The organism is Pseudomonas sp. PDM19, assembly GCF_014852215.1.
In the GTDB taxonomy this organism is placed as follows: domain Bacteria; phylum Pseudomonadota; class Gammaproteobacteria; order Pseudomonadales; family Pseudomonadaceae; genus Pseudomonas.
The window spans coordinates 1-55,890 of sequence record NZ_JACVBG010000002.1 but is presented as its reverse complement, the minus strand read 5'-3'; the positions used below and the strand labels follow the sequence as shown (position 1 = coordinate 55,890).

Annotated in this window: 56 protein-coding genes and 3 tRNA genes (1 of these 59 only partly in view); 19 read left to right on the top strand and 40 right to left on the bottom strand. The window is 63.0% G+C overall.

Going from position 1 to position 55,890, the window contains the following annotated elements; translation table 11 throughout:
• The 4 genes from IB273_RS08510 to IB273_RS08495 form a co-directional block, all read right to left on the bottom strand.
• Positions 1-671, bottom strand: the 5' portion of a protein-coding gene (locus tag IB273_RS08510; RefSeq protein ID WP_151188310.1) for a hypothetical protein. Its footprint begins 445 nt before the window's first position; the window shows 671 of its 1,116 coding nt (coding positions 1-671); its start codon is at positions 669-671; its stop codon lies beyond the left edge, outside the window.
• A gap of 103 nt (positions 672-774) precedes the next feature.
• Positions 775-2,139, bottom strand: coding sequence for a spinster family MFS transporter (locus IB273_RS08505; RefSeq protein ID WP_192223861.1), 1,365 nt, complete (start codon positions 2,137-2,139; stop codon positions 775-777).
• Between the two features lie 292 nt (positions 2,140-2,431).
• On the bottom strand, positions 2,432-3,454 hold the full coding sequence (hemH, locus tag IB273_RS08500) for a ferrochelatase (protein ID WP_081516389.1): 1,023 nt from the start codon (positions 3,452-3,454) through the stop codon (positions 2,432-2,434).
• 108 nt (positions 3,455-3,562) lie between these two features.
• Positions 3,563-4,468: a TIGR01777 family oxidoreductase gene (locus tag IB273_RS08495; protein WP_151188311.1), complete on the bottom strand. Its 906-nt coding sequence runs from the start codon at positions 4,466-4,468 to the stop codon at positions 3,563-3,565.
• Positions 4,469-4,743: 275 nt separating this feature from the next.
• Between IB273_RS08495 and IB273_RS08490 the strand changes: the two genes are divergently transcribed.
• The 4 genes from IB273_RS08490 to phrB all read left to right on the top strand — a co-directional run bounded on the left by IB273_RS08490 (position 4,744) and on the right by phrB (position 9,255).
• The gene (locus IB273_RS08490) at positions 4,744-5,727 is read left to right on the top strand and encodes an NAD(P)/FAD-dependent oxidoreductase (protein WP_151188312.1); all 984 of its coding nucleotides are present in this window, start codon (positions 4,744-4,746) and stop codon (positions 5,725-5,727) included.
• A gap of 150 nt (positions 5,728-5,877) precedes the next feature.
• A complete protein-coding gene (locus IB273_RS08485) occupies positions 5,878-6,849 on the top strand; it encodes a YbgA family protein (protein WP_192223860.1) in 972 nt (323 codons plus the stop codon).
• Between the two features lie 31 nt (positions 6,850-6,880).
• Positions 6,881-7,831, top strand: coding sequence for a MerR family transcriptional regulator (locus tag IB273_RS08480; protein WP_151188314.1), 951 nt, complete (start codon positions 6,881-6,883; stop codon positions 7,829-7,831).
• Entirely contained in the window at positions 7,828-9,255 is a 1,428-nt protein-coding gene (gene phrB / locus IB273_RS08475) for a deoxyribodipyrimidine photo-lyase (protein ID WP_192223859.1), read from the top strand. The genes IB273_RS08480 and phrB overlap by 4 nt, the downstream gene beginning before the upstream one ends.
• Before the next feature lie 229 nt (positions 9,256-9,484).
• Here phrB and IB273_RS08470 read toward each other — a convergent pair whose 3' ends face one another.
• From IB273_RS08470 to hemA, 6 genes are all read right to left on the bottom strand, one after another.
• Positions 9,485-10,006, bottom strand: a complete 522-nt coding sequence (locus tag IB273_RS08470) for an acyloxyacyl hydrolase (protein WP_081516395.1) — start codon at positions 10,004-10,006, stop codon at positions 9,485-9,487.
• 115 nt (positions 10,007-10,121) lie between these two features.
• A complete protein-coding gene (murI, locus tag IB273_RS08465; protein WP_081516396.1) occupies positions 10,122-10,916 on the bottom strand; it encodes a glutamate racemase in 795 nt (264 codons plus the stop codon).
• Complete coding sequence (locus IB273_RS08460) at positions 10,909-11,664, bottom strand: molybdopterin-synthase adenylyltransferase MoeB (protein ID WP_151188317.1); 756 nt, start codon at positions 11,662-11,664, stop codon at positions 10,909-10,911. The genes murI and IB273_RS08460 overlap by 8 nt, the downstream gene beginning before the upstream one ends.
• Positions 11,658-12,488 (bottom strand): peptide chain release factor N(5)-glutamine methyltransferase, encoded by an 831-nt coding sequence (prmC, locus tag IB273_RS08455; RefSeq protein ID WP_192223858.1) that lies wholly within the window; start codon positions 12,486-12,488, stop codon positions 11,658-11,660. The genes IB273_RS08460 and prmC overlap by 7 nt, the downstream gene beginning before the upstream one ends.
• A gap of 14 nt (positions 12,489-12,502) precedes the next feature.
• Complete coding sequence (gene prfA, locus IB273_RS08450) at positions 12,503-13,585, bottom strand: peptide chain release factor 1 (protein ID WP_081516399.1); 1,083 nt, start codon at positions 13,583-13,585, stop codon at positions 12,503-12,505.
• A complete protein-coding gene (gene hemA / locus IB273_RS08445) occupies positions 13,582-14,850 on the bottom strand; it encodes a glutamyl-tRNA reductase (protein ID WP_045211202.1) in 1,269 nt (422 codons plus the stop codon). The genes prfA and hemA overlap by 4 nt, the downstream gene beginning before the upstream one ends.
• Before the next feature lie 145 nt (positions 14,851-14,995).
• Between hemA and IB273_RS08440 the strand changes: the two genes are divergently transcribed.
• From IB273_RS08440 to IB273_RS08395, 10 genes are all read left to right on the top strand, one after another.
• Positions 14,996-16,762 carry a tetratricopeptide repeat protein gene (locus tag IB273_RS08440; protein ID WP_177429472.1) on the top strand — a complete coding sequence of 589 codons (1,767 nt, stop codon included), beginning with the start codon at positions 14,996-14,998 and terminating at the stop codon, positions 16,760-16,762.
• Between the two features lie 3 nt (positions 16,763-16,765).
• The gene (gene lolB / locus IB273_RS08435) at positions 16,766-17,410 is read left to right on the top strand and encodes a lipoprotein insertase outer membrane protein LolB (protein ID WP_192223857.1); all 645 of its coding nucleotides are present in this window, start codon (positions 16,766-16,768) and stop codon (positions 17,408-17,410) included.
• Position 17,411: 1 nt separating this feature from the next.
• On the top strand, positions 17,412-18,260 hold the full coding sequence (gene ispE / locus IB273_RS08430) for a 4-(cytidine 5'-diphospho)-2-C-methyl-D-erythritol kinase (protein ID WP_192223856.1): 849 nt from the start codon (positions 17,412-17,414) through the stop codon (positions 18,258-18,260).
• Positions 18,261-18,291: 31 nt separating this feature from the next.
• Positions 18,292-18,366, top strand: a tRNA-Gln gene (locus tag IB273_RS08425).
• A 62-nt stretch (positions 18,367-18,428) separates the two neighbouring features.
• Positions 18,429-18,503 (top strand) — tRNA-Gln (locus tag IB273_RS08420).
• A gap of 52 nt (positions 18,504-18,555) precedes the next feature.
• Positions 18,556-19,497 (top strand): ribose-phosphate pyrophosphokinase, encoded by a 942-nt coding sequence (locus tag IB273_RS08415; protein WP_015478849.1) that lies wholly within the window; start codon positions 18,556-18,558, stop codon positions 19,495-19,497.
• A gap of 112 nt (positions 19,498-19,609) precedes the next feature.
• Complete coding sequence (locus IB273_RS08410; protein ID WP_081516403.1) at positions 19,610-20,224, top strand: 50S ribosomal protein L25/general stress protein Ctc; 615 nt, start codon at positions 19,610-19,612, stop codon at positions 20,222-20,224.
• Between the two features lie 38 nt (positions 20,225-20,262).
• On the top strand, positions 20,263-20,847 hold the full coding sequence (pth, locus tag IB273_RS08405) for an aminoacyl-tRNA hydrolase (protein ID WP_081516404.1): 585 nt from the start codon (positions 20,263-20,265) through the stop codon (positions 20,845-20,847).
• A 39-nt stretch (positions 20,848-20,886) separates the two neighbouring features.
• On the top strand, positions 20,887-21,987 hold the full coding sequence (ychF, locus tag IB273_RS08400) for a redox-regulated ATPase YchF (RefSeq protein ID WP_192223855.1): 1,101 nt from the start codon (positions 20,887-20,889) through the stop codon (positions 21,985-21,987).
• A 177-nt stretch (positions 21,988-22,164) separates the two neighbouring features.
• Positions 22,165-22,241 (top strand) — tRNA-Met (locus tag IB273_RS08395).
• A gap of 63 nt (positions 22,242-22,304) precedes the next feature.
• Here IB273_RS08395 and IB273_RS08390 read toward each other — a convergent pair.
• Positions 22,305-23,105, bottom strand: a complete 801-nt coding sequence (locus IB273_RS08390; RefSeq protein WP_192223854.1) for a hypothetical protein — start codon at positions 23,103-23,105, stop codon at positions 22,305-22,307.
• Positions 23,106-23,510: 405 nt separating this feature from the next.
• Between IB273_RS08390 and IB273_RS08385 the strand changes: the two genes are divergently transcribed.
• The gene (locus tag IB273_RS08385; RefSeq protein ID WP_192223853.1) at positions 23,511-24,134 is read left to right on the top strand and encodes a hypothetical protein; all 624 of its coding nucleotides are present in this window, start codon (positions 23,511-23,513) and stop codon (positions 24,132-24,134) included.
• Here IB273_RS08385 and IB273_RS08380 read toward each other — a convergent pair.
• From IB273_RS08380 to IB273_RS08330, 11 genes are all read right to left on the bottom strand, one after another.
• Positions 24,040-25,026 carry a tyrosine-type recombinase/integrase gene (locus IB273_RS08380; RefSeq protein ID WP_192223852.1) on the bottom strand — a complete coding sequence of 329 codons (987 nt, stop codon included), beginning with the start codon at positions 25,024-25,026 and terminating at the stop codon, positions 24,040-24,042. The genes IB273_RS08385 and IB273_RS08380 overlap by 95 nt on opposite strands.
• Positions 25,023-26,315, bottom strand: a complete 1,293-nt coding sequence (locus IB273_RS08375) for a hypothetical protein (protein ID WP_192223851.1) — start codon at positions 26,313-26,315, stop codon at positions 25,023-25,025. The genes IB273_RS08380 and IB273_RS08375 overlap by 4 nt, the downstream gene beginning before the upstream one ends.
• 239 nt (positions 26,316-26,554) lie before the next feature.
• Entirely contained in the window at positions 26,555-27,838 is a 1,284-nt protein-coding gene (locus tag IB273_RS08370) for a zonular occludens toxin domain-containing protein (RefSeq protein ID WP_192223850.1), read from the bottom strand.
• Between the two features lie 3 nt (positions 27,839-27,841).
• Positions 27,842-28,198: a DUF2523 family protein gene (locus tag IB273_RS08365; RefSeq protein WP_192223849.1), complete on the bottom strand. Its 357-nt coding sequence runs from the start codon at positions 28,196-28,198 to the stop codon at positions 27,842-27,844.
• Between the two features lie 4 nt (positions 28,199-28,202).
• On the bottom strand, positions 28,203-29,399 hold the full coding sequence (locus IB273_RS08360; protein ID WP_192223848.1) for a hypothetical protein: 1,197 nt from the start codon (positions 29,397-29,399) through the stop codon (positions 28,203-28,205).
• Positions 29,400-29,544: 145 nt separating this feature from the next.
• Positions 29,545-29,796 (bottom strand): major capsid protein, encoded by a 252-nt coding sequence (locus tag IB273_RS08355; RefSeq protein ID WP_192209854.1) that lies wholly within the window; start codon positions 29,794-29,796, stop codon positions 29,545-29,547.
• Positions 29,797-29,808: 12 nt separating this feature from the next.
• The gene (locus tag IB273_RS08350; protein WP_192223847.1) at positions 29,809-30,060 is read right to left on the bottom strand and encodes a hypothetical protein; all 252 of its coding nucleotides are present in this window, start codon (positions 30,058-30,060) and stop codon (positions 29,809-29,811) included.
• 1 nt (position 30,061) lies between these two features.
• Positions 30,062-30,283, bottom strand: a complete 222-nt coding sequence (locus tag IB273_RS08345) for a hypothetical protein (RefSeq protein ID WP_192223846.1) — start codon at positions 30,281-30,283, stop codon at positions 30,062-30,064.
• Positions 30,284-30,298: 15 nt separating this feature from the next.
• A complete protein-coding gene (locus IB273_RS08340) occupies positions 30,299-30,733 on the bottom strand; it encodes a DNA-binding protein (protein ID WP_192223845.1) in 435 nt (144 codons plus the stop codon).
• A 430-nt stretch (positions 30,734-31,163) separates the two neighbouring features.
• Positions 31,164-31,499: a lysogeny maintenance protein PflM gene (gene pflM, locus IB273_RS08335; protein WP_192223844.1), complete on the bottom strand. Its 336-nt coding sequence runs from the start codon at positions 31,497-31,499 to the stop codon at positions 31,164-31,166.
• 223 nt (positions 31,500-31,722) lie between these two features.
• Positions 31,723-31,995: a hypothetical protein gene (locus IB273_RS08330; protein ID WP_045217776.1), complete on the bottom strand. Its 273-nt coding sequence runs from the start codon at positions 31,993-31,995 to the stop codon at positions 31,723-31,725.
• 642 nt (positions 31,996-32,637) lie between these two features.
• Between IB273_RS08330 and IB273_RS08325 the strand changes: the two genes are divergently transcribed.
• Positions 32,638-32,970, top strand: a complete 333-nt coding sequence (locus IB273_RS08325; RefSeq protein ID WP_192223843.1) for a hypothetical protein — start codon at positions 32,638-32,640, stop codon at positions 32,968-32,970.
• A gap of 53 nt (positions 32,971-33,023) precedes the next feature.
• Here IB273_RS08325 and IB273_RS08320 read toward each other — a convergent pair whose 3' ends face one another.
• The 14 genes from IB273_RS08320 to IB273_RS08255 form a co-directional block, all read right to left on the bottom strand.
• Positions 33,024-34,100, bottom strand: coding sequence for a DUF262 domain-containing protein (locus IB273_RS08320; protein ID WP_192223842.1), 1,077 nt, complete (start codon positions 34,098-34,100; stop codon positions 33,024-33,026).
• A gap of 2 nt (positions 34,101-34,102) precedes the next feature.
• Positions 34,103-34,852, bottom strand: a complete 750-nt coding sequence (locus IB273_RS08315; protein WP_192223841.1) for an FRG domain-containing protein — start codon at positions 34,850-34,852, stop codon at positions 34,103-34,105.
• Between the two features lie 67 nt (positions 34,853-34,919).
• Positions 34,920-35,783: a restriction endonuclease gene (locus tag IB273_RS08310; RefSeq protein WP_192223840.1), complete on the bottom strand. Its 864-nt coding sequence runs from the start codon at positions 35,781-35,783 to the stop codon at positions 34,920-34,922.
• Between the two features lie 312 nt (positions 35,784-36,095).
• A complete protein-coding gene (locus IB273_RS08305; protein WP_192223839.1) occupies positions 36,096-36,788 on the bottom strand; it encodes an SOS response-associated peptidase in 693 nt (230 codons plus the stop codon).
• Positions 36,789-36,868: 80 nt separating this feature from the next.
• Positions 36,869-37,870: an isocitrate/isopropylmalate dehydrogenase family protein gene (locus tag IB273_RS08300; protein WP_192223838.1), complete on the bottom strand. Its 1,002-nt coding sequence runs from the start codon at positions 37,868-37,870 to the stop codon at positions 36,869-36,871.
• Positions 37,867-38,511, bottom strand: coding sequence for a carbonate dehydratase (can, locus tag IB273_RS08295; RefSeq protein ID WP_081516408.1), 645 nt, complete (start codon positions 38,509-38,511; stop codon positions 37,867-37,869). Before can ends, IB273_RS08300 begins: the two co-directional genes overlap by 4 nt.
• 64 nt (positions 38,512-38,575) lie before the next feature.
• Positions 38,576-39,820 (bottom strand): C69 family dipeptidase, encoded by a 1,245-nt coding sequence (locus IB273_RS08290; protein WP_192223837.1) that lies wholly within the window; start codon positions 39,818-39,820, stop codon positions 38,576-38,578.
• Positions 39,795-41,183, bottom strand: a complete 1,389-nt coding sequence (locus tag IB273_RS08285; RefSeq protein ID WP_192223836.1) for a flavin monoamine oxidase family protein — start codon at positions 41,181-41,183, stop codon at positions 39,795-39,797. Before IB273_RS08285 ends, IB273_RS08290 begins: the two co-directional genes overlap by 26 nt.
• Positions 41,184-41,367: 184 nt before the next feature.
• Positions 41,368-41,820, bottom strand: a complete 453-nt coding sequence (rimI, locus tag IB273_RS08280; protein ID WP_081516411.1) for a ribosomal protein S18-alanine N-acetyltransferase — start codon at positions 41,818-41,820, stop codon at positions 41,368-41,370.
• Positions 41,817-42,650: an energy transducer TonB gene (locus IB273_RS08275; RefSeq protein ID WP_151188340.1), complete on the bottom strand. Its 834-nt coding sequence runs from the start codon at positions 42,648-42,650 to the stop codon at positions 41,817-41,819. Before IB273_RS08275 ends, rimI begins: the two co-directional genes overlap by 4 nt.
• A 115-nt stretch (positions 42,651-42,765) precedes the next feature.
• A complete protein-coding gene (locus IB273_RS08270) occupies positions 42,766-43,296 on the bottom strand; it encodes a DUF6160 family protein (protein ID WP_192223835.1) in 531 nt (176 codons plus the stop codon).
• A 3-nt stretch (positions 43,297-43,299) separates the two neighbouring features.
• Positions 43,300-44,880 (bottom strand): hypothetical protein, encoded by a 1,581-nt coding sequence (locus tag IB273_RS08265; protein ID WP_081516414.1) that lies wholly within the window; start codon positions 44,878-44,880, stop codon positions 43,300-43,302.
• A 1-nt stretch (position 44,881) separates the two neighbouring features.
• On the bottom strand, positions 44,882-45,964 hold the full coding sequence (locus IB273_RS08260) for a hypothetical protein (protein ID WP_192223834.1): 1,083 nt from the start codon (positions 45,962-45,964) through the stop codon (positions 44,882-44,884).
• 247 nt (positions 45,965-46,211) lie between these two features.
• A complete protein-coding gene (locus tag IB273_RS08255; RefSeq protein WP_192223833.1) occupies positions 46,212-46,817 on the bottom strand; it encodes a hypothetical protein in 606 nt (201 codons plus the stop codon).
• Positions 46,818-47,034: 217 nt separating this feature from the next.
• Between IB273_RS08255 and mksB the strand changes: the two genes are divergently transcribed.
• The 3 genes from mksB to mksF are packed head-to-tail and all read left to right on the top strand — an operon-like array spanning position 47,035 to position 51,909.
• Positions 47,035-48,312 (top strand): Mks condensin complex protein MksB, encoded by a 1,278-nt coding sequence (mksB, locus tag IB273_RS08250; RefSeq protein WP_081516416.1) that lies wholly within the window; start codon positions 47,035-47,037, stop codon positions 48,310-48,312.
• Positions 48,302-49,078, top strand: coding sequence for an Mks condensin complex protein MksE (gene mksE / locus IB273_RS08245; RefSeq protein ID WP_151188343.1), 777 nt, complete (start codon positions 48,302-48,304; stop codon positions 49,076-49,078). The genes mksB and mksE overlap by 11 nt, the downstream gene beginning before the upstream one ends.
• A complete protein-coding gene (gene mksF, locus IB273_RS08240) occupies positions 49,075-51,909 on the top strand; it encodes an Mks condensin complex protein MksF (RefSeq protein WP_192223832.1) in 2,835 nt (944 codons plus the stop codon). The genes mksE and mksF overlap by 4 nt, the downstream gene beginning before the upstream one ends.
• A gap of 120 nt (positions 51,910-52,029) precedes the next feature.
• On the opposite strand, the gene IB273_RS08235 is transcribed toward mksF, so the two are convergent.
• The 4 genes from IB273_RS08235 to IB273_RS31400 all read right to left on the bottom strand — a co-directional run.
• Positions 52,030-54,330 (bottom strand): PqiB family protein, encoded by a 2,301-nt coding sequence (locus tag IB273_RS08235; RefSeq protein ID WP_192223831.1) that lies wholly within the window; start codon positions 54,328-54,330, stop codon positions 52,030-52,032.
• The gene (locus IB273_RS08230; RefSeq protein WP_192223830.1) at positions 54,323-54,943 is read right to left on the bottom strand and encodes a paraquat-inducible protein A; all 621 of its coding nucleotides are present in this window, start codon (positions 54,941-54,943) and stop codon (positions 54,323-54,325) included. The genes IB273_RS08235 and IB273_RS08230 overlap by 8 nt, the downstream gene beginning before the upstream one ends.
• On the bottom strand, positions 54,930-55,586 hold the full coding sequence (locus IB273_RS08225; RefSeq protein ID WP_081516420.1) for a paraquat-inducible protein A: 657 nt from the start codon (positions 55,584-55,586) through the stop codon (positions 54,930-54,932). The genes IB273_RS08230 and IB273_RS08225 overlap by 14 nt, the downstream gene beginning before the upstream one ends.
• A 71-nt stretch (positions 55,587-55,657) precedes the next feature.
• The coding region (locus IB273_RS31400) for a hypothetical protein (RefSeq protein WP_225610144.1) at positions 55,658-55,890 on the bottom strand (233 nt) is incomplete at its 5' end.

Sequence of the window (55,890 nt, the reverse complement as noted above, 5' to 3'; positions counted from 1 at the left end):
ATGTAGCGGCCGTCGACTCCCTTGAAGGACACGCGGCGCGGGTCGCTGGAAGCTTGCCCGCTCACCTGCTTCGAAAACCAGTCCAGCGCTTCGGCGCGGGAAGCGTCGAAGCCTTGCACCAGCGTCCTGCCGTGGCGATCCAGCAGCAGTTCAGTGCCACCGCTCCAGCCCTTGTGCTCGCACTGCTCCAGGCTCACGTCCGGATCGGCACAGCTGCGCGTGGCGCCCTTCAGCGCCACCACCATGCCGTTGCGCATGGCCGTCGCGTCACTCAGCTCGGCCGGGATCAGCACCTGGCCATTGCCGTCGAGGAAACCGACCTTGTCACGCTGGCGGTCACGGAAGCGGATGCTGTTTTCGCTCTCGCAGACCGGTGCGTTATCGAAGAAGTACAGCGAATCCGGCGCCACCTGTCGGCCGTCGCGCAACAGGTAGTAGCTGCGGTAACCGTCGGCAGTTTCCTCACCGGCGGCGATGACGTGCTCGAAGCGCCGGGCCAGGGTCAACATCGGGCTGAGCGTCGGCGCGACCTTCACCACACCTTGCGCATCCTTGAAGCCGATGAGGTCATTCTGCGTGAAGGCCAACCAGGGGCCGTCCGCCGCTGCGCAAGTGCTCAGCACCAGCGCCACGAGGCCTGCCAGCCCAGCACCAATGCCCTTTCCGTCCATGCCGGAAACCTCGCCTCAAGTCCGTGTTGCGCCGCATTGTGCCACGGGCAAAGAAAAACCCCCGTGCATCACTGCGCGGGGGCTCGATCTCGCGGAAGAACGATCAGGCCGGCTGGCGTTGCATCGCGCCGCTGTCGCTCTCGCCTTTCAGGCTCCAGCTCTTCAGGTGCTCCAGGCTCGCGCGGTAGGGCTTCAGGCCGCTGGCCAGCAGCAGTGCCCCCGCGACCAGGGCTACGACGCTGACGATCAGCAGCGAGTAGCGCAGCGCCATGTCGTCGGCGAACACGTAGTCGGTCACCAGGGCGATGGCGGTCGGGCCGATGCCCAGGCCCAGCAGCGTGACCACGAACAGGTAGATGGCCGAGGCCTGGCCGCGCATGGAGTTGGGCATGATTTCCTGGATCGCCGCGGGGGCGACGCCGAAGGGCATGCTGAGGAAGAACACGATGGGCGCCATCATCGCCGCCGCCGCGTTGCCGCTGTCCAGCAGCGGATAGACCAGGCTCAGCGGGATCGCCAGGCAGGCAGCCAACAGCCCCACGCGCATGTTGGCATCGGTGCGCCCGCGCTTGGCCCAGTAGTCGGCCAGACGGCCGCCGCAGACGATGCCCAGGCAACCGAACACGGCGACAATGCTGCCGTACACCACGCCCACATGGCCGGCGTCCCAGCCGTAGGTGCGGACGAAGAAGGTCGGCACCCAGGCGCCGCTGCCGTAGCTGGCGAAGGAGATGCAGGCGAAGCCGAAGTTGTGGCAGAGCACGGTCTTGCGGTTGGCGCGCAGGTAGGCGCCCACTTCACTCATCGGCACCACCACGCCGGCACCGACGCCACGGCGGGTCGGTTCCTTCACCGCGAGCATCAGCAGGGTGAAGAGCACGCCGGCAGCGCCGAGGATCAGGAAGATCAGCTGCCAGGGGCGCACTTCACCGAGGATCGGCAGGTGTACGTCGCCCTGGGCGGAAGCGAACTTGATCACCAGCCCGCCGAGCAGGAAGGCCAGCCCCGAGCCGAGGTAGATGCCCATGGAGTAGACGCTGATGGCGGTGGCGCGACGCTGGGCCGGGAAGCTGTCGGCGATCAGCGAGTAGGCGGCCGGCGACAAGGCCGCCTCGCCCACGCCAACACCGACACGGAACAGCAGGAAGTGCCAGTACTGACGCGCCAGGCCGCAGGCGGCGGTCATGGCACTCCAGATCAGCACGCCGACGGTGATCAGACCGCGACGGCTGCGGCTGTCGGCCATGCGCCCGAGAGGGATACCGCACAGCGTGTAGAACAGCGCGAAGGACAGGCCCATCAGCAGGCTCATCTGCGTGTCGCTGATCTCCAGATCGCGACGGATGGGGCCGACCAGCAGGTTGAGAATCTGTCGGTCGATGAAGGAAAGCACGTAGGCGACCATGAGGATCGCAACCGTGGACCAGGCCACGGCACTGGAGGGGTAGCCGTTATTGTTGTTGTTCATGCCGGGCTCCTGAAACGCCGCCAATCGCGGCGAAGGCGAAGGGGAGAACCCGCAGAGTAGGCATTGCGAACGCGTCGCGCGCGCACTATCAAATCTCTGAATGCGCGCGTCGGCCGTTGGCTGATGAATGGGTGGTCAGGGATTGGATGGAGGGTTTCGCCGTCTCCCCCTGTGGGAGCGAGCAAGCTCGCTCCCACGAAGAGCAGATCATCCCTGTAGGGCGCATAAAGCGGAACGCTTTATCCGCCGTGGCGGATAACGCTCGAGGCGTTATTCACCCGACATGACTGGCTCAGATCGCAGCAGGCATTCGCTCACAAAGCTTCGCCAGCGCCCGCGCCCACAGTTCCTGGTCGTTCAGGCAAGGCACCAGCACCAGCTCCTCGCCACCCGCCGCGCGGAATTGCTCCTGGCCACGCTGACCGATCTCTTCCAGCGTCTCGATGCAGTCGGCGACGAAGGCCGGGCACATCACCAGCAGGCGCTTCACGCCCTGCTTGCCGAGCTTGTCCAGCTGCGCCTCGGTGTAGGGCTCGATCCACTTGTTGCGGCCCAGGCGCGACTGGAAGGACACCGACCAGCGCCCGTCCTGCAGACCGGCGCCAGCGGCGAAATCCTCCGCCGTGCGCAGGCACTGGCTGCGATAACAGACGGCCATGACATCCTCGTGCACACCCCGGCTGGAGCTGGCGGTGAGGTCGTGGCGCTTGTCCTTCACCAGCTTGCGGATGTGCGACTCGGGCAGGCCGTGGAAGCTCAGCAGCAGATGGTCATAGGGTTGCTCCAGGTACGGCTTCACGCTGTCCACCAGCGCCTGGCGGTACTCCGGTTCGGCGTAGAACGGCGGCAGCACCTTCAGCTCCAGCTTGAGGTTGTGCTCGCGCATCACCCGGCGGGCTTCCTCGATGGCAGTGGTGGTGGTGCTGTCGGCGAACTGCGGGTACAGCGGCGCGAAGGTCACCTGGGTGATGCCCTGCTGGCTCAGACGCAACAGCGCCTTTTCAATGGACGGTTCGCCATAGCGCATGCCCAGCTCCACCGGGCCGTGCGGCCAGAACGGCTTCACGGCCTCCTGCAGGCGGCGGCTCAGCACGACCAGCGGCGAGCCCTCGTCCCACCAGATCGACGCGTAGGCGTGGGCGGATTCCTCCGGGCGCTTGCGCAGCACCAGCGATACCAGCAGCCGGCGGATCGGCCAGGGCAGGTCGATCACGTAAGGGTCCATGAGGAACTGATCGAGGTAGCGGCGCACGTCCTCGACCTGGGTGGAGGCCGGGGATCCCAGGTTGACCAGCAGGAGGGCGTTTTGGGTCATGCAGTGTCCTTAAACCGGTACGGTAGGAGGTCGTCGTGCGGGCTGCGCAGTTTACACGCCGCCCGCGCTATCCAGATGTTCCAGGGCTGTTGCCGATGTCGCAGGGACTCAGCGCTTTTCCTGCAGCACATCGGCCAGCGCTTCCTTGAATTCCGGGAAGCGGAACTCGAAGCCGGCGTCCAGCAGGCGGCGCGGCACGATGCGCTGACCGCCCAGCAACAGGGTCGACATTTCACCCAGCAACAGGCGCAGGGCAAAGCCCGGCACCGGCATCAGCGTCGGCCGGTGCAGCGCCTGGCCCAGTTCCTGGGTGAAGTCGCGGTTGCGCACCGGCTGCGGCGCGCACGCATTATAAGGACCGGCCGCATCCGCCTTGCGCAAAAGAAAATCGATCAGGGCGATCTGGTCTTCGATATGGATCCACGACATCCACTGCCGACCATCGCCCAGCCGCCCACCGGCGCCCAGGCGGAACGGCGGCAGCAGGCGCTTGAGGAAACCACCTTCGGGGGCCAGCACCAGCCCGGTGCGCACCAGGACCACGCGGATACCCAGTGCCTCGGCCTCGCGGGCGATCTGCTCCCAGGCCAGGCACAGCTCGCTGGCAAAATCCTCGCCGGCAGCCGCGCTGTTCTCCTCCAGCGGACGCTCGCCGGCATCGCCGTACCAACCGACCGCCGAGCCGTTGATCAGTACCGCCGGGCGCTGGCTGCGCCCCTCCAGCCAGCTCACCAGGCGCTCGGTCAGGCGCACCCGGCTGTCCCACAGCAGGGCCTTGCGCCGGGCGCTCCATGGCTTGTCGGCGATGGGCTCGCCGGCCAGGTTGACCACCGCATCCAGCGGCCCGTCTCCATAGGCCTCGAAGTCGGCGATACCGCGCACCGTCTCGCCGCACAGCGAGGCGACGAGCTGCGGCTGGCGGCTCAGCACGGTGAGCTGGTGCCCATCGGCGCTCCACTGGCGGCAGAGGCGGCGGCCGATCAGGCCGGTGCCGCCGGTCAAGAGAATATGCATGGCGAACTCCTTGTTTGGCTGTTCCACCTTCCATCAGTCTGGACGAGAGGGAGGCGATTGCATTGACACTCCCTCTACGGCGAGGTCTACGCTGTAAGTGCCGGAACCAAAGCCGGGCTCATTCCTGAATGAACCGATGCGGCGCCGAAGGTTCCGATGATCGGACTCCTATCGTTGATGAGCGCGGGCAGCTGGAAACCAATTGTACAGATAGTTTCGTTTGTACAAGAACACTCCGCTCGTTACGCTGAAAGACACAGACTACGAGGCATGTCATGAGCGCCCCCATTGCCATCATTGGCACCGGTATCGCCGGACTCTCGGCCGCCCACGCCCTGCGCGACGCCGGACAAGTCGTCCAGCTGTTCGACAAGGGCCACGGCAGCGGCGGCCGGATGGCCAGCAAGCGCAGCGAAGCCGGCGCCCTGGATCTCGGTGCGCAGTACTTCACCGCCCGCGACCGGCGCTTTCTCGACGCCGTGCAGAAGTGGCGCGAGCACGGCTGGGTCGCCGAATGGGACCCGGCCCTCTACCAGTACCGCGACGGTGAACTGAGCCCCTCCCCCGACGAGCAGCCGCGCTGGGTCGGCACTCCGCGCATGAGCGCGATCACCCGGGCACTGCTGCAGGACCAGGTCGTCACCTTCACCTGCCGTATCACTGAAGTGTTCCGCGGCGAGGAGCACTGGCACCTGCAGGACTCCGAGGGCCAGACCCACGGCCCCTTCAGCCGCGTGCTGGTCGCCACCCCCGCGCCCCAGGCCGCTGCCCTGCTGGCCAGTGCGCCGAAGCTGGCCGCCGCCGCCGCAAGCATTCCCATGGAACCGACCTGGGCCGTTGCCCTGGCCTTCCGCGAGCCACTGGATACGCCCGTGCAAGGCTGTTTCGTGCACGAGGGGCCGCTGTCCTGGCTGGCCAGCAACCACTCCAAGCCGGGCCGTGACGAACAACTCGACACCTGGGTGCTGCACGCTGCCAGCGGCTGGAGCAAGCAGCACATCGACCTGCCCAAGGACAGCGTGATCGAGCACCTGCGCGGCGCCTTCGCCGAGCTGATCGGCTGCGCCGTCCACGCCCCTGACTTCGCCCTCGCCCACCGCTGGCTCTACGCCCGCCCCATGGAAGCGCACCAGTTCGGCGCCCTCGCCGACGCTGACCTGGGCATCTACGCCTGCGGCGACTGGTGCCTCTCAGGCCGCGTCGAAGGCGCCTGGCTGAGCGGCCTGGAAGCCGCTCGCCGCCTGCTCGAACACCTCTGATCGACCACGGCCATCTCCCTGCGGAGATGGCCGTCGAATCCGCGCACCCGCCCCTTCCTTGTACAAGTCTTTGCACTTGTACAAGCCTGCGCCTATCCTTACCGATAGTTGTACAAGATAGCCAACCTGTACAAGAAATCGGTTACCGCCATGCCCATCGCAAAACCCACCAGCCCCTCACGCCCCCAGCTCGCCATCAGCGCCTGCCTGCTGGGCGAGCCGGTGCGCTACAACGGTGGACACAAGGCCTCGCGACTGTGCCTGGAGGTGCTCAGCCGCTACTTCGACTTCGTCCCGGTGTGCCCGGAAGTCGCCATCGGCCTCGGCGTGCCGCGGCCGACCCTGCGCCTGGTCGGCGACCGAGATGACCCGCGAGCCCTGATCCAGCGCGAAGGCGGCCGCGATGTCAGCGAAGCCCTGCGCGATTTCGGCCGCAAGCAAGCCGGGCTGCTGCAGGACATCTGCGGCTACATCTTCATGCAGCAGTCGCCCTCCTGTGGCCTGCAGCGGGTAAAGCTCTATCGCTTCGACGGCCAGCTGCGTCCGCCAGGCGTGCGCGGGCTCTATGCGGAAACCTTCTGCGCCGCGCGACCGGAACTGCCGGTGGAAGAAGAGGGCCGGCTCAACGACCCGGTGATCCGCGAGAACTTCCTCACCCGCGTGTTTGCCTACGCCGCCTGGCAGAAGCTCTGCGCGCAGGGCCTGACACGCCACGCGGTGATTGGCTTCCACTCCCGCTACAAGTATCAGCTGATGGCGCACAACCCGCGCCAGTACAGCGCGCTCGGCCAGCGTCTGGCGAAGATCGGCGAGCAGCCGCTGGAGGATTTCGCCCCGGACTACTTCCGTGACTTCATGCAGGCGCTGGGCACCTGTGCCACCCGCGGTACCCACAGCAACGTACTGCAGCACCTGGCCGGCTACCTCAAGCACGACCTGCCCTCCACCGAGAAGGCAGAGATGCAGCGGCTGATCGACCAGTACCGCGAAGGCGTGATCCCGCTGGTGGTGCCGCTGACGCTGCTCAAGCACCACTTCCGCCTGCACCCGCACCCCTACATCGATGCCCAGGCCTACCTGCAACCGCACCCCGAAGACCTGAGCCTGCGCAATGCCATCTGACGTAGCCATCAGACGTACTGAAAGGATGTCCATGAACCCCGACCACCCTCACCGCGAATCGGACGACGACTACCGTCAGGCCCTGGCCGAAGGCTGGCTGCCGATCCGCGAAGTCTCCCGGCGCACCGGCGTCAACCCGGTCACCCTGCGCGCCTGGGAGCGCCGCTACGGCCTGGTCGTGCCGCAACGCACGCCCAAGGGCCACCGCCTCTACTCCGAAGCGCAGATCGCGCGCATCCAGGCCATTCTCACCTGGCTAGGCAGAGGCGTGGCGGTGAGCAAGATCCGCTCGCTGCTCGACGAAGACGCGCCGCCACCGCCGGAAACCACCGCCTCGCCCTGGGACGACCTGCGCCAGCAATGCATTGCCGCCATCGGCCGGATCAACGAGCGCCAGCTGGACGAGCTGTTCAACGGCGCGCTGGCAATCTATCCCGCGCAAACCCTCTGCGAGCAACTGATGCTGCCGTTGCTGGACGAGCTGGAACGGCGCTGGCAGGGCCAGTTCGGCGCGCAGCTGGAACGGGTGTTCTTCCACACCTGGCTGCGCACCAAGTTCGGCACCCGCCTCTACCACCACAACCGCCAGCAGCGCGGCGCACCGCTGCTGCTGGTGAACCAGTCCGGACTGCCGCTGGAACCGGGCCTGTGGCTCACCGCCTGGCTGGCCAGCAGCGCCGGTTGCCCGCTGGAAATCTTCGACTGGCCCTTGCCGCCCGGTGAACTGGCGCTGGCGGTGGAGCGCCTGCAGCCGCGTGCCGTGCTGCTCTACTCCAGCCGCACGCTGAACCTGTTGCAGTTGCCCCGGCTGCTGGCCGGCGTCGACTGCCCGCGCCTGCTGGCCGGCCCCGCCACCGCCATCCACCCCGACGCGCTGCAGGAACTGGCCATCGCCGAACCACCGCTGCACCTGGCCAGCGATCCGGTCGCCGCGTTCGACCTGCTGCGCGAACTGCACCTGCTCAACGGGGAGGCCGCATGAAACGCCAACTCGTCTGGCTGCGCACCGACCTGCGCCTGCGCGACAACAGTGCCCTGCACGCCGCCGCCGAGCGCGGCCCGGTGATCGCTCTCTACCTGCTCAGCCCCGGCCAGTGGCAGCGCCACGACGACGCCCCGTGCAAGGTCGACTTCTGGCTGCGCAACCTGCGCGAACTGCGAACCGACCTCGACAAGTTGCGCATCCCGCTGATGGTTCGCACGGCGGAGCACTGGGACGAGGCGCCGAACGTCATCGCGCAGCTCTGCCGCGAGCTGGACATCGAGACGCTGCACGTCAACGAGGAGTACGGCGTCAACGAAGCCGCCCGCGACGCCGCCGTGGAAAAGGCGCTGGAGCACGACGGCATCCGCGTGCGCAGCCACCTCGACCAGCTGTTCTTCACCCCCGGCACCATCCTCACCAAGGGTGGTACCTACTTCCAGGTCTACAGCCAGTTCCGCAAGGTCTGCTACGAACGCCTGAACCTCGGCGTGCCCAGTCTCGTACCGGCGCCCCGCGCGCAGCAGGAGCTGGATATCGCCAGCGACGAGGTGCCCGCGCAGGTCGCAGGCTTCGAGCCGCCACCAGCCGAACTGAGCGAGCAATGGCCCGCCGGAGAGGAAGCCGCCCATGAGCGCGTTGAGCTGTTCACCGACGAAATCCTCAAGACCTACCAGGACACCCGCGACCTCCCCGCCCGCGACGGCACCAGCCGCCTTTCGCCGTATCTGGCCGCCGGCGTGCTGTCGCCCCGGCAATGCCTGCACGCGGCGCTGGCGAACAACCACGGCGAGTTCGAGACTGGCAACAGCGGCGCGGTCAGCTGGATCAACGAGCTGCTCTGGCGCGAGTTCTACAAGCACATCCTGGTTGGCTTCCCGCGCGTGAGCCGGCACCGTGCCTTCCGCGAGGACACCGAGAAGCTGAAGTGGCGCTACGACCGGAAGGACCTGGAGGACTGGCAGCAGGGCCGCACCGGCTTCCCCATCATCGACGCCGCCATGCGCCAACTGCTCGCCACCGGCTGGATGCACAACCGCCTGCGCATGGTGGTGGCGATGTTCCTCACCAAGAACCTGCTGATCGACTGGCGCGAGGGCGAACGCTGGTTCATGCGTCACCTGATCGACGGCGACCTGGCGGCGAACAACGGCGGCTGGCAATGGAGCGCCTCCACCGGCACCGACGCGGCGCCCTACTTCCGCATCTTCAACCCGATCTCGCAGTCCGAGCGCTTCGACCCGGACGGGCGCTTCATCCGCCGCTGGGTGCCGGAACTGGCCGGACTGCAGGGCAAGGCGATGCACGATCCGTCGAAACTGGGGCTGTTCGGCGCGGAACGTTATCCACAGCCGATGTGCGACCTGTCGGCCACTCGGGAACGCGCGCTGGAAGCGTTCAAGAGCCTCTCCGCCGGCCGCTGAAGCTGAACGCGCCATGCGCACGATCGTGGGGGACTCCGCCCGTAGGGCGAATAACCCGGAACGGGTTATCCGCCGGTTACGTCACCGCGGATAACGCTGGCGCGTTATGCGCCCTACGGAGTTACCGATTAACGCCAGTGCCTTTTGGGTCGCAGGAGCCGCCCTCAGCTGTTCATGTCGCGCACAAAAAAGCCGGACCCAGGGTCCGGCTTTCTTTGTCAGCGCGCTGTTACAGCGGATGCGTGTAATAGAGGCTGTAGGATTCGATGCCATCGTTCGGCTGGCTGATACCGGCGTTGGAATAGTGCATGGCGCGCACACCCAGTGCCTGGCCCTCACCGAAGCGCAGGCCGACGCCCAGGCGATCCTCGAAGTTGAAAGCGCCACCCAGGTTCTGGTCGCCAACACGGGAGCCACTGAATACGGCCACGCCGATACCGGCTTCGACGAAGGGCTTGACCTTCTCGCCAGAGAACTCATAGACGAACACGGGACTGAAGGACAGCGAATGACGGCCGCTGGCCTCGTCACCACCTTCCCAGTAGGTGTAGCCGGCGTCCCAGTACCCGGTCAGGCGCCCGGTGGAGCTTTCCCACCAGCTCTTGTCCCAATCGAACCCCAACCCCAGGCGATAGGTCATGGTGTTCTGCCCGGTGAAACCCACGGCGCCAGTCAGGCCAGCGGCCTGTGCGGAGACCAGATGCCCCAGAGTCAAAGCTGCCACGGCGGCAAGCGAGAGTAGTTTCTTCATCGAAACATCCTTTATTAGAAAGCTGAATGAAAAATCCCCGCGAATAGCTGGCGATTATAAGGCCATTTGTCACCACTTGCTGACAGACCAAAGTGGGTAGCTAGCTATTTTTCTCTCAGCCAGGGAAGAAACTGACGGACTCTTCGGTGCCCCAGAGCACCGGCAGTACGCGTTCAAATCCTTCGACTGCACCGCTGGTCCATAGCTCAGTTTTTTTTGCATCGCCTTTTGCCAGCATCCCCCGCACCTGCAGCAGGCGCTCAAGCTGGCGGGCCACCGCAGCCCCGGTATCGATCAGCGAGACGTCCGCCGGCACCAGTTCACGCAACAGCGGGCGCAGGAAAGGGTAATGCGTGCAGCCCAGGATCAGCGTGTCACAACCTTCGGCCAACAACGGCGCGACGTAACCTTGCAACAGCTCGCGGGTCTGCGGACCGCTCAGGTCGCCCAGTTCGATGCGCTCCACCAGCCCCGGGCAGGGCTGGGTGATGACGCGCACGTCGCTGGCGAACCGGTCCAGCAGCGCGGCGAAGCGTGCGCTCTTCAGGGTGCCGGTGGTGGCGAGCACGCCGACCACGCCACTGCGGGTCGCTTCGGCCGCCGGCTTCACGGCCGGTTCCATGGCGACGATGGGCAGTTGCGGGTACAGCTCGCGCAGGTCAGCGGCGGCGGCGGCGGTGGCCGTGTTGCAGGCCAGCACCAGCGCCTTGGCGCCACGGGCCAGGAGGAAGTCGGCGATGGCGCGGCAACGCGCGCGGATGTATTCGGGAGTCTTCTCGCCGTAGGGCACGTGGCCGCAATCGGCGAGGTAGATCAGGGATTCGTGGGGAAGCCGCGCCCGGATTTCGTGGAGGACACTGAGGCCGCCCACACCGGAATCGAACACGCCGATCGGCGCGGCATCAGCCATGCGCGGCTCCGCACACGGCGCACTGCGGATCGCGCTTGACCCGAAGTTCGCGGAAGCGCGTGCCAAGGGCATCGATCAGCAGCAGGCGACCTACCAGCGGCTCGCCGAAGCCAGCCAGCAGCTTCAACGCTTCCAGCGCCTGCAGGCTGCCCACCAGCCCCACCAATGGGCCGACCACGCCGGCCTCGCTGCAGGTCAGTTCGGCTTCGCTGCCGTGGCCATAGAGGCAGTGGTAGCACGGGCTTTCCTCGCGGCGCGGATCGAACACCGAAAGCTGCCCTTCCAGGCGAATGGCAGCGCCGCTCACCAGCGGTTTCTTCGCGGCGACGCAGGCGGCGTTCACTGCTTCGCGGGTGCCGAAGTTGTCGCAGCAATCCAGCACCAGGTCCACGCCCGCCACGGCGGCATCGAGGGAGTCGGCGTCCAGCGCCTGTCGATGGGCGACCAGCTTCACATCCGGATTCAGCGCCGTCAGGCGGGCGATGGCGGAGTCCACCTTGCCCATGCCGACGCTGTCGGTGCCGTGGATGATCTGCCGCTGCAGGTTGGTCAGGTCGACGGTGTCGAAGTCTGCCAGGTGCAGTTCGCCGACGCCGGCCGCGGCCAGGTACAGCGCCACCGGGGCACCTAGGCCGCCGAGGCCGACGATCAGCACACGGCTGTCCTTCAGGCGCAGTTGGCCGTCCACGTCGATCTGCGGCAGGAGGATCTGTCGGCTGTAACGCAGCAGTTCGTTGTCGGTCAGCATGTCCAGCGCCCCAGGCTGATGCGCTCGTGGCCGCCGAGGTCGCGACGGCTTTCCACCGCGCTGAAGCCACGGCTGAGCAGCAGGTCGCGCACGACGTCAGGTTGATCGAAGCCATGTTCGAGCATCAGCCAGCCACCGTTTTCCAGGTGGTTCGGCGCCTGATCGATGATCAGGCGGATGTCGTCCAGCCCGTCCTGCCCGGAGACCAGCGCGCTCGAGGGCTCGAAGCGCACATCGCCTTGCTTGAGGTGCGGGTCGGTGCTGGGAATGTAGGGCGGGTTGCTGACGATCAGCGCGAAGCGTTCGCCCTCTACCGCGGAGAACCAGTGGCTGGTGCGGAAGGCGACGTTGGCCAGGCGCAGGCGCTCGCGGTTGCGCTCGGCCAGGGCCACGGCCTCGGGAATGCGGTCGACGCCCAGCACCTGCCAGCTCAGGCGTTCGCACGCCAGCGCGAGGGCGATGGCCCCAGTGCCGGTGCCCAGGTCGAGCACGCGCGCTGGCGAGGCCGGCAGCAGCGCCAGCGCGGTCTCCACCAGCAACTCGGTGTCCGGACGCGGAATCAGGGTGTGCGGCGCAACTTCCAGGTCCAGGCTCCAGAAACCCTGGCGGCCGAGGATGTAGGCCACAGGCTCGCCAGCCACCCGGCGGGCCAGGTAGCGGTCATAGAGGTCGTGGGCCTCGCGGGTGACCACGCGCTCGGGCCAGGTCCGCAGGAAGCTGCGCGGTTTGCCCAGCGCGGCGGCGAGCAGCAGCTCGGCATCCAGGCGCGCACTGGGCGAGTCCGGCAGTTGCGCCTCGTTGAGCAGGGTCATGATGGTTGCCATGGTCTATCGCTCTCTCAGTCGCCGAGCGCGGCCAACTGGTCGGCCTGGAACTCTTGCAGCAGCGGCTCGATGACCTGCTCCACCGCGCCTTCCATGACTTCACCCAGGGAATACAGGGTGAGGTTGATGCGGTGGTCGGTCACCCGGCCCTGGGGGAAATTGTAGGTGCGGATGCGTTCGGAGCGGTCCCCCGAACCGACCAGTAGCTTGCGCGTGCTGGCGATCGCCTGCTGAGCCGCGGACTGCTGCTGGTCGTTGAGCTTGGCCGCGAGCCAGGCCATGGCCTTGGCGCGGTTCTTGTGTTGCGAGCGCTCTTCCTGGCACTCGACCACGATGCCCGACGGGATGTGCGTGATGCGCACCGCCGAGTCGGTCTTGTTCACGTGCTGGCCGCCGGCGCCGGAGGAACGGTAGGTGTCCACGCGCAGGTCGGCCGGGTTGATCTCGATGGCCGCCTGTTCGTCCGGCTCGGGCAACACCGCCACGGTGCACGCCGAGGTATGGATGCGCCCCTGGGATTCGGTGGCCGGCACGCGCTGCACGCGGTGGGCACCGGATTCGAACTTGAGCTTGGCGTAGACGCTCTCGCCTTCCACGCGGGCAATGACTTCTTTATAGCCGCCGTGCTCGCCCTCGTTCTCGGACATGATCTCCACGCGCCAGCCCTGCTTCTCGGCGTAGCGCGAGTACATGCGGAACAGGTCGCCGGAGAAGATCGCGGCTTCGTCGCCGCCGGTGCCGGCGCGGATTTCCAGAAAGACGTTGCGGCCGTCGTTGGGGTCCTTGGGCAGCAGCATACGCTGCAGGCGATCCTCCAGGCCGACCAGGGCGGACTTCGCCTCGGCGACTTCCTCCTCGGCCATCTCGCGCAGGTCCGGGTCGCTGTCCTTGAGCAGCGCCTGGGCGCCTTCGAGGTCGGACTGCACCTTGCGGAACTCGCGGAAGGCGAGGATGACCGGCTCCACTTCCGCGTATTCACGGGAGTAGGCGCGGAACTTGGTCTGGTCGCTGATAACCTCGGCGTCGCCCAAGAGAGCCGTCAGCTCTTCATAGCGGTCGCTCAGGATATCCAGCTTTTTCAGGAGGGAAGCTTTCATCGCTTGTCAGTGCCCTCCTCGAGGGCGAACAGTTCCTGCGCGACGGCCAGCGCATCGATGCGGCCCTCGGCGGAGAGTTTCTTCATCTGCACGCTGGGGGCGTGCAGCAATTTGTTGGTCAGGCCACGGCTGAGCTGGGCGATGACTTCCATCGGGTCGGCGCCGTTGGCCAGCAGGCGCTGGGCCTTCTGGGTTTCCTCGTCGCGCAGGCGCTCGGCCTGCTGGCGATAGGCGCGCAGCACATCGACCGCGGCCAGCTCGCGCAGGCGCAGCATGAATTCGTGCACGCCATCCCCCACCAGCTCCTCGGCGGCCTGGGCAGCGCCCTGGCGGCTTTTGAGGTTTTCCGCGACCACTTCATGGAGGTCGTCGACGCTATAGAGGTAGACGTCTTCCAGCTCGCCGACTTCCGGCTCGATGTCGCGCGGCACGGCGATATCGACCATGAACATCGGCTTGTGGCGGCGCTGTTTCAACGCGCGCTCCACCGCACCCTTGCCGAGGATCGGCAACTGGCTGGCGGTGGAACTGATGACGATGTCGCTGTTGACCAGTTCGTCCGGCATGTCCGCCAGCAGGATGGCGCGGGCGCCGAACTGCTCGGCCAGCAGGCTGGCGCGCTCCAGGGTACGGTTGGCGACCACGATGCGCTTCACGCCCTGCTCGTGCAGGTGGCGGGCGACCAGGGTGATGGTCTCGCCGGCGCCGATCAGCAGCGCCTGGCTGCGGCTCAGATCGCTGAATATCTGCCGGGCCAGGCTGACCGCGGCGAAAGCCACGGACACCGGGTTCTCGCCGATGGCGGTATCGGTGCGCACGGTCTTCGCGGTGCTGAAGGTGGCCTGGAACAGGCGCCCCAGCATCGGCCCGACGGTGCCGGCCTCGCGGGCTACGGCGTAGGCGGACTTCATCTGCCCGAGGATCTGCGGCTCGCCCAGCACCATGGAATCCAGGCCCGCGGCGACGCGCATCATGTGGCGCACGGCTTCCTCGTCCTGGTGGACGTAGGCGCAGGCGCGCAGGTCGTCGATCCCCAGGTTGTGGTAATCGGCCAGCCAGGCCAGCACGTCGCCGGCGTCCGGATGCTCGATCTCCAGGTAGAGTTCGCTGCGGTTGCAGGTGGAGAGGATCGCGGCTTCCCGGCTGGAAGTCAGCCTGCACAGCAGCTGCAGGGCCTCGACCATCTGCTCGGGAGTAAAAGCCACGCGCTCGCGGACGGCCACGGACGCGGTCTTGTGGTTGATGCCGAGGGCAATGAAGGCCATGCAGAATCGCTGAGCTGATCGGAAAGCCCGCAATTGTCCTACTTAGCCTTGTGAAGGACAACCACCCGCGACGTATCGCACACTGCAAATCGTATACAGGCCCGTCAGCGGCGCTTGCCCATGGGATTGGCACTTTCCTTATGTCATGATGGTCCCATTTCGCAGGTCAGGCCCTCGTCCTTCCTCTATGAACAAGTCTCTTGCGCTGCTGACTGCTCTGCTGCTGCTCGGCGGCTGCCAGTCTCTTACACAGAAAAATTCCGACAGTGCTTCCGCGGAGAAGGACAAAGCTGCGGCTGCTCAGAAGGATCAGAAGTACGGCTCCTTCAGCGAAGACACCCTGTTCTCGCTGCTCACCGCCGAGCTCGCCGGCCAGCGCAACCGCTTCGACATCGCCCTCGCCAACTACGTCGAGCAGGCCAGGGAAACCCGCGACCCTGGCGTCGCCGAGCGCGCCTTCCGCATCGCCGAGTACCTGGGCGCCGACCAGGAAGCCCTGGACACCTCGCTGATCTGGGCCAAGGCCGCGCCGGACAACCTCGATGCCCAGCGCGCCGCCGCCATCCAGCTGGCGCGCACCGGCCAGTACGACGAATCCATGGTGTACATGGAGAAAGTCCTCAACGGCCAGGGTGACACTCACTTCGACTTCCTTGCGCTGTCCGCCGCCGAGACTGACCCGGATACCCGCGCCGGCCTCTTGCAGAGCTTCGACCGCCTGCTGAAGAAGTACCCCGACAACGGCCAGCTGCTGTTCGGCAAGGCCCTGCTGCTGCAGCAGGACGGCCGCCCGCAGGAAGCACTGCACCTGCTCGAAGACAACTCCGCCAGCAAGCATGACGTCGCCCCGCTGCTGCTGCGCGCGCGCCTGCTGCAGAGCATGAAGCGCAGCGACGAAGCGCTGCCGCTGCTCAAGGCCGGCATCAAGGAACACCCGGACGACAAGCGCGTCCACCTCGCCTACGCCCGCCTGCTGGTGGAGCAGAACCGCCTGGAAGACGCCAAGGCCGAGTTCTCCGCGCTGGTCGAGCAATTCCCCGACGACGACGACCTGCGCTTCTCCCTCGCGCTGGTCTGCCTCGAAGCCCAGGCCTGGGACGAGGCCAAGGTCTACCTGCAGGAACTGGTCGAGCGCGACAGCCACGTCGACTCCGCCCACTTCAACCTGGGCCGCCTGGCCGAGGAGCAGAAGGACCCGGAAACCGCGCTCAAGGAATACGCCCTGGTCGGCCCGGGCAACGACTTCCTCCCGGCCCAGCTGCGCTCGACCGAGATCCTGCTGGACCAGAAGCGCTATGACGACGCCTCGCGCCGCCTGGCCGAGACTCGCGACCGCCAGCCTGACTACGCCATCCAGCTGTACCTGATCGAAGCCGAAGGCCTGTCCAATCGCGACCAGGTGGATCGCGCCTGGAACGTCATCCAGCAGGGCCTCAAGCAGTTCCCGGATGACCTCAACCTGCTCTACACCCGCTCCATGCTCGCCGAGAAGCGCAACGACCTGGCGCAGATGGAGCAGGACCTGCGGCTGATCATCCAGCGCGAGCCGGACAACGCCATGGCGCTCAACGCGCTGGGCTACACCCTGGCCGACCGCACCACCCGCTACAGCGAAGCCCGCGACCTGATCCAGAAGGCCCATTCGCTGAACCCGGACGACCCCGCGATCCTCGACAGCCTGGGCTGGGTGAATTACCGCCTGGGCAACCTCAGCGAAGCGGAAACCTACCTGCGCAAGGCGCTGGAACGCTTCCCCGACCACGAAGTGGCTGCGCACCTGGGCGAAGTGCTCTGGGCCCAGGGCAAACAGAGCGAAGCCCGTAAGGTCTGGGCCACCGCCCTGCAAAGCCAGCCTGACAGCGCCGTCCTGCGCGACACCATGTTGCGCCTGACCGGCTCCGGAACCCTCTGATTCATGCGTCTACGTCACCTGATCGGCGCCGCCGCGCTTGCCTTGCTCACCGGCTGCTCCAGCTTCGGCACCCACGAAGCCCTGGAAGGCCAGGGCAACGCCACCGCCTGGAACGCCCACAAGGCGCGCATCGCCACCCTCGACGGCTGGCAGATCGATGGCAAGGTCGGCATCCGCGCACCCAAGGACTCCGGCAGCGGCACCCTGTTCTGGCTGCAACGCCAGGACTACTACGACATCCGCCTGTCGGGCCCGCTGGGGCGCGGCGCCGCACGCCTGACCGGGCGCGAGGGTGCGGTGACCCTCGAGGTCGCCGGCCAGGGCCGCTTTGAGGCCACCTCCCCCGAAGAACTGCTGGAACAACAGATGGGCTGGCGCCTGCCGGTTTCCCACCTGCTCTGGTGGATTCGCGGCCTGCCCGCGCCGGACAGCAAGAGCCGCCTGACCCTGGACGGCGACAGCCGACTGGCCAAGCTGCAGCAGGACGGCTGGGACGTGGAGTACACCCGCTACAGCGAGCAGAACGGCTACTGGCTGCCCGAGCGCCTGAAGCTGCACGGCCAGGACCTCGACGTCACCCTGGTGGTGAAGACCTGGCAGCCGCGTCAATTGGGCGCAGGCCAGTCGAACAAAGCGGACCCGCAGTGACATGCAGGACCGCCTGACCCTGCCGGCGCCGGCCAAGCTCAACCTGTTCCTGCACATCACCGGCCGCCGCGCCGATGGTTACCACGAGCTGCAGACCCTGTTTCAGTTCCTCGACCACGGCGACGAGCTGCAATTCGCGGTGCGCAATGACGGCGAAATCCGCCTGAACACCGAGATCGAGGGCGTTCCCCACGACAGCAACCTGATCGTCAAGGCCGCCCGCCGGCTGCAGGAGCAATCGGGCTGCCAGCTGGGCGCCGACATCTGGCTGGACAAGCGCCTGCCCATGGGCGGCGGCATCGGCGGCGGCAGTTCCGACGCTGCCACCACCCTGCTCGCGCTGAATCACCTGTGGCAGCTGAACTGGAGCGAGGACCGCCTCGCCGCGCTGGGCCTGAGCCTGGGCGCAGACGTTCCAGTCTTCGTGCGCGGCCGCGCAGCGTTTGCCGAAGGCGTCGGCGAACAGCTCACGCCGGTGGAACTCGACGAACCCTGGTTCCTCGTCGCCGTGCCGCAAGTCTTTGTCTCCACAGCAGAAGTTTTCTCCGATCCCGAGTTGACACGGGATACTCCGCCCATTAAAGTTCGCAGCCTTCTCGGGGTGGACGGTCATAACGACTGCCAGCCGGTCGTCGAGAAGCGTTACCCGGATGTACGTAACGCACTGATCCAGCTAGGTAAATTTACCCAGGCTAGATTGACCGGCACCGGAGCTTGTGTGTTTGGGAGCTTCCCAAACAAGGGCGATGCTGATAAAGTTCGCCGCCAACTTCCGGCCACTCTGCCGAGTTTTGTTGCCCAGGGCCGTAACATCTCGATGTTGCACCGAAAGCTGCAAAGCCTGGACTGAGAAGTAAGCAATGTAATCGGTTGTACGATACAGGGGCGTCGCCAAGCGGTAAGGCAGCAGGTTTTGATCCTGCCATGCGTTGGTTCGAATCCAGCCGCCCCTGCCATTAACCCACAGGGTTACACGTACAGCGTCAACGAACACATTGCTCCGCAAGTTGTAAGCTACAGGGGCGTCGCCAAGCGGTAAGGCAGCAGGTTTTGATCCTGCCATGCGTTGGTTCGAATCCAGCCGCCCCTGCCATTTTCTTCTGGCTCAACCGGGCCTACCCTCAAGCCGACACAGGTACCGCAGCGTGTCCAAAATGATGGTTTTCACGGGGAACGCCAACCCCGATCTGGCACGCCGTGTCGTACGGCAGCTGCACATCCCCCTCGGTGACGTTTCTGTCGGTAAATTCTCCGACGGCGAGATCAGCGTTGAGATCAACGAAAACGTTCGTGGTAAGGACGTCTTCCTGATCCAACCGACCTGCGCACCGACCAACGACAACCTGATGGAACTGGTAGTGATGGCCGATGCCTTCCGCCGCTCCTCGGCGACTCGTATCACGGCAGTCATCCCCTACTTCGGTTACGCCCGCCAGGATCGCCGTCCGCGTTCCGCCCGCGTGGCCATCAGCGCCAAAGTCGTTGCCGACATGCTGACCGTTGTAGGCGTCAACCGCGTTCTCACCGTTGACCTGCACGCCGACCAGATCCAGGGCTTCTTCGATATCCCCGTCGACAACATCTACGGCTCGCCCGTACTGGTCGACGACATCGAAGACCAGCGCTTCGAGAACCTGATGATCGTCTCCCCGGACATCGGTGGTGTGGTGCGTGCTCGCGCCGTCGCCAAGTCCCTGGGCGTGGACCTGGCCATCATCGACAAACGTCGTCCGAAGGCCAACCAGTCCGAAGTCATGCACATCATCGGTGATGTCGAAGGCCGTACCTGCGTACTGGTCGACGACATGGTCGATACCGCTGGCACCCTCGGCCACGCCGCCAAGGCTCTGAAAGAGCACGGCGCCGCCAAGGTCATCGCCTACTGCACCCACCCGGTGCTGTCCGGCCGCGCCATCGAGAACATCGAGAATTCCGTACTGGACGAGCTGGTGGTGACCAACACCATCCCGCTGTCCGCTGCTGCGCAAGCCTGTGGCCGCATCCGCCAGCTGGACATCGCTCCGGTTGTCGCTGAAGCCATGCGCCGCATCAGCAATGAAGAATCGATCAGCGCCATGTTCCGCTAAGGCGGGACAGCGCTGACGTAAAGCGCCCCGTCGCGTCGATGGGGCATTAGCAAAATCGCCCGAACGCTGGTCGCAAGCGTCCGGGCGATCTTGTCATTTTGGAGAGTGTGAAATGGTTGATTTTGTACTGAATGCACAAGAGCGTTCCGACCTGGGGAAAGGTGCGAGCCGCCGCCTGCGTCGTAACGAAGGCCTGATCCCGGCTGTGGTTTACGGTGGCGAGAAAGCCCCGCAATCCCTGACCCTGGAACTGCGCGAAGTGTCCAAGCTGCTGGAAAACGAGGCTGCCTTCAGCCACGTGATCACCCTGAACGTCGGTTCCGCCAAGGAAACCGTACTGATCAAGGCCCTGCAGCGTCACCCGTCCAAGGGTTTCGTCATGCACGCTGACTTCCAGCGCGTCGTTGCCGGCCAGAAACTGACCGCTCACGTACCGCTGCACTTCATCAACGAAGCCACCGCTGTTGGCGTCAAGGTTGGTGGCGGCGAGATCTCCCACGTGATCGCCGAAGTCGAAGTTTCCTGCCTGCCGACCAACCTGCCGGAATTCATCGAAGTCGACCTGGCCAAAGTAGAACTGGGTCAGATCGTTCACCTGTCCGACCTGAAACTGCCGAAAGGCGTAGAGCTGGTGCAGCTGGCCCACGGTAACGACCTGGCCGTCGCCAACATCCACGCTTCCCGCGTAGTGAAAGAAGAAGGTGAAGGCGAAGCTGCTGCCGAGTAATCGCGCACACCATTGCCTTTAAGGAAGGGGCCCCCGTCGTGACTGCCGTACAACTGATCGTTGGCCTGGGAAATCCAGGCCCCGAATACGACCAGACCCGGCATAACGCGGGGGCCCTTTTCGTTGAGCGACTGGCGGACGCGCAACGCGCGAACCTGTCGCTGGACAAGAAGTACTTCGGCCTGGTCGGCAAGTTCAGCCACAAGGGCCGCGACGTTCGTCTGCTCATCCCCACCACCTACATGAATCGCAGCGGCCAGGCCGTGGCGGCGCTCGCCGGATTCTTCCGCATTCCGGTCGAAGCCATCCTGGTGGCCCACGACGAACTCGACATGCCTCCCGGCGTCGCCAAGCTCAAGAAGGGCGGCGGACATGGCGGGCACAACGGGCTGCGCGACATCATCGCCCAACTCGGCAACCAGAACGGTTTCCATCGCCTGCGGCTTGGCATCGGCCATCCGGGGCACAGCAGCCTGGTGTCCGGCTTCGTCCTCGGCCGCGCCCCGCGCTCCGAGCAGGAACTGCTCGACACCAGCATCGACTCCGCCCTCGGCGTGCTGCCGGAAATGCTCGACGGGGACTGGACCCGCGCGATGCAGAAGCTGCACAGCCAGAAGGCCTGACACACCTCAATTTCCGCCACGTGGCGCGAGGAACCTAGCATGGGATTCAACTGCGGCATCGTCGGCCTGCCCAACGTCGGCAAGTCCACCCTGTTCAACGCCCTGACCAAATCCGGCATCGCGGCGGAAAATTTCCCCTTCTGCACCATCGAGCCGAACAGCGGCATCGTACCGATGCCCGACGCCCGCCTCGATGCGCTGGCCGAGATCGTCAAGCCCGAGCGCGTGATCCCGACCACCATGGAATTCGTCGACATCGCCGGCCTGGTAGCGGGCGCCTCCAAGGGTGAAGGCCTGGGCAACAAGTTCCTCGCCAACATCCGCGAGACCGACGCCATCGCCCACGTCGTGCGCTGCTTCGAAGACGAGAACGTCATCCACGTCTCCAACAGTGTCGACCCCAAGCGCGACATCGAGATCATCGACCTCGAACTGATCTTCGCCGACCTCGACAGCTGCGAGAAGCAACTGCAGAAAGTCGCGCGCAACGCCAAGGGCGGTGACAAGGACGCCCTGGTGCAGAAAGCCCTGCTGGAAAAGCTCATCCCCCACTTCAGCGAAGGCAAACCCGCCCGCTCGCTGATGAAGAACATGGGCGATGACGAGAAGCGCCTCGTCCGCAGCTTCCACCTGCTGACCAGCAAACCGGTCATGTACATCGCCAACGTCGCCGAAGACGGCTTCGAGAACAACCCGCACCTGGACGTCGTACGCGCCATCGCCGAAGAAGAAGGCGCCATGGTCGTGCCGGTGTGCAACAAGATCGAAGCCGAGATCGCCGAGCTCGACGATGGCGAAGAGAAGGACATGTTCCTCGAGTCCCTCGGCCTCGAAGAGCCTGGCCTGAACCGCGTGATCCGCGCCGGCTACGAGCTGCTGCACCTGCAGACCTACTTCACCGCCGGTGTGAAGGAAGTCCGCGCCTGGACCGTCCGCGTCGGCGCCACCGCCCCGCAGGCCGCCGCCGTGATCCACACCGACTTCGAAAAAGGCTTCATCCGCGCCGAAGTCGTCGCCTACGACGACTTCATCCAGTTCAAGGGCGAACAGGGCGCGAAAGAAGCCGGCAAATGGCGCCTGGAAGGCAAGGAATACATCGTCAAGGATGGCGACGTGATGCACTTCCGCTTCAACGTCTGAGCCCGCTCCAGCCTCGAAAAAGCCCCGGCCACCCGCCGGGGCTTTTTCATAGGGCGCCTTGTCACGCCGCTCATCGCGAAAATCCGGCGCCACCGGCTAAATGATTGATAGATCAGAACAATATTCAAGAAAAGGGGTTGACACCCCCCCTCGATCTGCGGAAAATGCGCGCCACTCGGCTACATAGCTCAGTCGGTTAGAGCGCAGCATTCATAATGCTGATGTCCCAGGTTCAAGTCCCGGTGTAGCCACCATATAAAAGAAGGGGTTAGCGCAAGCTAACCCCTTTTTGTTTTGCCTGCGTGACTACGCAGTGACTACGGCTTGTCTACCACCAAAGGCAACCTCACTTGCCTATAGCCAAGCGGCAACCCGAAGCTCTCCTGCAGGCGCTTCAGATACTCCTTCCCGCTTTTGTCCAAATCTGCACGCCCCACCATAACTAGCTCGAGCTCACGCTCGTCCTCACGTCCAGGATAGTAGGCGTACTCCAGTAGCTGACCGATGGCGAGACGCATCACCTTTCGGGGGGAGTAGTCAGACTTGATCTCAAACAATATTCGCCTATCCGCCGTAGATACCAATACGTCGATGTAGTCTGACTCAAACTGGATATCTGCCTTGGGATATTCCTTTCGAAGCTCGTTACCCAAAATGGCCTGCATCATTGCATGCTCCGGTGAGCAATCGTGTGCGCCACTCCCCTTGCGCTGATATGGCCGCTGGGACGGGGGTAAACTAGAACCCTTTCGTCTACCCACCACACGCTGTAGCGGCTTCGGATCGTCGCCCTCAGGCATCCGATAGAGCTGATACCGGTTTCGACGAAGGACTGGATCTCCGGGCTCAGCAAACGCGCCAGCGGGATACCACTCAACCTCATCTGCGCGAAACCGCACGTTTAATATGTGGGGGGCCCAAGCCTCACTCCCTAACCCCTCCTGATCCCCCTCAACCTCATCAATTTCCGCCTGCATTGCGTCAAACCAGCCAAAGACTTGGAAGTGTTCCAGTGCCGCTGCCGATTGCGCCGCATCAAGAAACTCCAACTCCCGGATCCGAGCAACGTAACGACGACGCCCATCCTCCTCAATGGTGTAGAACACCACATCAGCCACACGCTCGCCTCTTCGCAGCCTCCCGCGCCACCCCCTATTTACCCCCTGAACAAAACCATATCTCCATCCCCCAATCTGCCAGTCCATTCGAAACAGCCATTCCTCATGGCCGTACCCATGCGCAGAGTAAAAGGTCTTCCAGTCTTCGGTCGCACTAGCGGTGGGATACCTCCAGTTGGCAGTATTTCCGCATAACCTAGTCATGTATCTCATCGCGATCCCTTGCAGGCAGCATTGGCAATTAGCCATTAAAGAATGCCGTCGCACATACAGGTGCGTCTAGCAAAGCAGCGCGCGCAAGGCGAAACAGACCAGACAAATCCCATCTGCCCCAATGGCCGCTTGCTGCCTCTGGACTCTTGCTCCCGTTAAAATATGACTACCCCGACTCCCTGGACCAAAGACATGGAACGTCAACGAGATCTCGAAGAAATCCGCGCAGAAGTATTCACTCTGCTTGGGAAGACCATCGTCAATCTCCAATCTATCGAAAGGATGCTTAAGATCGTTCTCAGAAAATCTGAAATACGCGGAGTGCTAGGAGACACACCCGAGGCAATCGAGGCTAGGTCCGCTTGGGTTGAAAAAAGTACGATGGGACCACTCACTAAAGAACTGCTATCTCGCGCCTTCACGACCGAAGAGACCGATGGAAGCAAAGCGAAGAAGGAAGCCCCCCGAGAGTTTCAACTACGGTCGCGCTTCATTGTGGATGAGGTTGCGATGAACGACCTCGAACGAGGCTTCGCAGATCTCGTTGCAAAGCGGAACGATCTAGCACATCACTTCACAACCCTTTTTGATCTTCAAACCGAGCAAGGTTGCGAAGCAGCAATTAACCACCTAAACCAGATTGTCCCATTGGTACGCAGCCATCACGCTCTACTCGGCAGTCTTGTCCAATCGACATATAGAAGCATGGAGGAAATGCTGCTCAAACTGAGTAACTCATTTGAGCAATCGGAGAATGCTGCAGTGCCGACACCAGATGATCCGGAGAAAGATGCGAATACCGCATCGTCATCGTGATCGACGAGTGCCCCAGGATCCGCTGCAGCGTGAGGATGTCCCCTCCTCCCATCATGTAATGGCTGGCGAAGGTGTGGCGGAGGATATGGGTCAGTTGGCCCGGCGTCTGGAATCCACAGCGCTCGTATGCGCAACGGAAGGCGGCACGGCAGGACATGAACAGGCGGCCGGTTCCAGGCATGCCCACCTTGAACATCAGTTGCTCCAGCTCGGCGGGGATCGGTACTGAGCGGCTTTGACGGTTCTTGGTCCGATGGTAGTGGACCTTTCCCCCATGTACGGCCCCACGGGCGATGCTCTCGGCCTCTTCCCAGCGGGCACCCGTAGCGAGGCACAGGAGAGCGACCGGGTACGTGTGGTTGTTCGTGCTGGCCTTGCACTCCTCGAGGAGCTGGGCGACCTGATCCAGAGTGAGGAAGGTCAGTTCGACCTGATCGGTCTTGATCTGCCGGACGTTGGCCAGCGGGTTTGCCTTGTGCCAAGAACCGAGGCGGATCAGCTCGGAGAAGATGGCCGATAAGTAGCGCTGTTCGTGGTTTACCGTCTCCGGTTTCACCTCGGTCAGTCGGCGCTGGCGATAGCGTGCCCAGGCGAGCGAATCGAACTCGAAGGCCTGCGGATCGCCGAGGCGTTCGGCCAATGCTTGGCAGCGAGCCAGACGCTGTTTGCCGTCTTTCAGGGTGCATCCGTGGAGGTCGAACCAGACCTTCACCAGATCCGAGAGACGGTCATCCAGTGGGCGGCCTGTCTCGCCCAGGACGGTGAAGAAGTCCTGTTCGTAGCGAATGGCTGCTGACTTGGTGGCGAAGCCCTTCTTGCGGATCCTGCGACCAGAGCGACCGTTCTCGTAGAAGTCAGCCGTCCACGTTTTCCCATCCTTACGCGCGGTCATATCGCGTAGCCCCGCCTGATGTAGCGATCATTTATGAGTCCAATCACGTGCTTTTCGAGGTCGCGAGTGCTGTAGCCCTTGGCGGTGTAGTGGTCTTCGATCACATGCCAGAAGGGGAGCGTTCTCCCGACCTTAAGCGCTTTTTTTGGCGGGATGCGCTCCCGTGCGATCAGGCTGGCGAACTGGCCCAGGAACATCTCGCAGTTCTTGCCGGAGAAGCCCTGAGCGGTCTTGTAGTAGCGGCGGTACTCGGTGCGTTCGATGAGCGGATCGGCTTCCACCTGGACCTTGGTATCTAGGCTGATCAGCGACCAGAAGGCGTCGAAGATCCCTTCCCGGGAAATCAGCTTGTAGTTGTCGCAAGCGTACTGCCAGAGTCCTTGCAGGTGCGGGCAAAGGCCCTCGTAGGTGCGGCAGCCGATCACCTCGCCAGAGGACATCGTGGAGCCTTCCGAGAACTGCTGGATGATGGAGTGGTGGTAGCGAAACTCGATTCGCCACACAGTTTCCAGCGGGTTGAAGGCGGGTTCGCCATCGCCAAAGGGATCACCGTTGAGGGATGCCCAGACGGATTCCCAATAGTCGAGCTTGTCGGTCGCTCTCGCCTGCAGCGTCTTGTTGTAGAGGCACATCTGCAGGCCATTGGCCGAGCCGAACATGAAGGTCTCACCACGCCCATAGACCGAGGCGTTGCCGTCGTACTCGATGCGGTCGATGCCGCTGATCTGGCGGACACGACGGGAGCGGCAGTGCATGCGATCCACGAAGTCAGCTGGCGGGGTCCAGCCCTGCACGTCGAGGGCGATATGGACGGCGCACTGGTTTACTTCGCAGGCCGAGAGCACTCCAGCGGCCAGGTCATCCATCACGCCCTGCAGGATCTTCGGATCGGCGCCATCCAGGGCGTGAGGCGACACCTCAATTTTCAGGTGCGGGCCGATGTTCTCCAGCTTCACGTTGTGGTTCTTGATCAGCAGGATCAGACCAAGGTCGGCGTTCTGCAGCCGGTACTGGTAGCCCGAGTCGCGACCGATGCGACCCTTGGCCCACTTGTAGCCGGCGAAGTTGACGAGATCCTCCGGCTCATCGAACAGCGCCATCACTTCCGGGCGGATCATGCCGTTGTACAGCTGCCGCACGGTATCGACGCCACAGCGCAGCAGACGCACACCCGACAGGTCGGCAAATCTGCCGGTGCTCGGGTCCATGAAAATCCGTCCTTCGGACGACTCATAAAAATCCCCGGTCTCCTTGAGGATCAGGCGAAGGGGGTGAACTGCCTTTTTCATTCTTTCGTACCTTCAATGAGGTTTATTGAGGTGCTTACTCGTTAGCTATCCGACGTGTTACAGGGGCGTCGGCCGCGCCTTCGGCCTACCGCTCGTGCCTGGCGCTCCCGGCCGGCGGCGCGGCTCGCCGACTCAAAACGGGAACGCCGACACCGGCTGCATCACCTGCAACGCAGTGAGAAAGCCGAGTGCATACGCGAGCGCGAGCAGCCCAAGGGCGTTGATCAAGCCGTGCAGGGTCATTGGGTCCTCCAGGGGCGTGCCGGGTATTCGGAGTCGGGGACGATGGTCAGCGTTGGCCCTGGGGGCGCTGCTGGGGCGGCTACGAGTTCTACGGGCGTTGCTGCGGGTGGTTGTGCTTGCCTGGGGAAGGCTCCGGCGCAGACGATGGTTTCGTGGTACTCGCCGTAGGACAGCTCGGCCACGCATTCCGAGCGAGCCTTCACGCCGTAGCCGGACTCGCCCATCTGCCAGGAATTGAGCATCAGCCGGCGTCCTTCGGCATCGGTGATGACGAACATGTACATCTCGCGCTGCATGCCCTTCACCAGCCCTTTCACGCGAGCCGCCACGGCGATCTGCCGACCCGCGAAGGGATGCTCGGCTAGTGGAAGAGTCGGAACACCTGGTTGGCCAAAAACAGCACCAGCAGGAAGAGTGCTACGCGCAGCAGCAGGCGCTGGAGCAGGTAGAGCAGCCCCTTGAGGATGAGGCTCGCTAGCTGGCTGAGAATGGGCAGGATCAGGGCTTTGCTGAGTCCCACCACCCACGACCTTGAGAGGTCCCATATAGCTGACAAAGCCAATAGTGCCGGCCAGCAGTGCCAGTAGAAGAACCAACTTAGGCGACCGGAGCAGGCTTTTCCCTGCTTTGGTGTCCTGGGTTTTGCCGGTCGCGGTGGACTGGTACAGCCGGAAGGTCTGCTGCTTGATTCGCTTGTATTCGACGATGGTGCCGTCAGCGGGTGGTCGGTTGAGCTGGGCGTCATGCTGGGCCTCCTTGTACCGGCCAGGGATACCGATGACTGCGAGGTTGGAATGCTTGTAGGCCATCTCGCAGGTCATGCGGATGTCGTCGCGGATGTAGCTGATGTTCGGCGTGGTCAGGACGATGTCCCAGTTGAAGTGGCGATGCCGGGTCCAAGCATCCAGCCAGCCCATGGGCCGATCCGCTTCGTGTGCCGCTTCGGGCCCGCCAGGGAAATCGAACTTCTCCAGATCGCGTTCACGCCAGGACTTGGGAAACAGCAACTGGGTTTCGTCGAAGATCAGGAACGCGCCCCGCGGTGCCCACTGAAACCACGTGCGCATCTTTTCGAGGTCGGCCAGGGACTCGAGATCGAGGTTGATGATCTGCGCGGTGTTGGGCAGATCGGGAAAGACCGTATAGGCCCGCTCCAGGGTGAAGCCGCGCACGTTGGTGATAATGACGCGGCCTTCCTTGAGCGCGGGGACGGCATCGTCTTGAATCGCGCCGGAGGTTTTGTACGAGCCGTTAGGGCCGTGGTGAATCTTGATGGACACAGATCACCTCCCAATGAACGGCACGAAGCGCATGCAGAAGCGCGTGGCCAGGGCGGAGAACATGATGTTGAGTGCCTGCGGCACGCCGAGAAATTGCAGCGCTGCCGCCAGCGGGCCAGGGAGCGTGGCGTACATGGAGCGGACCATGTTGGAGACGCCAAGGCTGTCGATCAGCTCTCGGGCGACCGTGTAGCTGACGTCGAGCAGGAACAGGAACGACTGGAGCGCGCTGTACATCGCCCACTGGGTGGCGACCACGAAGCCATCCTTGATGAAGTCGTAGATGCCCTGGGTGAGGAAATTCCAGATCCATTGGAGGAACAGGACGATCTGGTCAAAGAAGCTGGATAGCCATTCCATGTGATCACTCCTTCAGAATGACGAAGGCGGCCAACACCGATGCCATGAACATCAGCGCGTAGCGCAGGTAGGAGAGCTTTTCTTCGTAGGCGGTGAAGCAGAGGCTGACGGTCTTTTTCCAGACCACGAAGGTGTCGCAGGGAAGCTTGCCGCCACCCTCGCCGAGGTTTAGATCGAACACCCCTTTCAGTTGGTCGGCGTTCTCTTTGATCTTCTCGGAGAACTCTTTCTTGGCTTCCGCGACCTTGGCTTCCCAGGTGCTGAGGGCGTCATCCCAGTTCCCTTGCTTGGGCTGCGCCAGGGACTCTTTGGGGCCGTCGCCGCCATTGGTGCCGCCGTCCCCACCGCCGGTGCCACCACCCGTGGAGCCGCCGCCGTCACCGTTACCCGTGCCGGGATTGCTGCCGCCGTCGCCGCCATTGTTTCCGCCATCGCCGCCACCGGTATTGCCGCCAGGGTTGTCGGGGTTTTCGTTGCCGCCGCCCGTGGTGGGGAAACAGGCGCTGCCCGACCACGAATAGCCATCGGGGCATTTGTCGTCGGGGTCGATATCGGGCGGAGTTGTCTGGGCACCGGTACAGCCGACCGTGCCGTTCGCGGTCTTGGTGCATTCGAACTTCTTCGCCAGTTCGTCGAGATAGTCCTGCAACTGCTGGTCAGGGTTGTCCGGGTTATCCGACATGTCGTTGTTACCGACCGGGGCCATATCGACGGTGCAGACGTTGTCGTTGCAGTTCTCCGGCGAGCCCGGCTCGTACACGCAGCCGTCTTTGATTTCGGGATCGAGGTCGAGCACCGCGCCGCCATCGGTGAAGACGAACTGCACGGCCTTGGTGTATTTGTCGCGGGTCTTGCACTCGGCGTCAGAAGGGGGTGTGCAGATACCGGTGTTGCTGTCGTAGCTGCCGGAGCAGGTCTCACCACCGCGAATCAGCGGTAGGCGGCCATATGTTTCGCCGAGTTGGTTGTAGAAGCGGCAACGGAAGGAGATCTTGTCATCCATCGGCAGCACGTAGGCTTCGGCCACGGCGTTGCGTAGCCCGGCGATGGGGTAGCCCTTGGCAACGTATCCGCTGCACGCAGCCTGCGGAGAGGGGAACCGGTCGCCGTCGTGCGGGCTCATGTACCAGTAATAGTCTTCGGCGAAGGCGGAAGACGAGAAGCCGGCCAGCAGCGCGAGCAGTAGAAGTGCCTGCCTCATGTGAACTCCAAGCAACAAAAAAGCCCCTGCGGACGAACCGGAGGGGCTTCCGCTTTGGATCAGCGCGTTAGAAGAATTCGCCGCAGCGGTACCCGGTGATGAAGGCGCCGGCGAAGAACGCCCCCAACCACACCGACCAGAGCACTTACGCCTTGCGCAACATGCTGTAGATCAGGCCGGCAACCGCGAGGATGACCAGGGCACCGACGATGTAGCCGCCGATGTTGGACATGTCGGACTTACCGTCGGTGATGGCCTGTTCTACGGCGGAGGTGTCGATGACGCTGGCCGCGAAGGCCGGGACCGAAGTCACGGCGGTGACGGTGCCGGCGATGCACAGGTTGCGGAACGAGCGGACCGGGTTGAACTTGGCGATCTGTTGTTTCATGGCGTTCATGGTGTTTCCTCTCTACTTGGCTTTACGAAGAAGTGACGCGACCCAGCCAGTTAAAAGCCCCGTCACGAATGCCCCGAGCACGCCCGCAGCACCGATGCTGAAGGCCTCCAGGGAGAACCCGCCGTTGACCAGGATTTCAATTGCTCCAGCGGCCTCGGGCGGAATCAGATAGGCCTGTTGCCATTCGATGCGCTGGCACTGCATGAGGCCGTCCGCCGTGGACGCCCAGTTGGTGCAGACCTGAATGGCAACCACGCCTGACATGTCAGCGGGCCCCCTTGCGCGGGCGGTCGCACCAGCTCCAAAAGGAGCGCAGGACGAACCACCACAGCGCGAAGAAGGCGAACGCAGCCGCGACCACTGCGATCACGGAATCCAGCGGGTAGGGTTCGAGGAATTCGCGCACCGCACGCACGGCAGGCGATACGGCGCAGAGGATTGCCACGTACAGAACCCAGCCGAAGGCGAAACGGAGCGGCGCTTTCATCTACCTACCCCGCCGTCAGGACTTGCTGCTGTCGGAGGGTTTCTCAGCGGCAGGCTTGTCGCTGGCCTGCTGCTGAGTCGGGCGCTGGGCTTGTGCCTGAGGTTGCGGCTGACGGGCGGGAGTCGGGGTAGCGGCTTCTTTGCCCACGGCCAGCAGTTCGGTCAGCACCTGGGTATTGGTGGTGCGGCCGAAACGGTCCTGGGTGGGCCGGACAACACTGGCGAACTTGCAGAGCACCGGGGCGCCTTCGAAGACGATGGAGTCCAGCAGGGTCGGCTCAACGTTGTATTCGCTGATCTCGAAGCCCTTGGCGTTGCCGCGAGCGGTTTCCGGGATCGGGGAGATGGCCTGGACGCTGGCGAAGATCTCGCCGCTCTTCGTGGAGGTGTAGGTATCGGTTTTGGTGACCCAGAGTTCGACTACGCCGCCAGTGGTTGCAAACATGTTCATGTGAAGCTCCTTTTGCCTTTTTCGGGCATGAGTTGGCCCGCTGCTGCAATTCGGCTCGTTTGCCGTTAATTCAGCGGGTGTGGTGGTGCCTGGGTTTTCGGTGGTGCGTGCGGTGAGTGGGTAAACACAAAGGGCTCTGCCCTTGTCATCCCGCTCTCGCCGCCGAGGGCTCAGGAGCGCGGGGCGGTGGTGCTGCCCCTCACTCCCGAGCGGAGGCTATTCAGGGTGGGGGACGGTCAAGGGTGCGCTTCGCCCGGCGCTCCGTTTGTCCGAACGGGAAAGCGCGTTCGGACAAGCCGGTGCGGCGGCCCTGGACCTGACTGGCCCATGCGGGGATGGTGTGGCGAGCGTGGTAGCGGCCAACCACAGCGCCAACCGCCAGCAGGACGAGCCAGAAGATCAGGTGCGGGATCGGGTTAGAGACCATGGTTCAGCCCTCCAGCTCGAATGGTTCGCGCACAGGGACGAAGGGTGTTGGCCTGCCGCTGTCGTAGATAACGTGCCAGTACTTCGGGGGACGGAGCGCGGGCATGTGTTTCGCGCAGGTAGAGCCCGGCTCCACCCGGTACGTCGATTGGATCGAGCGCCACACACCCGCCACCTTGGCCATCGTGATAACGACCGTGAAGACCCGCGTAGGGCGGCACTCGGTGCAGGGTGTGAACAGGGAGGCTGCGGGCTGCGCCAGTTCGCGACGGGACCAGCAGACAGAGCAGTCGCAGTCCGAAGCATGCGGTCTTCCCAGGTACGCACGGATTAGGTTCATGGCTCATCGACCTACCCTCAATCCGTACAGACGAAAAAGTTCTCTAGCGCGCTCTTGAGCGAGCAAGGAGTCCAACGGATCGTCAGCGACCACCTCCCCTACTACTTGATCGATGAACTCGTAGCACTGGTTCCTGCCATGTCCTATGAAACAACGGACCCACTGGCACCGTCCCTGCCCGGCATGCGAATAGAGGGTTGCGACTTCAACCACGCAAAGAGACTTACTCATCGTCGTAATCCCCTTGGCAGAAGATCGACTTTCCCCGATCGAGGTCGCGGCGGATTTTGTGGAGGTTGATGACGCGGCGGCGGCCAATCTTGGCGGTCGGCACGGTCTTGGTTTCGACCCAACCACGCACCACGTCTTCCGTGATGTCCTCTAGTCCCAGCATCTGAGCGAATACCGCCTGGGAGCAGAATGGAGCGGTACGGAAATCCGTGACCTTTTCCATCGCGCCTGTGACGGTGAACCCCACTATTCCAGATTCTTCCATGTGAACCCCCTATAATCACGGCTACCTGCACATATCGAGCAGGTGGAATATTTCCACAAGACATGTGGAATATTACCACTCCCCGCGAAGAGTGGAATAATTCACCATGGTTTTTTTAGACCGATATGGAATCAACACAGGAAAGAGTTCGCATATTTATATCTAAGATAGGCCACCGTGAGGTTGGCCTTGCCACCGGCATTAAGGAGGAACGGTGCAAAACCATCCGGTACGACAAGAGGGCAAACCTCCGTACCAATGAGCTCGATCTCATTGCAGAGCACTACCCTCAGTACTCTCTATGGTTGCGCACAGGCAGGGTTGACCCAACCAATGGGGAAATTAGCCCTGAATACGACGAGGCTGATCGAAACTTGGCCGGACAAGACGCGGGATAGAGATAACTAAGACGGTCGCTAGGCGTTGGTTTGCCCGAGAGACATCCGCCAGGAAGACATGAGGCAAAGGCAGCAGGGATAAACCTGCATTGCGATAGATAAGGTTATGAGCATGACCACGGACTAGTCGTCGCTCACTGTTCCAGATCTTTCTTATTGACGCTGGACCCGATCAGCTTAAGGTCTAGCTGAATATACTCATCCCGAGATAGTGCCCATCCCGGACTACAAGGACGTAACTCAAATGAAGAACGCGCTGATCGCTCTTGCCATATTTAGCTGTGCTGCCATCGCATCTGCTGAAGAGAAAACTGCCCTCGCCGAAGCAGCCGAAACGATGAAACCTATCATCGAGGTGCCTGCGCGATACCTCGAGAAAAGCATCATGCAAGACCTTGCCGACGGAAAAGGGCCTCTGGCGGAAGGAGCAAGAAGGAACCTTAAGATGCAGGCTCAGCGCGAAAAGGAAGCCAATAGAGGTGTGCGCAGATCTATGAAGGAATGCATCAAGCCAGGAAATGTCATTGATGAAGATGTGAAAGAATGCACCGAAGGCTTACGACAAAAGTCATGGTAAACATGACTGAATTAATGCGCGAAAGAGATTCCCCCTTCGCGCATAACATAGAACTATGCCAATGCTTTCCCTTGAGTTTCAGGCTCACCCAAGAAGTTTAGCAGAATGTTAATTTTAAACTCTATCGCACTGGAATCGTTAGGCGTCTGAGTTAACCTATCAAATTCCAAGTAATCATAGTTTACCTCTAAGTTCTCCTCATCCTCTTGCGCCAAGTCCCGATTGAGCCTCCTAACTTCATCAAACTCAAGCAATGAACTCCGAGTTAGACTAGAAAAGTTTCCTCTCAACGACATTATTAATGAAACACAATAATAAATTGGAATCATGGTCACAAGCCGCAGCAATGGATCACTCTTTATAAAAACCTTACTCATTGACTCCAGGACCTCAAGGCACAAGTCCCTCGGATGGTCAAGCAAAGCGGGACTCTCCCCCACAAAGGACTTAACAAATTTATCAAGATGTATTTTCTTAGTATCTACAACTTTTGATCTTTCCGAAAGCAAAAGGAGTTTTGCCGCGATATCATAATGTCGATACCTTCTATTGTCGAAAGGAATATTTGACTCAAAGAATTTGTGCTCAGCAATGCACTTAATAACTTTCGGCGCCGGCCCCCCAAGCGCATTTCTCTTTTCTGGAGCATTTAGTGGGGAAGCTTCATTCAGGCGAGAAAACATCTCTTCAATTAATTCAAGATCAGTAGTTTTTACCACGTATATGGGAAGGGGCAAGGACTCAAATCTCGCCTTCAACTTCAGACTAATGCTTCCAAACTCCTTATAGTACTTCCCTGAAAATTCGCCAAAGGTTCCTGTCAAATCAGAAAACTGATCCGAGACCGGAAACTCACCCTCCAGGAATTTAAATATCGATTCCAACCGCTGCTTACCATCAATAACAGCATACCTTACAAACCTACCTTTTATCGTCTTATTAATCTCATGAAAATAGATTTTAGGAATATCAAAACCATTCAACAGACTATCAATCAGCAAATATCTTTTTGATAGAGGCCATATATCCCCTTGACGCTGATAGTCCGGCTCAAAATCAATCTCATCCTTAATCGCATAAAGATACATCAAGGAATTTTCTTTTAAAGGATCAACAGAGAATCTAGACATTTCTACCCCACAATCTTTTTAGCAAGTTTATCCAATTCAGGAAAAATACTAAATTCATTAATACTCAACAAGGCAAGATGTCTTTTTATTAACTCTTTGTTGGTAGCACTAATTCGATAACGCCACACTGACTTACAATCTGCATTTTGAACCTTTCCATCCATATCCATATCATGATGAAAAACAACAAAGGTTCCTTCCTGCGCAAAAATCCTTCTTGAGTTCCTTGCTCCAATTGCGGCAAGTGCTGGCGCAGACTGGCCGACACCGATGGTTTGCATTGCGGACGACATCATATACTGACTCATTTCCTCGTCGATCCCGCAGAGAGGTATGTCATCTTTCGTGCTTCCTCGCATCCCGTTTTCCGCGTTCCAAGCAACAGGATCCATGACATACAGCGCACCATCAGCTCCTGGATGAGAGCTAACAGCAAAATACAGGGCAACTAAAGGGTTTTCGCTAAAGTCTAGTAACCTAGTAGGGATGCCGTAGTGCTGCATCAAAAACATCCACCCCCATTCATCCGATGGCAAGTCAGAGACAACCCGAGCCGCATCCTGCTTAAACTTTTTAAAGTAGGCAAACTCGTCCTGAACTGGATTTTCACGTTGGCGAGAAATCGAAGGAGCCAACCCCCATGAAATATCAGCGTGTCCCCTAAACCACGCTTTATCTCCCGGTGATCGATGAGCTTCCAGCTTCGAGATTAAATCACTAATCCCTGTAACTTCAACTTCCACGTGTTTCATGCGACCCCTTAACCCTAGCCATTAAGCAAGCAAAAAAAATGAAATATAATTAGGGCTAAGAATCATCTCAACCCTTCTCCAACTTCCTTACACCTCGACAGGCCGGAAACTTCAAGCAACCCCAGAACTCCGCCCCCGCATTCAGCCCACGCCTTGCTGTTCTTATAATCATTTTCCCGTTACATACGGGACAAACAGGAACTGCGAATGAAGCTTTTTCTGCAACCCCAGAGTTTCTTTCCGGAACATCAGTTACTGGCGTACTGTGATTGGAAATCCAATTTTTAAGCAGCGTCCCATCAATCAACTGGATATTGCGCCCGCATGCAAACTCCTTGGCTTCTGCGGTGTACCGCCCTGAAGTGACAACAAACCCACCTGAAGCCCCATCAGCAGTCATCACACCAAAGAACTCACGAATTACCGTTACGCCGACATTTATGGCTTTCCATTGCTTGCACTGAACCAGGTACTTGTCAGATCCCAATCGCAAAACCAGGTCTACCCCGCCATCCGGTCCGTTACCCCCCTTTTCGATAACGGTGAACCCCTTACGGCGAAAGGCCTCGCCCACCAATAGTTCGAATTCGTGCCAGCTAATGCTTTCAATGGTTTTTCCGGACTCTCTCGCGTTCGCCACGTTTGCGTGCAGCTTCTTGCGCTCAGACCTGGCAAGCACTGAGCCAATGGCGCCTATAACGAATACTGCAGGCAACACGAACTGGCCGAAAAAAGCGAAAGTGCGAATGAGTTGGCCGGCAGCTGACTGCCCCATCTGGTGCAAGTCCTTGGGGACTTCGGACTGGCTGTTGGCAATAGGGTGAAGAATGAGCCAACTGCCCAAAGCAATGAGTAGGCTTACCCACCAGGGCAAGCGGCTAGCGATCTCTATGAGGTCCTCGATAAGCGAGGTTCTGCGGCGACGAGCCATCCCAGTCTCCTATACACGCATCCATTCATGGCCAGAGGCCATACACGGAAGCTAGCGCGAGACGCTAGTACCCGTAAAGACTCTAGGGTGACTACATAAGGCCAATTGTCAGAAACAGCCTGTTGAAGTGAGGTTTTGTCGCCTTTGAAAGGCCCGATTTACAAGGCTTCGGGGTAGCATGGGGAGGCTCTCATGCGATTCATAATGCTGATGTCCCAGGTTCAAGTCCCGGTGTAGCCACCATATCTCGAAAGGGGTTTAGCGAAAGCTAAACCCCTTTTCTTTCGCCTGCGAAAAAGCGTTTCTCGCGCTTTACTCAGCCTCGTCAATCAACTCCACCGAATCATTCCTCGCATCGTTTACCCGCAACGACACCTGATTCCCCGCGAAGTCCTCACGCGAATAGAGAACCAACTCGCCCAGCGCTTCACAGCGCGTGGTAGCAGACAGCCACTCCTCGAAGTTCTCCGGCGCCAGCACCACGGGCATGCGGTGGTGGATGTCCTCAATGCTCGGAGCGGCGGATTTGGTCAGCAGCGCGCAGGACAGGACGGGCTCGCCGTTGGGGTTTGTCCACAGGGACCAGAGGCCGGCGATGGCGATGATGGGGTCGGTGGGGCTGTGGATGAAATACGGCTGGTGCACCTGGCGGCCGGCAGGGTTGCGTACGGTTTCCTTCTCGTTCCATTCGTACCAGCCCAGCGCAGGCATGAGGCAGCGGGTGCTGCGTAAGGCTTCGCGCCAGAGAGGTTTGCCAGCGGCTTCTTCGCTGCGCGCGTTGAAGGAGAAGCGCGGCGGGGTGGACTCCTTCCACCAGGTGGGAATCAGGCCCCAGCGGGCGGGCAACAGTTCGAGCTGGCCGTTTTCGTCGTGGCGCAGGATGGGCACGGTCATGGTCGGGGCGACGTTGTAGCAGGCCGGCAGCCAGCGCGGTGGCGTGCGCGCGCCGATGTGCCAGTAGCGTTCGATGGCTGCCTCTTCGGGGCTGACGTAGCGTCCGCACATGCCGGCTACCTTGGGGAAAGGGTTACTTTCACCTTGGGTGTCGAATGGCGGGCTGTCCAGACAGGGCGATGGGCGTCCGTTTAGCCCAGGCGCTCCAGCACACCCTTCCAAATCACCCGCGTCGTCTCGCCCCCGAAGTCCACCCTGCCCTCCTCCCGCAGGAATGCATCCACAACTCCATCGAGCCGGTCGGCCAGTTCGGGCAGTTGCCAGTGGTGGCGCAGCAGCATGCCAGCGCTGAGGATGGTGGCCAGCGGGTTGGCGCGGCCGGAGCCGGCGATGTCGGGGGCGCTGCCGTGGACGGGTTCGGCCAGGGCGATACCGGTGCCGAGGTTGAGCGAGGGCGCCAGGCCCAGGCCGCCACCCCAGTGGCTGGCGAGGTCGGAGAGGATGTCGCCGAAGAGGTTGGTGGTGACGATCAAGTCGAAGGCTTCCGGGCGCTCGACCAGTTGCAGGGCGGCGACGTCGACCAGGCGTTCGTCGAGCACGTCGCTCCAGCCGTCTTCGGCGAGCAGGTCGCGGCAGGTGTCGCGGAACAGGCCGCAGGTAAGCGGCAGGACGTTGGCCTTGTGCACGAGGGTAATGCGCCGGGCGTGGCGCAGGCGGGCGAGTTCGGCGGCGCCCGTGGCAAGGCGTTCGCAGGCGGCGTGGCTGATAACCCGCTCAGCGATGGCGACGCCTTCGGCTTCCCAATGCTCGCGGCCGCTGTAGAGGCCTTCGCTGTTTTCCCGCAGGATCAGCAGGTCGATGCCAGCGCGCGGTGAGACGACCGGGCGAGAACGCACGGGGCGCAGGTTGAGGTTCAGCGCCAGCGTCTGGCGCAAACTGAGGATGGCGCTGCGGTAGCCCTCGACCTTGTGACTGGGCGAGGAAACCGCGCCGAACAGCCCGGCGCCGCAGGCTCGAAGGCGTTCATAGGTAATTTCGGGAACCGAGGTGCCGTGGCGCTGGAAGCAGTCCCAGCCGGCTTCGGCTTCTTCTACCTGCAGACCGGGCAGCAGGCGCTGCAGCACCTCCACGGCGACGGGCACGACCTCGCGGCCGATGCCGTCACCGGGGATGACGCACAGGCGTTGGCTCAAGACTGGCCGAGCGGGCGCAGGCGGTACTGCGGCGGCAACTGGTCGAGGCCGCTGACGGTGACGTTGAGGTCCTTCCAGATGCCGTCCTTGATGCCGTAGATGCAGCCGTGCACAGAGATCTTCTGGCCGCGGTGCCAGGCGTTCTGGACGATGCTGGTGTGGCTGACGTTGGCGACCTGCTGGATGACGTTGAGCTCGCAGAGGCGGTCGACGCGCTCTTCTTCCTTCTCGAACTGCGCCAGGTGGTCGCGGTATTCGTAGGCGAGGTCGCGGATGGTGCGCAGCCAGCCGTCGATCAGGCCGAGCTGGCTGTGGTGCAGCGCAGCGCGCACGCCACCGCAGCCATAGTGGCCGGTGACCAGGATGTGCTTGACCTTGAGTACGTCGACGGCGAACTGGATGACCGACAGGCAGTTGAGGTCGGTGTGCAGCACGACGTTGGCGACGTTGCGGTGGACGAACAGGTCGCCGGGCAGCAGGCCGACGATCTGGTTGGACGGTACGCGTGCATCGGAGCAGCCGATCCACAGGTATTCGGGGGTCTGCTGGCGAGCCAGTTTGGCGAAGAAGTCGGGGTCTTCCTGCTTGATGGCTTCGGCCCAGCGGGCGTTGTTGTCGAACAGTTCCTGCAGATCGCTCATGTCCGGCTCCTCATCATTTGGCTGGCGGCACCTTACGCAGCACAGGCGTGGCTGACAAGCCGCATCAGCGCACAGCGTTCATCCGCCACCAGCGCGACGGGCGAGGCGCCTGCTGCAGCGCCAGCTGGTGCCAGGCATCGTGCCAGGCCTGGCCTTCGGCGGCGAGGCGCGGCCAATCCAGCGTGCGCCGATCCAGGGCGCCGAGCAACTCGGTTTCCAGCCAGCCGTGACCGGCGCGCAGGGCGTCGGCGAAGCCGGGGTCGGCCAGGGCACGCTGGTGCACGGTTTCGAAGCGCCACCAGAGCGAATCCTCAACGGCGTCGGTCTCGCGGCTGAGCAGACCTTCCCCGGCGCGCTCGTCGAAGCCCAGCGGCTGGAACATCGACAGGCAGGGTGCGGAGGTCGCGGTCGCGGCCAGGCGCGGAGAGTCGCCGTCGAGCCGGGCGATGAGGCTGGCGGTGGTCTGCGAGGGGCGCCAGAAGCTGCCGGCGTGCAGGCAGATCTGCCGGTTGTCGTGCAGATTGAAGCGGTGCCCACGATGGCCGTGGCTGCGCAGGGCAACCACCAGCGCCAGCCAGTCGACCTGAGCCGGGCAGTGAGCGAGGAAGTCTTCGTTGAGTTGGCGGCGCTGGTGGGCGCCAGCCACCCAGGGCAGTACGCGGCCATCGAAGGCACGGGCAAAGTGGAAGTCGCCGCGGCCGTTCCAGCAGCCGAAGCGGCGCGCCTGGATTTCCAGGTTGGGGCTGGCGAGGTCGTACTCGTGGCCGAGGCTCAGGGCGTTGGAGATGGCCCAGCGCTCGACCTTCTTCGCCGCCCACAGTCGCCCGGCGGTTTCCAGAACCCAGGCTTCGTCACGGTCGGCGATCAGGTAGCTGTTGTCGTAGCGCATACGCTTGTTGCGATAGCCGGCCGGGCCGCCCTGGCCGTGGCGCTCCAGCAGTTCGGTGATGACTGACAAAGCCTCGCGAGCGCTGCCGCCGCGCTCCAGGCCCAGACGCAGCAGGTCCATGCCGAGCAGGGCCTCACCGTCGCGCTGGGTCAATCGGGTGAACACGGCTTCGTTGCCGATGGCCACGCCCTTGTCATTGACGCCCATTTCGGCGCCCCACAGCCACGCAGGCTGGCTGAGGATGACACCGTGGCGGTTGGCGGCCTGGGGGATCTGCAGGTAGCTGGTGCGCACCGTGCCCGCGCTGTCGCCGCTGACGGCGGGCAGGCGGATCAGGCGTTGCGCTTCGGCGGGTTCACGGTCGCTGTTCTTGGCGAACCAGGTGGCCCCGCCGCTACGCAATACCAAGGTGTCGCACATAATCTTCCTCCCCGTGATCTTCCCGCGCGCCGAGCACTTCCCGCGCGGCGCGCTCCCCGGCCTCCACGGCCCCGTCGAAATAGCCCATCCAGCGCGTCGCCGTTTCTGTGCCGGCGAAGTGCAAACGCCCATAGGGTTCGCGTAGGCGCGCCGCGCCGCTGCTCCATAGTCCCGGCGGGAACAGGGCGGCATAGCAGCCGCGGGCGAACGGCTCCTCGGCCCAGGATTTGTCCACGTAATCCACCGGCTGCAGTGCCTGCTCGCCGAAGTAGCGGGCGAAGCAGTCCAGCACCTGGCCACGGCGGTCACCGGCGGGCCGGGCGTTCCATTGCCGCGCCTCGTCGCCTTCGATGAAGCCCAGCAGCACGCCGCGTCCGGAATCGGGGACGCTGTTGTCGAAAGTCAGGCGCACCGGGCCGGTTTCGCTGGTGGCCTGGCCGGAGAGGCCCTTGTCGCGCCAGAAGGGTTTGTCGTAGAGCGCCATGCACTTGATCACCGCGCCTTGCGGCAGCCGTTGCAGGAGCTGGTCGCGCCAGCTGGGCAACAGCGGTTCCTGGGTGATGCGCAGCAGTTGCGTTGGCGGGATGGCGAAGATGACATGGCTGGCCTGGTGCGTGCCGCGGTCGGTCACCAACTCGACGCGGCTGCCGTCCTGGCGCACGGCGCGCACGGGTTCGCCGGTATGGACGTCGCCGATGCGCTCGGCCAGGGTCTCACTGATCCGCTGGGAGCCGCCCAGGATGCGGTCCTGCTGGGCGCCGCCTTCGACGCCGAGCACGGTGTCGAGGTTGGTGCCGCCGTGGATATAAAAGAGGACATGGAGAAACGAGAGGTCATGGGGACTCGCTGCAAACACGGCGCCGCACATCAGCTCGAAGACCTTGCGCCCGGTGGAAGTCCGCACGTTTCGCCGCAGCCACTCGGCGAAGGTGAGGCTGTCCCACTGGGGCGCCTTGGGATGCAGGCTGGGGTCGCCCAGCGGAATATCCCGCGCCATGCGGTCCAGGCGGACATGGGCCTGAAGGACATCGAGCAGAACGTGGGGAGGAAACTTCGGGATGGTGCCGCGATACGGCCTGAGTCGGCCGCCGAAAAGCGTGAGGTTGTCGCCCTGGTTCCATTGCGGAAAGGTCGACAGGCCGAGTTCGGCCAGCAGGGAAAGGATACGCTCCTGGGTCGGGCCGACCCACTGCCCGCCCACTTCGACCACTTCGCCGCTGGCGAAGCGATGGTTGAGGGTGCGCCCACCGACGCGCTTGTTGGCCTCGATCACTTTCACCCGCCGCCCGACTTGCGCCAGACGCCAGGCCGCAGTCAGCCCCGAAATACCGGCGCCCACCACGATCACATCACTGCGATTCATGTTTGCGACCTTATGTTCTTGTTGTTATTGGTCTTAAGGTTAAGCCAGGAATCGCCCTCGGAAAAACCCGATCGGCAGGAAATTTCTCAATAATTGTGGATGGATCGCGGCGGGGAATTCGTTCAAACGGTCGATGCTGCGGCGCGGACCTGTAGGAGCGCGCCGATCTGGAATCGTAGAGAGATCAATCGACCAGCGTGCAGGCCATCACCAGCGCGTCTTCACGACCGCCGACTGCCGGGTAGTAATCGCGGCGGCGGCCGATTTCGTTGAAACCGTAGCGCTCGTAGAGGCGGTAGGCCGGGCCGTTGGAGGCGCGGACTTCGAGGAAGCATTCCACCCCGCCCTTCTCGTGGGCACGCTTCATCAGGTGCTCCAGCAGCGCCAGCCCAAGGCCACGCCCCTGGCTTTCCGGCTTCACCGTGATGTTGAGCAGGTGCGCCTCATCGAGGATCAGCTGGATCACGCCGTGGCCGACCTGCTGGCTGCCTTCGAACATCACCCAGCATTCGTAGCTCTTCAGGCCGTCGGCGAAGGTACCGCGCGTCCAGGGGTGGCTGAAGGCGGCGTATTCGATCTTGAGTACGGCATCGAGGTCCGCCTCGGTCATCGGGCGGAAGGAAACAGCGTCGCTCATGCAGGGGTCTGACTCATCCAGCGTTGCCGCACCCGGCGCATGGCGCGCCAGAGGTCGGCTTTCAAAGTGGGTTCTTCGGCCAGGCGCTCGAGGCCCGGCAGCGCCCAGGCGACGCCCAGGCCTTCGACCTGCAGCTCGCGCAGCAGGGATTCTTCATCGCCTTCGCCGGCGAAGCGCACGGCAGGCATGCCGACCAGCCACAGGCAGGAGCACGGGGCGCCCTCCTCCAGCCGCGCGGCGACGAAACCCTGGACGAACTCGCGGGCGGCTTGCGGGCCCTGGTCCATATTGCCGCGGGAGAACAGCGGCCAGCGTACGGGCTCGCCCATCAGTTGCGGGCTGTCCGGCAGGCCGGCGGCGCGCAGCAGGTCCTTCAGCAGCAGGTAGGCCGGGTCACGGCTGGCCAGCGGCTCGCCGGTGGGCAGTTCGACCAGCAGGATGCATTCACCGGCGCGCAGCAATTGCAGGGCGAAACGCGGCGGCGGGGCGACTGGCGCGCGGACGGCCGGCTCGGCTTCCGCTTCGGTCGATTCCTCAACCTTGACCGGCGCGGCCGGCTTGGCCTGGGCGCCGACCTTGGGCAGCAGGCGCGCGGCGATAGAGCCGGGCTCGCCGGCCGTGACCGGCGCGGGCGCGGGTGCAGCAACCGGAGCGGCGGCCTCGCGTGCAGCCGCGGCGGGCGCAGCAGCCATAGGCTCGGCGACGATGGGCGCGGGGGGTTCCAGCAGCTCCGGGCGCGACGGGGCGGCGAACGGCAGCACCACGCGCGGCAGCCAGCTGGCGACCTGCATGGCGCCAAGGTAGGCGCGGCGACGGGCTTCTTCGATCAAGGGGCGTTTACCTGTGGGTGGTGCCTGCAGGGGCAGGCCGACACGACGAGGCGGGATTGTCGCGTGAAACGCGCCGGGGGGAAAGGCCGGTGGGCGGAGAGCCTGTGCGTTTCGCTTACGGGGTGCCGAAGACGTAGACGTTGCCGGTGAGCTTGACCGCGCCAGTGGCCTGGTAGGTCAGCAGGTTGGTCTGCTGCAGGCCGCTGCCGGACACCTTGCCCTGGTTGGAGCCGCCCAGGGTGAATTGCAGGTTGCTGGCGCTGGCGTTGGTCAGGCCAACTTTCATGGCCTGGCGGTTGAACAGCGCGCCGTCACCATTGAAGCCGTTGTTGATGGTCACCATGTCGATGGACATGCCGTCGAAGCTGAAGGTGCCCTTGATGTTGTCCAGCACGATGTAGCCGGTGCTGTTGAGCGGCTGGATCGCCAGTCGCGCACCGCAGCCGCCGGTGCAGCGGGTATCGGCGGTGTTGGCGGCAAGGTTGAAGTTGACGCTCAGGCTGACACCGTCCTGGCCACTGACGTCGGCCATTTCGCTGTCATCCAGGCCGCGCATCTCGCCGTGGGCGGTGGCGGCAGCGAGCAGCAACAGGAGTGCCAGGAGTCGGCTCGAATGGCGTGCGGTTTTCACGGCGAGTCTCCTCATGCGCTAGCGCGGCAGGTTCACGGTACGGACGTTCAGGTAGTCGATGCGCAGGCCGCGAATGGCCTGGGAACCGACGTCGGTGCCGCTGATGTTCAGGTTGCCGATGCTGATATTGCTCTTCTGCACGTTCTGGTAGAAGGCCTCGTGGTTGGCCCAGGTGACGCCCGGCGCGCTGAGCATCAGGTCGCCGTTGCTGGCCACCGAGAGCGTCGCCGGCTGGTAGTTGGCGTCGCCCAGGTTGAGGTCGAAGTAGACGTTCTTGGCCACCACCTTGTTGGTGTCGGCACAATTCTCGCAGCCGGCAATGATTAGCTTGTCGGCGTACATCTGCAGGCTCATGGAGGCCTTCAGGCCAGCGGCGTCGCCCCACAGGTTGAGGTAGGAGCCGTTGAGGGTGAAGTTTTCCAGGGCGATGGAGAAGAAGTCGGTACGGGTGGTGGTGGCGCCCGCGCTGCCGTTGCTGTTGTAGGCGGTGCTGGGCAGGGTGAACTTGGTGGCGATACCGATATCCAGCCCCTGGATGCGAGTGCCGGACGAGTTCTGCATGGCGCCAGCGACCAGTTGTACCGTGGAGACGTTCTTCTCGGTGCGACTGATGGTGCCGCTGACGCAGGTGGTGGCGCTGCCACCTTGCGCGCCGCAGAGCTGGACGAACTTGTCGTAGTCGCTGGCGCGCTGGCTCAGGGTGACGCCGTTGCGGCTGACCGACCAGGAGGCGCTGAGGTCTTGCTGCGCCTTGGTGAGGTCAGAGGTGCTGCTGGCGTACTTGTCCACCGAGTCGTTGTAGGCCTTCACCCCCGAGTTGCTGCTGCAACCGACGATGCCGCCGCAACTGTACTTCTCGCCGAAGTCCGGCTTGTTGGTACAGGCGATGCCCAGGACGGTATCGCAGACCCTGGCCGGAGCTACGTTGAAGGTGCTCTGCATGGTGCTGTAGTTGTTCTTCTGCACCACCTGCGCGGCATCCACCGTCGCCTTGCGCTGGTTGACCACCACCATGTCGGCGTCGATGCCGCTCTTGAGCGTCACCATGTTGTTCGAATAGGTGGTCAGCAGCGTGTTGCGCTGGGTCTTCAGGGCGTCCAGCTCGGCGTTGATCTTGTTGGTCGCCTGGGCCGGGTTGGTGCAACCGGCGTCGCCATACAGGCAGCCCTGGTAATAGGACCAGAGGCCGAACTTGTGGGTGTCGTTGATCGGGTCGGTCCAGGTCGGCGTCATCAGTTGCAGCGCTTCCTGGTTGGCCGGGATGTTCAGCCCCGCCTTGTACTTCACCGGGCCGAGGGTGAAGGGGTGCATGGGCGTGCCGAGGTAAGCCTTGGTGTCGAGGGTGCCGCGCTGGCTGCCGGCGCCTTTTATATAGGCGCCGGTGATATCCACCTGCACATCCTGGTTGGCGCTGTTCTTCACCCCGGTGATCTTCGAGGTGGCCGTAGCCTGGTCGTAGCTGAAGCCATCGATGAAGAAGCCCAGGCCGGCGCCGCTGACCTCTTCCAGTTGATCATCATCCAGGGCCTTCATGCCCAGCGCCGGCAGGCTGACCAGGCAACCGGCGAGACAGGCAGCTACCGCTGCGCGCCAGCTCATGTCAGCAGCCCGCCGCCTGCGAGCCCATGCAGGTGGACTGCCGGGGCAGGCCGCGCAGGGCGTCGTAGAGGTTGATCAGGATCGGGTAGACCGCGTCCGCACCGCTGCCCACCTTCGGGAAGTTGGCGAAGGCGCCGGACTGGGTGTTGACGAAGTTGCCGGCGTTGGCGAGGTCCTGCCAGGGCACGTTCTGGTTCTGCAGGGAGAAGAAGATGCCCTGGGCGCCGGTGTTGATGTCGGTGGAGCCCGGCTTGCCGATGTAGATGGTCTTGTAGTTGGTCAGATCGAAGCAGGTCGTCAGGCCCAGCGCCTGGCAGTTGCTGGTGGTGGACAGGGTCGGGATCAGCGAGGCGATCAGGCCGCCGGCGTCGGAATGCAGCGAGTCGCCCTTGGCGATACCGATCTGCTCGGCGCGGTTGATCGGCTGGCCGTTGATCGTGGCCTCGCCGGTGCCGCCCTTGAGCAGCACCACGTCGGCGTACACCGGGGTATCGCCGGCCACGGCCAGCGCCAGGCAGTTGATGATGTTCGGGCAGCCGTTGCGGGTGTAGTAGTCGTAGGCGATGGAGGCCGGGCCGTAGATCTGCCCCTGCAGGTTGCCGGTGATCGACAGGATGTCGCCGGAGAGATCGCCCTGCGCCTTGCCGAAGCCGACGCGCGCACCTACCAATTGGCGTACGCCGTTGTTGGTCTGGAAGGCGAACTCGACGTAGGGGTCGCGGATCTGGAACGGCACCACCTTGGCATCCGGGGAGTTGGCGTTGTCCACCCGGCCCAGGGCGAAGTTGTTGATCAGGATGTCCGCCGGCTGGCCGGAGACGGTGGTCGACCCGGTGCGGCTGTAGTTGCCCAGGCTCAACTGGTCGATGTTGGTCAGCAGGCTGACGTCGGCGCCGAAGTTGAGCCGGGTGTACTGGTAGTTCTGGTAGGTGGAAGCGTCGACGGTGAGCATCGCGCCCTGGCCGGAGATGGCGGACAGCTCTTCATCGCCCATCGACTGCATGCGCGCCTGGGCGGAAAAGGCCAGCAGGCCGCCGCAGAGCAAGGCTAGGGCACGCATGAGCGGACCGGAGGACTGACGCATGGCACTCTCCTTTCCAAAATCCTTTCCTGGCTCCCTGTTCGCGGGCGCCTGTTGTTATTCGTCGGGCGTATCGGGTCAGCGAACAGGTCGAGACTCGCGCCGTGATGCCACTATAGGAATTCACCCGCCACGGCGGGCCGACCCATAGTCGAGTAAATCGCTCCGAACGATAGACGAGGAAAGGAAAGTCCGGGCCGGGTTGTTACCCATCGTCACACCGGGGTGACAGCTTCGGGCAATCGGCGGCTCACTGGTGGCGGAACAGGCCGATCAGGTGCTCGGCGATCGCGCCCTTGATGGCGTCGAGGTTCAGCCGCGAATGGGCCTGCAGCTTGGCCGTATTCAAGCGGTGCAGGTGCAGCGAGGGCATGCGCGCCTCGTACTCGCGCAGGTCGCCCTTCACCAGTACCGGCAGGAAGATGTCCCCACGCATGCGGTAACGGTTGATCAGCAGCTTCAGGCCGTCCTGGAAGGGCAGCTCGCGCGAGGCCACCAGCCGGTGCTCGCCGGGAATCTTCAGGTACAGGCCGCTGTAGCCCATGGTCTCGCCGGGCAGGATGTGGATGCCGGTGAGCTCCACCGCATCACCGGGGATGTCGTGGAAGGTGTCGAACCAGGCCTGTTCGTCCGGGAGAATGGTGATGCCGCCTTCCTGGCTCTCCGGGATCACGAAGCTGTAATTGCTGTAGAGCTTCTCGACGTACGACGAGTAGATGCACAAGCGATTCTCGAAGCGCTGCAGGAAGGCGATGGCTTCGTTGCGATCGGTGATCGCATCCAGGTCCCAGTCGAGATCGTTCTGGCGTTCCAGTTCGGCCCAACGGGCTTTGGCGAGTGCGGCGTCGTAAGTCATCTGCGTAAATCAGACTCTGATATCTAGGTCTCTGGTAAGGACTTTGGCAAAAAACTTGCCAGAAAATTCAGCCATTTAGGCCCCATTTTCCGTGAGATACGTCACACGGGCGCTGATGGTGCAGTCGCAAACTGACGCGTTTCGTCACCCTGTCGGCCAGGGGTAGGCCTTTGCAGTACAATCGCTCCCTTTGTTCATTCCGGGCCCAACCAAGCCGATGATCGACCCACGACGCGTACTACGCGCCCTCGCCGAACACTGGGTGCTGCTCGAACCGCTGTGCGAGCGCTTCGACGCCGGCACTCTGAGCCTGGTGGAGCTGCGCATCCAGCTCACCAGCCAGTTGCCCGACAGCACCCCGGTGGACATCACCGCCCTGCTCGACCAGTGGGTCCGCCTGGACATCCTCGTCCCGGTGGCCAAGAGCCCCAACCGATTCGAGCTGAACGCGCAGATCCACGACTTCCTCGCCTACCTGCGCCAGGAACACCGTCTGGGTCTGTGCCTGGAGATCGAAGCCTACCTGCGCCACCTCGAGCGTCTGGCCGGCTACATCCGCGAAGCTTTCGAAGCACGCGACGGCAACGACCTGGCCCGCCAGCTGCGCCTGCTCGACATGCGCGTGCGCGACGTGCTGAAGAAGCTCGCCAACGATGAACAGGCGCTGGTCGCCGTGGCCGAACGCGCCAAGACCCAGGACCGGCAGATTCCGCTGCGCCAGCGCTACGCGGAAGTCCTGGCGACCTGGGACGAGTACGTCGAGCCGATGATCCAGCTGGTCTCCGCCGACGGCGCCTTCGAACAGGGCGTGCATCGCGTGGAGCAAGTGCTGCTGCGCCTGCTCAGCGAACAGGCGCGCCTCGGTCAGCTGGTTGACGACGACCAGCTGCTGCGCACCCACGCGCGCATCCTGGAAATGCAGACCACTGCCCAGCTCACCCTGCGCCGCGCCCGCGAACTGCTCCTGCCGCTGCGCGAAGAAGCGCGCCGGCACAACGCGATCACCCGTGGCGCCGCGCTGGCCCTGTCGGTCATCCGTCGCAAAGGCATCGACGCCGTGCCCCAGGCAGCCCTGCCGATGTTCACCCGGCCGCAGAGCAACTTCCTCGGCACCGCCTCCCAGGTCGAGAGCTACGTCTTCGCCCTCGCCAGCTTCCAGCCAAAGCCGGCGCACTTCCCCAAGGCCAGCGGCAATCGCAAGAGCGACGGCCCGCAGCGCTCGCCGCGCACTGCCCGGGAAATGCTCGACCGCTGCCAGGCCGCGCTGCCGCTGCCGGACCTCATGCAGTGGCTGCTGGAACAGGAGCCCGAAGGCGCGACCGACGAACTGCTCTACTGGTTCTCGCGTCTGTCGCGCGATGCCCGCTTCCAGCGCGACCGCCTCGATCGCCGCCAATACGACACTCTCCAGCACAGCGTCAGCCTGTGCTCCTTCGCCCTGATCGCCGGCCCGACCGCTGGCAAGGACAGCAAGAGCGAATCGCATGCAGATTAATCTCACCGAAATGACCCAGCTCGCGCCGATCTTCCGCGAGCTGTTCAAGGGCTTCCACATCAGCCGCCGCGACCCGGAGCTGTACAGCCAGCTGTCCAACCAGCAGGACGCTTACCGCGCACTGTTCCGCAGCCTGGGCTACGAGCTGGTCTGCGATACCCGCGGCTTCTACTACTTCGTGCCCGAACAGGTCGGCGCCCAGGTGAACAAGACCGCCCAGCGCCTGGCGCTGTTCACCTTCATCCTTGTCGAGCACCTGGCCGACCAGGGCCGCGACCCGCTGGCCGTCCTCGATGGCGGCAGCATCGGCCGCGACGAGCTGCCACCGCTGCTGGAGAAATACCGCGACCTGTTCCTGCAGGCCGAGGTGACCACCCAGGAAGAACTGGAAGAGAAGGTCATGCGCCGCCTCACCCAGCTCGGCTTCGCCGCCGAGGACAATGGCGTGTACCGCTTCCTGCCGCCGATCCACCGCTTCCTCGACGTCTGCCTGTCGGTCCAGCAGGACCGCGACCTGGCCGCCAACCTGCATGCCAGTGAAATGCAGTTCAGCGCTCCGGTGCTGATGGAAGAAGACGACGAGCCGGTGGTGATCCTCGAAAGCTATACCGCCGATGCCGACGAAGAGATTGTTGCCATCAGCGAACCCGTCGAGGCCGCTGCCGTTGAAGCTGCCGCCGACGCCGCCATTGAAGACGAGAGCGAAGAAGACGCCCTCGCCCGCGCCATCGCCGAAGAACAAGCCGACATGGAGGCCCAGGCATGACCCAGGAACGCTACGGCATCCGCCGCTTCGCCCTGCTCAATACCGCCGGCTACAGCCTCGGCATTTTCCCGCTGGAACAGCCGCTGTCGGTGTACGGCGCGAACAACCTCGGCAAGTCGGCATCGATCAACGCGCTGCAGTTCCCGATCCTCGCGCGCATGTCTGACATGAGCTTCGGCAAGTACAGCCTGGAAGCCTCGCGCAAGTTCTACTTCGCCACTGACACCAGCTACATCCTGGTCGAACTGGACCTGCCCAACGGCCGCCATGTGATCGGCGTCGGCGGTCGCGGTCCGGGCGGCGGCTTCGGTCACCAGTTCTTCGCCTACCAGGGCGAGCTGGACCTGGAGCACTACCAGAAGAACGGCACCTGCCTGCGCCTGCGCGAGCTGTACGCGAACCTCGAGCGCGAGGGCATCAAGTCCTACGAGCTCAAGCCCGACGAGCTGCGCCGCCTGCTGGTTGGCGGCCACACCTCGATCCCGCTGGACCTCACCCTGATCCCGCTGCGTTCCACCAGTGAACAGAGCCTGAAGACCTTCCGCTCGCTGTTCATCAACCTGCTGCACATGCGCGAGATCACCGCCGCCAAGCTCAAGCAGCTGTTCCTCGATGCCTTCGAGCACAGCCTGCGCTCGGGCAGCGTCGACTACATCGCCGCCTGCGAGGAAGCCTTCCGCGACGTGCGCCGCATGGAAGGCGACTACCAGGCCCTGGTGGCCGCCGGCCCGCTGGTCGAGGCCCTGGCCAATGGCGTGCAGCAGCGCGAACTGCTGCGCGGCAAGATGCACCGTCTCTCGCCGCTGCTGGATAACCTGCTGGGCACCTGGGAAGACTATTCCGGCGCGCGCAAGGAAGAGCTGGTCATCCAGTCCGAGCATTACCGCCGCGAGCAGGACGGGCTGCAGAATGAGCAGCGCGGCAGCACCGCCGAACTGATGCGCCTGGAGCGCGAGATCAGCGAAATCCAGCGCTGGATGGGCGAGCTGGCCGTGCTGAAGAACCGCTTCGCGCTGGTCGACGACGTCAAGGTTCTGGAGCAGCAGCTGCTCGCCGCCAAGGACGCCCACGACGAACTGGCCGGCGCCCTGGCGCACTCCCGGCAGTTCTCCAGCGAAGACCTGGAAGAGCGCATGCGCGACCTGGAGAAGCGCCTCAAAGGCGTCCGCCAGCAGCTCGAGCATGCCGACAACAACAGCTATGCCCGCCTGCGCGAGGAGTTCTCCCAGCAGGACGTCGAGCGCCTGATGCGCCTGTTCAACGGTGCACTGTTCAGCCTGCCGCTGGGCGAGAAAGGCGTGGACCTGGACGAGGCCGGCCAGTGGGTCGGCAGCGTCGAGAAGATCCTCGATGCCTTCAAGGGCGAGCGCTTCGAAGTGCCCGGCCTGACCATCGACCTCTCCACCATCGAGCCACCGGCCCTGCAGGCCCTGGCCGACCGCGCCGCCCTGCGCGACCAGAAGGAGCGCCTGGAGAAGGAGCTCAAGCAGCTCAAGACCCAGCAGGCCGTGGCCGCCGACCGCAACGCCAGCAAGGCGCAGGCGGACAAGCTGTACCAGGACGTGCTCGACGCGCAGAAGGCGCTGGAAGACTTCCGCCGCAGCCAGACCCTGAGCGCTGAAGAGCCGGGCAAGCTGGAGCAGCTCGCCCAGCTGGAAGCCACCCAGGACGAACTCAAGCGCTCCGCCGACGCCTTCACCGAACGCGTCCAGCAGCTCTCCGCCAAGCTGCAGCTGATCGGCCGCCAGCTGGCCGACATGGAAGCCAAGCAACGCACCCTCGACGACGCCCTGCGCCGTCGCCAACTGCTGCCGGCGAACCTGCCCTTCGGCATCCCGTTCATGGACCCGGTCGACGACTCCATGGACAATCTGTTGCCGCTGCTCAACGACTACCAGGACACCTGGCAATCGCTGCAGCGCGTGGACGGCCAGATCGAAGCGCTGTATGCCCAGGTGCGTCTGAAGGGCGTGGCCAAGTTCGACAGCGAGGATGATCCGGAGCGTCGCCTGCAACTGCTGATCAACGCCTATGCGCACCGTACCGACGAAGCCATGACCCTGGCCAAGGCGCGCCGCGCGGCGGTCACCGACATCGCCCGTACCCTGCGCAACATCCGCAGCGACTACGACAACCTGGAACACCAGCTGGCGCTGTTCAACCGCGAGATCAACAAGCGCCAGGTGTCGAACCTGCAGAGTTTCCGCATCGTGCTGGCGCCGAACAAGGACGCGCTCAAGCACATCGACCAGATCATCCACAGCGCCGGCCAGTACGAAGAAGGCGAGAACCTCTCGGTCTTCGACCTGACCCAGAGCGCCGAGCAGGATGCCAAGAACGAGGAAGCCAAGGACTACCTGTCGCGCCTGGTGGCGGCGAACAACAACCAGCTCGGCCTGAAGGACCTGTTCGAGCTGGCGTTCGAGATCACCAAGATGGGCGGCCAGCCAATCATGCACACCGACATCGACGGCGCGGCATCCAACGGCACCACCATGACCATCAAGGCGCTGACCAACATGTACCTGTTGCTGCACCTGATGGACCGCGAGCAGGCCGGCCGCATCCGTCTGCCCTATTACCTCGACGAGGCGGCGGACATCGACGAACGCAACCAGTCGGCGCTACTGGAAACCAGCCTGCAGCTGGGCTTCGTGCCCATCCTGGCGAGCGTGAAGCCGCAGGTCTCGGCCCAGGTGGCCATCGACCTGGAAGGCGGCAGCGGCCCCAACGGCATCTACATAGACGAGGCGGACTGGAAGTACATCCGCCGCCGAGATACCGAGAAGGCAGCGCATAACGACGTGGAGGCCAGCGCCGAACCGGCGTGATGCTTCTTCAGCGTTGAAAAAAGCCCCGCATTGCGGGGCTTTTTCTTTGCGCTTTTCGTAGGAGCGAGTTGAGCAATGAAAAAGGCCGCAATCGCAGCCCTTTTCCTGTTCGGCTGAACCTCAGTTCGCCTTGCCCAGCGGGATCTTCGGCGCCCAGTCCAGCCATTCGTCATTGGCCTCGTCGAACAACGCGAAGGTCTGCCCCGGCTTGGCCACCGAGCCCATCTCGGCGTTGTTCGGGGTAGCGAAGGCCACGCCGCCAGCGAGGATGGTCTCCATCGACTCGGTGCGCACCTTCACGCCCTTGAACAGTCCGGCATCCACGCCGACACCGCTGGTGTTCCAGAAGCGGCTGCCGGTCCGCACCAGCGCCGCATAGCGCGGTTCGATGAGGATGTGGATCAGCACGCGGTCAGCCGTCTCGCCCAGCTCGAAGGATGTCACCTTGCCGACCTGTACCTCGCGGTAGGTCACCGGGACGCCGGTCTTGAGCGAGCCACGACGGGCCGCACTCAGGGTCAGGCGCAGGCCGTCGGCATCGAGCAGGCGGTTCGGCTCGCCCCCCAGCAGGCTGAAGCTGGTCTGCGCCTGGCTGGGCTTGGACGCGGGGAGAACTTCGATGTACTGACCGCTGACGATGGTGCCCAGGTTGCTGACACCGGACAGACCGACCTGCGGTCCCACTACCCAGAATCGGGTGCCCTGGCGAGCGATACGATCCGCCCCGCGGGTCAGACGCGCTTTCAACTGCACGCTCTGCAGGTCCTTGCTCAGCTCCACCTGCTCCACGCGGCCTACTTCCAGGCCCTTGTAACGCAGGACGGTACCTTCCTTCAGACCGTCGGCGGTATCGGCACGCAGCTCGATCATCTGGCCCTTCAGGTGAGCATCGTCTTCGCTGTCGAACAGGGCGAAGCGACGCACCTTGGTGATCGGCGCCGCCTTGGGATCGGGCGTATCAAAGGCAATACCGCCGGCGAGCAGGGTCTGCAGCGACTCGCTCTTGAGCTTGATGCCATCCAGGCCGCCACTGATGGTGACGCCGCTGATGTTCCAGAAGCGCGACGAAGTATTCACCAGCTTGGCGTACTCCGGCTCGATGTGGACGCCGATGACCAGACGCGACGGGTCACGGCGGGAGAGCTGGTAGCTCTGCACGCTGCCGACCTTCATCTGGCGATAGAGAATGGGTGTACCGACTTCCAGCGAACCCAGTTGATCCGTGGTCAGCACCAGGTGCAGACCCGGTGAGTCGAGATTCAACGGTGGCGCCTTGGGCCGGATGACGAAATCACGGGTCGGTTCCCCGTCGCTGGCAAAGCGCACATTGAGGTAGTTGCCCTTCACCAGGGCCTCGAGGCCGGTGATGCCGGCCAGCGAGATGCTCGGCTTGACCATCCAGAACTCGGTCTTGCTGTTGAGGAACTCTTCGGTGCGCGGATCCATGGACAGGGTGGCGGTGGCGCCGTTGAAGTCCTTGTCCATGTCGATGCTCTTGACCGTACCGACTTCAACACCGTTGTACATCACCGGTGTACTGCCCGGAGTCAGGCCGCTGACATCGCTGACCTTCACCTTGACGCTGAGCCCCGCTTGCGCAGCATCGTAATCCTCGTACAGACGGAAGGGCTTGGTCGGGTCGGTGGGCGGGCTGTCGGCATAGTTCTCCGGCGTAGCGAAGGCGATACCGCCGGCAGCGATGCTTGCCAGAGACTCAGTACGCAGCTTCAAGCCGCTCAGGCTGCCAGAAAGGGTGATGCCGCTGGCATTCCAGAAACGCGTGTGTTTACGCACCAGGTTGGCGTAGGCCGGCTCGATGTGGACCTTCACCTCGATGGTCTTCTGGTCTTCCGCCAGCCGGTAGCTCTTCACCTGGCCGACCTGGATCTGCCGGTAATAGATCGGACTGCCCTGCTCCAGCGAGCCCAGGCGATCAGCCTTCAGCGTGAGATGCAGGCCTGGCAGGCTGTCGGAGAGCGGCGGCGGCTCCTTCAGGGCGACGAACTCCTTCTGCTGCTCGCCCTTCACCGGGTCGATCGCGATGTAGTTGCCCGAGACCAGTGTCTCCAGACCGGTGACGCCGGCGATGGAAACCCGCGGCTTGACCAGCCAGAAGCGCGTGCTCTTGCTCAGGTACTCGGCGGCCTCCTTGCGCATCTCCACCATGGCGATCACGCCCAGCGTCGGTTTGTTAACGTGCAGGTCGACGACCTTGCCGACGCCGATCCCCTTGAAGATCACCTCGGTCTTGTTGGCCTGGATACCCTCGCCGCTTTCGAACTGGATCTGGATCATGATCCCCGCCTGGTCGTAGGCACGCCATGCCAGCCAGGCCCCGATCGCCAGGGCAATCAGCGGAAGGATCCAGATAGCCGACCAGTTGGTGGTCTTGCGCATCTTGGGTGTTGGGAGGTCACTCATCGTTTTCTTCCGCGTCCGTGTTATCCCAGATCAGCCGGGGATCGAAAGTCACTGCAGCCAGCATGGTGAGCACCACCACGCTGGCAAATGCGGCTGCACCGAGGTTCGCCTCGATGCTGGCCAGGTTACCGAAGTTCACCAGCGTCACCAGGATCGCGATGACGAAGATGTCGAGCATCGACCAGCGACCGATCCATTCAATGAAGCGGTACATCACATTCCGTTGCAGAGCGGAAAGCGGCTGTCGCCGCTGCACCGAATACAGTAGCAGCGCAATGCCAACGAGCTTGAAGGTGGGCACCAGGATACTGGCGACGAAGACCACCGCAGCGATGGGTATCATGTCCGCATTGATAAGCTCGACCACGCCTTCCATGATCGTCGCTGGCATCCCATTACCGAGGAAGTTCACTGTCATGATCGGCAGCAGGTTCGCGGGGATGTAGAGGATCGCCGCCGTAATCAGCAGCGCCCAGGTCCGGATGATGCTGTTGGGCGTACGCTCATGCACCACGGCACCACAGCGGCTGCAGTGAGTCTCGTCATCTTTCTCGCGGCGGTTCAGCTGGTGGCATTCGCCGCACACCACGATCCCCGCATCAATGGCTCGCATCGTCGAACTCCCCGCACAGCTCGCCCCAGACCTGGTGGTGAGACATCGTGACTTCGAGCCAGACCTGGGTGAGCAGCAAGCCCACGAAGCAGGCCAGGCCAACGCTGACGTGCAGCTCCGCCATCCCTATCAGCTTGACGATCGAGACGAGGATGCCCATCAGGTATACCTCCAGCATCCCCCACTCCCGCAGATGCTGGTAGCCGCGCAGCAGCAACATGCCGTGCTCGCGCAGCGCCTTGTAGCGAATGGAGACCAGCACGAACAACTGGCAGAGCAGCTTCAGCAGTGGAATTACCATGCTGCACAGGAACACCAGGAAGGCGACGCCGGCCATATTCGAGTGATACAGGCCTACGACGCCGCTCCACACGGTATCCATGCTGGTCTGGCCCAGGATGGTGATATGCATGATCGGCAGAAAGTTCGCCGGGATGTACAGAAACAGCGCCGTCAGTACCAACGCCAGGGCGCGGCGAACCATATGGGGACGGTGGATTTCCAGTTCGTATCCGCAACGCGGACAGACTGATCGATGCCCTAGGGGAACGGGCTCGCGACGCATCAGCAGGTCGCACTCGTGGCAAGCCATCAGCTCATCCAGAGGCAGGTCCTGCAAGGCATGTCCTTCGATGTCGGGCATGTAGGAACTCAGGGGAAATTTGAAAGCTATTGTAGACGACGCAACTGCGTCTCCGGTGCCCGTAGCATGCCTCAAAATTTCTGGAGAAACCTGCCAGGGATACAGCTCTCCGCGATGCCCAGCATGCGCGGAACTTGCGCGCAGCCTTCGTCGCCCTTGCCATTTTTTCCCGCGCAAAAGCAAAACCCCCGGCCAGCGATGCTGACCAGGGGTCTTGGGATAGGAGCTTGACGATGACCTACTCTCACATGGAGAAACTCCACACTACCATCGGCGATGCGTCGTTTCACTACTGAGTTCGGGA

Bases quoted from the DNA above. Each gene is read 5' to 3' on its own strand.
- IB273_RS08495 (WP_151188311.1), bottom strand. From the start codon at position 4,468: ATGCATATTCTCTTGACCGGCGGCACCGGCCTGATCGGCCGCCGCCTC.
- mksE (WP_151188343.1), top strand. From the start codon at position 48,302: ATGCAGATTAATCTCACCGAAATGACCCAGCTCGCGCCGATCTTCCGC.
- IB273_RS08330 (WP_045217776.1), bottom strand. From the start codon at position 31,995: ATGGAAGAATCTGGAATAGTGGGGTTCACCGTCACAGGCGCGATGGAA.
- can (WP_081516408.1), bottom strand. From the start codon at position 38,511: ATGAGCGATCTGCAGGAACTGTTCGACAACAACGCCCGCTGGGCCGAA.
- rimI (WP_081516411.1), bottom strand. From the start codon at position 41,820: ATGAGCGACGCTGTTTCCTTCCGCCCGATGACCGAGGCGGACCTCGAT.
- IB273_RS08490 (WP_151188312.1), top strand. From the start codon at position 4,744: ATGAGCGCCCCCATTGCCATCATTGGCACCGGTATCGCCGGACTCTCG.
- IB273_RS08315 (WP_192223841.1), bottom strand. From the start codon at position 34,852: ATGAAACACGTGGAAGTTGAAGTTACAGGGATTAGTGATTTAATCTCG.
- IB273_RS08340 (WP_192223845.1), bottom strand. From the start codon at position 30,733: ATGAACATGTTTGCAACCACTGGCGGCGTAGTCGAACTCTGGGTCACC.
- mksF (WP_192223832.1), top strand. From the start codon at position 49,075: ATGACCCAGGAACGCTACGGCATCCGCCGCTTCGCCCTGCTCAATACC.
- IB273_RS08460 (WP_151188317.1), bottom strand. From the start codon at position 11,664: ATGCTGACCGACAACGAACTGCTGCGTTACAGCCGACAGATCCTCCTG.
- IB273_RS08255 (WP_192223833.1), bottom strand. From the start codon at position 46,817: ATGACTTACGACGCCGCACTCGCCAAAGCCCGTTGGGCCGAACTGGAA.
- IB273_RS08290 (WP_192223837.1), bottom strand. From the start codon at position 39,820: ATGTGCGACACCTTGGTATTGCGTAGCGGCGGGGCCACCTGGTTCGCC.
- IB273_RS08440 (WP_177429472.1), top strand. From the start codon at position 14,996: ATGATGGTCCCATTTCGCAGGTCAGGCCCTCGTCCTTCCTCTATGAAC.
- mksB (WP_081516416.1), top strand. From the start codon at position 47,035: ATGATCGACCCACGACGCGTACTACGCGCCCTCGCCGAACACTGGGTG.
- IB273_RS08480 (WP_151188314.1), top strand. From the start codon at position 6,881: ATGAACCCCGACCACCCTCACCGCGAATCGGACGACGACTACCGTCAG.
- IB273_RS08355 (WP_192209854.1), bottom strand. From the start codon at position 29,796: ATGAACGCCATGAAACAACAGATCGCCAAGTTCAACCCGGTCCGCTCG.
- ispE (WP_192223856.1), top strand. From the start codon at position 17,412: ATGCAGGACCGCCTGACCCTGCCGGCGCCGGCCAAGCTCAACCTGTTC.
- IB273_RS08270 (WP_192223835.1), bottom strand. From the start codon at position 43,296: ATGAGGAGACTCGCCGTGAAAACCGCACGCCATTCGAGCCGACTCCTG.
- hemH (WP_081516389.1), bottom strand. From the start codon at position 3,454: ATGACCCAAAACGCCCTCCTGCTGGTCAACCTGGGATCCCCGGCCTCC.
- IB273_RS08385 (WP_192223853.1), top strand. From the start codon at position 23,511: ATGGAACGTCAACGAGATCTCGAAGAAATCCGCGCAGAAGTATTCACT.
- IB273_RS08230 (WP_192223830.1), bottom strand. From the start codon at position 54,943: ATGCGAGCCATTGATGCGGGGATCGTGGTGTGCGGCGAATGCCACCAG.
- IB273_RS08265 (WP_081516414.1), bottom strand. From the start codon at position 44,880: ATGAGCTGGCGCGCAGCGGTAGCTGCCTGTCTCGCCGGTTGCCTGGTC.
- IB273_RS08365 (WP_192223849.1), bottom strand. From the start codon at position 28,198: ATGGAATGGCTATCCAGCTTCTTTGACCAGATCGTCCTGTTCCTCCAA.
- IB273_RS08320 (WP_192223842.1), bottom strand. From the start codon at position 34,100: ATGTCTAGATTCTCTGTTGATCCTTTAAAAGAAAATTCCTTGATGTAT.
- lolB (WP_192223857.1), top strand. From the start codon at position 16,766: ATGCGTCTACGTCACCTGATCGGCGCCGCCGCGCTTGCCTTGCTCACC.
- IB273_RS08505 (WP_192223861.1), bottom strand. From the start codon at position 2,139: ATGAACAACAACAATAACGGCTACCCCTCCAGTGCCGTGGCCTGGTCC.
- phrB (WP_192223859.1), top strand. From the start codon at position 7,828: ATGAAACGCCAACTCGTCTGGCTGCGCACCGACCTGCGCCTGCGCGAC.
- IB273_RS08375 (WP_192223851.1), bottom strand. From the start codon at position 26,315: ATGAAAAAGGCAGTTCACCCCCTTCGCCTGATCCTCAAGGAGACCGGG.
- IB273_RS08285 (WP_192223836.1), bottom strand. From the start codon at position 41,183: ATGAATCGCAGTGATGTGATCGTGGTGGGCGCCGGTATTTCGGGGCTG.
- murI (WP_081516396.1), bottom strand. From the start codon at position 10,916: ATGGCTGATGCCGCGCCGATCGGCGTGTTCGATTCCGGTGTGGGCGGC.
- IB273_RS08360 (WP_192223848.1), bottom strand. From the start codon at position 29,399: ATGAGGCAGGCACTTCTACTGCTCGCGCTGCTGGCCGGCTTCTCGTCT.
- IB273_RS08310 (WP_192223840.1), bottom strand. From the start codon at position 35,783: ATGGCTCGTCGCCGCAGAACCTCGCTTATCGAGGACCTCATAGAGATC.
- pflM (WP_192223844.1), bottom strand. From the start codon at position 31,499: ATGAACCTAATCCGTGCGTACCTGGGAAGACCGCATGCTTCGGACTGC.
- IB273_RS08380 (WP_192223852.1), bottom strand. From the start codon at position 25,026: ATGACCGCGCGTAAGGATGGGAAAACGTGGACGGCTGACTTCTACGAG.
- IB273_RS08235 (WP_192223831.1), bottom strand. From the start codon at position 54,330: ATGAGTGACCTCCCAACACCCAAGATGCGCAAGACCACCAACTGGTCG.
- IB273_RS08410 (WP_081516403.1), top strand. From the start codon at position 19,610: ATGGTTGATTTTGTACTGAATGCACAAGAGCGTTCCGACCTGGGGAAA.
- IB273_RS08470 (WP_081516395.1), bottom strand. From the start codon at position 10,006: ATGAAGAAACTACTCTCGCTTGCCGCCGTGGCAGCTTTGACTCTGGGG.
- IB273_RS08485 (WP_192223860.1), top strand. From the start codon at position 5,878: ATGCCCATCGCAAAACCCACCAGCCCCTCACGCCCCCAGCTCGCCATC.
- prfA (WP_081516399.1), bottom strand. From the start codon at position 13,585: ATGAAAGCTTCCCTCCTGAAAAAGCTGGATATCCTGAGCGACCGCTAT.
- IB273_RS08325 (WP_192223843.1), top strand. From the start codon at position 32,638: ATGAAGAACGCGCTGATCGCTCTTGCCATATTTAGCTGTGCTGCCATC.
- IB273_RS08345 (WP_192223846.1), bottom strand. From the start codon at position 30,283: ATGAAAGCGCCGCTCCGTTTCGCCTTCGGCTGGGTTCTGTACGTGGCA.
- ychF (WP_192223855.1), top strand. From the start codon at position 20,887: ATGGGATTCAACTGCGGCATCGTCGGCCTGCCCAACGTCGGCAAGTCC.
- prmC (WP_192223858.1), bottom strand. From the start codon at position 12,488: ATGGCAACCATCATGACCCTGCTCAACGAGGCGCAACTGCCGGACTCG.
- IB273_RS08305 (WP_192223839.1), bottom strand. From the start codon at position 36,788: ATGTGCGGACGCTACGTCAGCCCCGAAGAGGCAGCCATCGAACGCTAC.
- IB273_RS08225 (WP_081516420.1), bottom strand. From the start codon at position 55,586: ATGCCCGACATCGAAGGACATGCCTTGCAGGACCTGCCTCTGGATGAG.
- hemA (WP_045211202.1), bottom strand. From the start codon at position 14,850: ATGGCCTTCATTGCCCTCGGCATCAACCACAAGACCGCGTCCGTGGCC.
- IB273_RS08350 (WP_192223847.1), bottom strand. From the start codon at position 30,060: ATGTCAGGCGTGGTTGCCATTCAGGTCTGCACCAACTGGGCGTCCACG.
- IB273_RS08260 (WP_192223834.1), bottom strand. From the start codon at position 45,964: ATGCGTCAGTCCTCCGGTCCGCTCATGCGTGCCCTAGCCTTGCTCTGC.